The 57,671-nt window shown below is 63.8% G+C and carries 50 protein-coding genes and 1 tRNA gene (1 of these 51 running past the window's edge); 21 read left to right on the plus strand and 30 right to left on the minus strand.

Going from position 1 to position 57,671, the window contains the following annotated elements:
* The 7 genes from X773_RS54385 to X773_RS54415 all read right to left on the minus strand — a co-directional run.
* The coding region (locus X773_RS54385) for an alpha/beta fold hydrolase (protein WP_023676800.1) at positions 1–1,038 on the minus strand (1,038 nt) is incomplete at its 3' end.
* Positions 1,039–1,142: 104 nt separating this feature from the next.
* Complete coding sequence (locus X773_RS54390) at positions 1,143–1,451, minus strand: formate dehydrogenase subunit delta (RefSeq protein WP_023676801.1); 309 nt, start codon at positions 1,449–1,451, stop codon at positions 1,143–1,145.
* Positions 1,441–2,271: a formate dehydrogenase accessory sulfurtransferase FdhD gene (fdhD, locus tag X773_RS54395; RefSeq protein WP_156937344.1), complete on the minus strand. Its 831-nt coding sequence runs from the start codon at positions 2,269–2,271 to the stop codon at positions 1,441–1,443. The genes X773_RS54390 and fdhD overlap by 11 nt, the downstream gene beginning before the upstream one ends.
* Before the next feature lie 199 nt (positions 2,272–2,470).
* A complete protein-coding gene (fdhF, locus tag X773_RS54400) occupies positions 2,471–5,383 on the minus strand; it encodes a formate dehydrogenase subunit alpha (RefSeq protein ID WP_023676803.1) in 2,913 nt (970 codons plus the stop codon).
* A gap of 12 nt (positions 5,384–5,395) precedes the next feature.
* Positions 5,396–6,952 carry an NADH-quinone oxidoreductase subunit NuoF gene (locus tag X773_RS54405; protein ID WP_023676804.1) on the minus strand — a complete coding sequence of 519 codons (1,557 nt, stop codon included), beginning with the start codon at positions 6,950–6,952 and terminating at the stop codon, positions 5,396–5,398.
* Entirely contained in the window at positions 6,949–7,428 is a 480-nt protein-coding gene (locus X773_RS54410; protein WP_023676805.1) for a formate dehydrogenase subunit gamma, read from the minus strand. The genes X773_RS54405 and X773_RS54410 overlap by 4 nt, the downstream gene beginning before the upstream one ends.
* Positions 7,429–7,561: 133 nt before the next feature.
* Positions 7,562–8,461, minus strand: coding sequence for a LysR family transcriptional regulator (locus X773_RS54415; RefSeq protein ID WP_023676806.1), 900 nt, complete (start codon positions 8,459–8,461; stop codon positions 7,562–7,564).
* Positions 8,462–8,654: 193 nt separating this feature from the next.
* Between X773_RS54415 and X773_RS54420 the strand changes: the two genes are divergently transcribed.
* On the plus strand, positions 8,655–9,296 hold the full coding sequence (locus X773_RS54420) for a DUF47 domain-containing protein (RefSeq protein ID WP_023676807.1): 642 nt from the start codon (positions 8,655–8,657) through the stop codon (positions 9,294–9,296).
* Positions 9,296–10,300, plus strand: a complete 1,005-nt coding sequence (locus X773_RS54425) for an inorganic phosphate transporter (protein WP_023676808.1) — start codon at positions 9,296–9,298, stop codon at positions 10,298–10,300. Before X773_RS54420 ends, X773_RS54425 begins: the two co-directional genes overlap by 1 nt.
* Positions 10,301–10,338: 38 nt before the next feature.
* On the opposite strand, the gene X773_RS54430 is transcribed toward X773_RS54425, so the two are convergent.
* Entirely contained in the window at positions 10,339–10,716 is a 378-nt protein-coding gene (locus X773_RS54430) for a VOC family protein (protein WP_023676809.1), read from the minus strand.
* Between the two features lie 194 nt (positions 10,717–10,910).
* Here X773_RS54430 and X773_RS54435 point away from each other — a divergent pair, with 194 nt between their 5' ends.
* From X773_RS54435 to chrA, 4 genes are all read left to right on the plus strand, one after another.
* Positions 10,911–12,095 (plus strand): Mrp/NBP35 family ATP-binding protein, encoded by a 1,185-nt coding sequence (locus X773_RS54435; RefSeq protein ID WP_023676810.1) that lies wholly within the window; start codon positions 10,911–10,913, stop codon positions 12,093–12,095.
* 236 nt (positions 12,096–12,331) lie between these two features.
* Positions 12,332–14,137: an IlvD/Edd family dehydratase gene (locus tag X773_RS54440; RefSeq protein ID WP_023676811.1), complete on the plus strand. Its 1,806-nt coding sequence runs from the start codon at positions 12,332–12,334 to the stop codon at positions 14,135–14,137.
* A gap of 321 nt (positions 14,138–14,458) precedes the next feature.
* Complete coding sequence (locus X773_RS54445; protein WP_023676812.1) at positions 14,459–15,298, plus strand: chromate resistance protein ChrB domain-containing protein; 840 nt, start codon at positions 14,459–14,461, stop codon at positions 15,296–15,298.
* Positions 15,295–16,683 (plus strand): chromate efflux transporter, encoded by a 1,389-nt coding sequence (chrA, locus tag X773_RS54450; protein WP_023676813.1) that lies wholly within the window; start codon positions 15,295–15,297, stop codon positions 16,681–16,683. Before X773_RS54445 ends, chrA begins: the two co-directional genes overlap by 4 nt.
* A 4-nt stretch (positions 16,684–16,687) precedes the next feature.
* Here chrA and X773_RS54455 read toward each other — a convergent pair whose 3' ends face one another.
* Both X773_RS54455 and X773_RS54460 read right to left on the minus strand, forming a co-directional pair.
* Positions 16,688–18,277: a trimethylamine methyltransferase family protein gene (locus tag X773_RS54455; RefSeq protein WP_023676814.1), complete on the minus strand. Its 1,590-nt coding sequence runs from the start codon at positions 18,275–18,277 to the stop codon at positions 16,688–16,690.
* Between the two features lie 194 nt (positions 18,278–18,471).
* Positions 18,472–19,965 carry a PLP-dependent aminotransferase family protein gene (locus X773_RS54460; protein WP_023676815.1) on the minus strand — a complete coding sequence of 498 codons (1,494 nt, stop codon included), beginning with the start codon at positions 19,963–19,965 and terminating at the stop codon, positions 18,472–18,474.
* A gap of 254 nt (positions 19,966–20,219) precedes the next feature.
* Between X773_RS54460 and pgi the strand changes: the two genes are divergently transcribed.
* A complete protein-coding gene (pgi, locus tag X773_RS54465; RefSeq protein ID WP_023676817.1) occupies positions 20,220–21,863 on the plus strand; it encodes a glucose-6-phosphate isomerase in 1,644 nt (547 codons plus the stop codon).
* A 5-nt stretch (positions 21,864–21,868) separates the two neighbouring features.
* Positions 21,869–22,591, plus strand: a complete 723-nt coding sequence (locus tag X773_RS54470; RefSeq protein WP_023676818.1) for an HAD family hydrolase — start codon at positions 21,869–21,871, stop codon at positions 22,589–22,591.
* Here X773_RS54470 and X773_RS54475 read toward each other — a convergent pair.
* Together X773_RS54475 and X773_RS54480 are read right to left on the minus strand one after the other, a co-directional pair.
* On the minus strand, positions 22,575–23,231 hold the full coding sequence (locus X773_RS54475) for a 50S ribosomal protein L11 methyltransferase (protein ID WP_084641125.1): 657 nt from the start codon (positions 23,229–23,231) through the stop codon (positions 22,575–22,577). The genes X773_RS54470 and X773_RS54475 overlap by 17 nt on opposite strands.
* Before the next feature lie 85 nt (positions 23,232–23,316).
* A complete protein-coding gene (locus X773_RS54480; protein WP_245274701.1) occupies positions 23,317–25,062 on the minus strand; it encodes a long-chain fatty acid--CoA ligase in 1,746 nt (581 codons plus the stop codon).
* A 46-nt stretch (positions 25,063–25,108) separates the two neighbouring features.
* Here X773_RS54480 and X773_RS78110 point away from each other — a divergent pair, with 46 nt between their 5' ends.
* From X773_RS78110 to X773_RS54505, 6 genes are all read left to right on the plus strand, one after another.
* Positions 25,109–25,516, plus strand: a complete 408-nt coding sequence (locus X773_RS78110) for a hypothetical protein (protein ID WP_245274702.1) — start codon at positions 25,109–25,111, stop codon at positions 25,514–25,516.
* A gap of 239 nt (positions 25,517–25,755) precedes the next feature.
* Positions 25,756–27,348, plus strand: coding sequence for an ABC transporter substrate-binding protein (locus X773_RS54485; RefSeq protein ID WP_023676821.1), 1,593 nt, complete (start codon positions 25,756–25,758; stop codon positions 27,346–27,348).
* 58 nt (positions 27,349–27,406) lie between these two features.
* Positions 27,407–28,414 carry an ABC transporter permease subunit gene (locus X773_RS54490; protein ID WP_023676822.1) on the plus strand — a complete coding sequence of 336 codons (1,008 nt, stop codon included), beginning with the start codon at positions 27,407–27,409 and terminating at the stop codon, positions 28,412–28,414.
* Between the two features lies 1 nt (position 28,415).
* Positions 28,416–29,333: an ABC transporter permease subunit gene (locus X773_RS54495; RefSeq protein ID WP_023676823.1), complete on the plus strand. Its 918-nt coding sequence runs from the start codon at positions 28,416–28,418 to the stop codon at positions 29,331–29,333.
* Between the two features lie 4 nt (positions 29,334–29,337).
* Entirely contained in the window at positions 29,338–30,213 is an 876-nt protein-coding gene (locus X773_RS54500; protein WP_023676824.1) for an ABC transporter ATP-binding protein, read from the plus strand.
* Positions 30,210–31,040 (plus strand): dipeptide ABC transporter ATP-binding protein, encoded by an 831-nt coding sequence (locus X773_RS54505; RefSeq protein ID WP_023676825.1) that lies wholly within the window; start codon positions 30,210–30,212, stop codon positions 31,038–31,040. Before X773_RS54500 ends, X773_RS54505 begins: the two co-directional genes overlap by 4 nt.
* A 22-nt stretch (positions 31,041–31,062) precedes the next feature.
* On the opposite strand, the gene X773_RS54510 is transcribed toward X773_RS54505, so the two are convergent.
* Positions 31,063–31,983, minus strand: coding sequence for a LysR family transcriptional regulator (locus tag X773_RS54510; protein WP_023676826.1), 921 nt, complete (start codon positions 31,981–31,983; stop codon positions 31,063–31,065).
* A gap of 93 nt (positions 31,984–32,076) precedes the next feature.
* Here X773_RS54510 and X773_RS54515 point away from each other — a divergent pair, with 93 nt between their 5' ends.
* The gene (locus X773_RS54515; RefSeq protein WP_023676827.1) at positions 32,077–32,949 is read left to right on the plus strand and encodes an NAD(P)H-dependent oxidoreductase; all 873 of its coding nucleotides are present in this window, start codon (positions 32,077–32,079) and stop codon (positions 32,947–32,949) included.
* Here X773_RS54515 and X773_RS54520 read toward each other — a convergent pair.
* The 16 genes from X773_RS54520 to X773_RS54595 all read right to left on the minus strand — a co-directional run bounded on the left by X773_RS54520 (position 32,880) and on the right by X773_RS54595 (position 49,784).
* Positions 32,880–34,172, minus strand: a complete 1,293-nt coding sequence (locus X773_RS54520) for a cysteine desulfurase-like protein (RefSeq protein ID WP_023676828.1) — start codon at positions 34,170–34,172, stop codon at positions 32,880–32,882. The two genes, X773_RS54515 and X773_RS54520, sit on opposite strands and share 70 nt — an antisense overlap.
* 30 nt (positions 34,173–34,202) lie before the next feature.
* Positions 34,203–34,877, minus strand: coding sequence for an amino acid ABC transporter permease (locus tag X773_RS54525; RefSeq protein ID WP_023676829.1), 675 nt, complete (start codon positions 34,875–34,877; stop codon positions 34,203–34,205).
* A gap of 109 nt (positions 34,878–34,986) precedes the next feature.
* Positions 34,987–35,778: an ABC transporter substrate-binding protein gene (locus X773_RS54530; RefSeq protein WP_023676830.1), complete on the minus strand. Its 792-nt coding sequence runs from the start codon at positions 35,776–35,778 to the stop codon at positions 34,987–34,989.
* A 177-nt stretch (positions 35,779–35,955) separates the two neighbouring features.
* Positions 35,956–36,351 carry a RidA family protein gene (locus X773_RS54535; protein WP_023676831.1) on the minus strand — a complete coding sequence of 132 codons (396 nt, stop codon included), beginning with the start codon at positions 36,349–36,351 and terminating at the stop codon, positions 35,956–35,958.
* Positions 36,352–36,423: 72 nt separating this feature from the next.
* The gene (locus tag X773_RS54540) at positions 36,424–37,572 is read right to left on the minus strand and encodes an acyl-CoA dehydrogenase family protein (RefSeq protein WP_023676832.1); all 1,149 of its coding nucleotides are present in this window, start codon (positions 37,570–37,572) and stop codon (positions 36,424–36,426) included.
* A gap of 224 nt (positions 37,573–37,796) precedes the next feature.
* Entirely contained in the window at positions 37,797–38,609 is an 813-nt protein-coding gene (locus tag X773_RS54545; protein ID WP_023676833.1) for an enoyl-CoA hydratase family protein, read from the minus strand.
* The gene (locus tag X773_RS54550; RefSeq protein ID WP_023676834.1) at positions 38,606–39,076 is read right to left on the minus strand and encodes a MarR family transcriptional regulator; all 471 of its coding nucleotides are present in this window, start codon (positions 39,074–39,076) and stop codon (positions 38,606–38,608) included. The genes X773_RS54545 and X773_RS54550 overlap by 4 nt, the downstream gene beginning before the upstream one ends.
* Positions 39,070–39,843, minus strand: coding sequence for an SDR family NAD(P)-dependent oxidoreductase (locus tag X773_RS54555; RefSeq protein ID WP_023676835.1), 774 nt, complete (start codon positions 39,841–39,843; stop codon positions 39,070–39,072). Before X773_RS54555 ends, X773_RS54550 begins: the two co-directional genes overlap by 7 nt.
* Positions 39,840–42,134, minus strand: a complete 2,295-nt coding sequence (locus X773_RS54560; RefSeq protein ID WP_023676836.1) for a bifunctional salicylyl-CoA 5-hydroxylase/oxidoreductase — start codon at positions 42,132–42,134, stop codon at positions 39,840–39,842. The genes X773_RS54555 and X773_RS54560 overlap by 4 nt, the downstream gene beginning before the upstream one ends.
* Before the next feature lie 138 nt (positions 42,135–42,272).
* Entirely contained in the window at positions 42,273–42,872 is a 600-nt protein-coding gene (locus X773_RS54565; RefSeq protein ID WP_023676837.1) for a VOC family protein, read from the minus strand.
* A gap of 80 nt (positions 42,873–42,952) precedes the next feature.
* Complete coding sequence (locus X773_RS54570) at positions 42,953–43,783, minus strand: ATP-binding cassette domain-containing protein (RefSeq protein WP_023676838.1); 831 nt, start codon at positions 43,781–43,783, stop codon at positions 42,953–42,955.
* Positions 43,776–44,666 carry an ABC transporter ATP-binding protein gene (locus tag X773_RS54575; protein WP_031211797.1) on the minus strand — a complete coding sequence of 297 codons (891 nt, stop codon included), beginning with the start codon at positions 44,664–44,666 and terminating at the stop codon, positions 43,776–43,778. The genes X773_RS54570 and X773_RS54575 overlap by 8 nt, the downstream gene beginning before the upstream one ends.
* Entirely contained in the window at positions 44,663–45,511 is an 849-nt protein-coding gene (locus X773_RS54580) for an ABC transporter permease (RefSeq protein WP_023676840.1), read from the minus strand. The genes X773_RS54575 and X773_RS54580 overlap by 4 nt, the downstream gene beginning before the upstream one ends.
* Positions 45,504–46,511, minus strand: a complete 1,008-nt coding sequence (locus X773_RS54585) for an ABC transporter permease (protein ID WP_023676841.1) — start codon at positions 46,509–46,511, stop codon at positions 45,504–45,506. Before X773_RS54585 ends, X773_RS54580 begins: the two co-directional genes overlap by 8 nt.
* Before the next feature lie 64 nt (positions 46,512–46,575).
* Positions 46,576–48,102 (minus strand): ABC transporter substrate-binding protein, encoded by a 1,527-nt coding sequence (locus tag X773_RS54590; protein WP_023676842.1) that lies wholly within the window; start codon positions 48,100–48,102, stop codon positions 46,576–46,578.
* Between the two features lie 107 nt (positions 48,103–48,209).
* Positions 48,210–49,784 (minus strand): NAD(P)/FAD-dependent oxidoreductase, encoded by a 1,575-nt coding sequence (locus X773_RS54595; RefSeq protein ID WP_023676843.1) that lies wholly within the window; start codon positions 49,782–49,784, stop codon positions 48,210–48,212.
* Between the two features lie 117 nt (positions 49,785–49,901).
* On the opposite strand from X773_RS54595, the gene X773_RS54600 reads away from it, so the two are divergent.
* The 5 genes from X773_RS54600 (at position 49,902) to X773_RS54620 (ending at position 56,677) form a co-directional block, all read left to right on the plus strand.
* Positions 49,902–50,693, plus strand: coding sequence for a cyclase family protein (locus X773_RS54600; RefSeq protein ID WP_023676844.1), 792 nt, complete (start codon positions 49,902–49,904; stop codon positions 50,691–50,693).
* 149 nt (positions 50,694–50,842) lie between these two features.
* Entirely contained in the window at positions 50,843–52,414 is a 1,572-nt protein-coding gene (locus X773_RS54605; protein ID WP_023676845.1) for an NAD(P)/FAD-dependent oxidoreductase, read from the plus strand.
* Positions 52,414–52,893 carry a MarR family transcriptional regulator gene (locus X773_RS54610; protein ID WP_023676846.1) on the plus strand — a complete coding sequence of 160 codons (480 nt, stop codon included), beginning with the start codon at positions 52,414–52,416 and terminating at the stop codon, positions 52,891–52,893. The genes X773_RS54605 and X773_RS54610 overlap by 1 nt, the downstream gene beginning before the upstream one ends.
* A 42-nt stretch (positions 52,894–52,935) precedes the next feature.
* On the plus strand, positions 52,936–55,089 hold the full coding sequence (locus X773_RS54615; protein ID WP_023676847.1) for an indolepyruvate ferredoxin oxidoreductase subunit alpha: 2,154 nt from the start codon (positions 52,936–52,938) through the stop codon (positions 55,087–55,089).
* Positions 55,082–56,677, plus strand: coding sequence for an indolepyruvate oxidoreductase subunit beta family protein (locus X773_RS54620; protein ID WP_023676848.1), 1,596 nt, complete (start codon positions 55,082–55,084; stop codon positions 56,675–56,677). The genes X773_RS54615 and X773_RS54620 overlap by 8 nt, the downstream gene beginning before the upstream one ends.
* A gap of 36 nt (positions 56,678–56,713) precedes the next feature.
* Here X773_RS54620 and X773_RS54625 read toward each other — a convergent pair.
* Positions 56,714–56,789: transfer RNA gene (locus X773_RS54625), tRNA-Thr, on the minus strand.
* Positions 56,790–57,143: 354 nt separating this feature from the next.
* On the opposite strand from X773_RS54625, the gene X773_RS54635 reads away from it, so the two are divergent.
* On the plus strand, positions 57,144–57,671 hold the 5' portion of the coding sequence (locus X773_RS54635; protein WP_023676850.1) for a hypothetical protein. 636 nt of this gene lie beyond the right edge of the window; the window shows 528 of its 1,164 coding nt (coding positions 1–528); its start codon is at positions 57,144–57,146; its stop codon lies beyond the right edge, outside the window.

A 57,671-nucleotide genomic window follows, 5' to 3' on the forward strand; every position in this document is an offset into this window, starting at 1 on the left:
CGCACAGCGTACGGCCCGCGCCGGGCCGTCGAAGCGCGCCATCATCAGCTCGCCATTCGTGCCGGCCGGGCGGCCGCCATGGCGCCCGACCAGCAGCCGCCATGTTTCCTGAAAACGCTGGCTGCGCTCGCTCCACATGCGGTCGCCAAGCCGCGCCGTGTCGTAGATCCGGGTGACCAGCAGTGCAGCCAGCACGCGCTCGGCCTCGGCAACGGCGCGCGCTCCGGTCAGGAATTCCTCGATCAGATCGGCCACCCGGTCGACATCGCCGGTCCAGATCGGGTGGTCGCGCCCGGCCACCTCGACCAGCCGCGAATTCGGGATCTTCCTTGCCAGGAAGCGGCTGGCCTCCGGGTCGACGCGCGCATCGTTGCGGCGATGGATGAGCAGCGTCGGTGCGCTGATCGCCGCCAGCACACCGCGCACGTCGATAGCCGCATTCATGCGGGCCAGGGCGATTGCCGCGGTCGGGCTCGCCGACAGCCGCTCGAAGCGCGCCCACCATGTGGCGAAACGCGGATCGTCGACGCGGCCGGGCGCGAAATGCGGCAGGGTGGCGCCGGTGCCCCATGCGGTCTCCGCCGTCGCGATGAACGCCTCCAGGCGCTCCGGCGGCATCACCCATTTGTGGAAATGCGCATAGCCGCCATAAAGCGCCAGCGCCCGCGTCCGCTCCGGGTAGGTGGCGGCGAACAGCATTGCCATCGGCGCGCCTTCCGAAGCGCCGAGCAAGGCGGCGCGGCCGCTGCCGGTCGCATCCATCACCGCGCGCACATCGTCCATGCGGGTTTCGAGGCTGGGCAGGTGGTGGACATCGACGCGGTCGGACAGACCGGTGCCGCGCTTGTCGAACAGGATCAGCCGTGAGAACGCGGAAAGCCGCTTCAACAGCCGGGTGTAGCCCTCGTCTTCCCAGTGCAGGTCGAGATTGGAAATGAAACCCGGCACGAAGACGAGATCGAGCGATCCCTGGCCGACCACCTGATAGGCGATCCGCACGTCGCCACTGAGCGCGTATCGAGTTTCGATCGGCCTCACGAGTTGTCCGCCCGACCCGACGAATTCTTGTCGCGGACCATAGCAGAGGCGCGCAGCTTGCGGCAGATGAAACTTTAGAGAGCGTGAATGTGGGCCCGCGGCGCCTACTTCTGTGACGCGGCGGTTGTCTCGGTGTTCGCTCCGCCAGCGCTGAAACCTGCGCCCTCCGGCGCGCCCGGCCGCTTGATGTGTGGCGCTGCCGCGACGACAAGCTCGTTGAACCCATCGCCGCCGCTGTCAAGCATCTCGAACAATTGCCGGCGCATCCTCGGCTCCCAGAACTTGTTGATGTGCTCGGCGACGCCGGCAATGCCTTGCTCGCGCGGCTTTGAGTGGAAAAAGGCGGCGATCTGGTTGGCCATGCGAACCAGCTTTTCGCTGGTGCTCATGAGGTGGCCCTCGTCATGCGACATGCTTGGCAACTCCGGAAACCACTCGGTCAGGATGGGTGAAAATATCGAAATCGTCGCCGCGCACCAGCGCCACCAGCGTCATGCCGGAATCGTCCGCGGTGCGGATGGCAAGTGCGGTCGGCGCCGAGACGGCAATGATGAAGGCAGCGCCGATCGCCGCGGTCTTCTGCACCATCTCGACCGAAACGCGCGACGTGACGACGACGGCCCCCGACCTGCCGTCGATACCGGCTTTGGCCAGCGCGCCAGCCAGCTTGTCCAGCGCGTTATGGCGGCCGACATCCTCGCGCGCCATGACGATGCCCTTGCCGGGAAGGTAAAAACCGGCGGCGTGGACGGCACCGGTCTCGGCGTGCAGCGGCTGCAGCTTCGACAAAAGCTTGACCGAGCGGACGATGTCATCGGCCTGAAGTGTAAGTTGCGACGCACCGACCGGGTTTACCGAGCGCATTGCCTCTTCGATCGATTCGATGCCGCACAGCCCGCAGCCGACCGGGCCGGCCAGGCGTCTGCGACGCGTTTCGAAGCGGGTGTTGGCCTGGTCCTTCAGCCGGATCTGGATATCGATGCCGGCGCCGTGATCCTCGACCTCGATCGCTTCGATTTCGTCCGGCGAGGCAATGATGTCTTCGGTCAGCGAGAAGCCGAGCGCGAAATCCTCGAAATCAGCCGGGCTTGCCATCATCACTGCATGCGTGGTGCCGGCAAAGGAGAACGCTACCGGCGTCTCTTCCGGCACCATGCGGTTGGCGGCCGCAGTGCCGCCGGCGCGGCGCGCGAGGCGGCTGATCTGTGTGACAGCACGACGTTTGGGCATCACGCGGCACCCCCCTCTGGCCTGCCCTCTTTGTCATCATTTGGCATCTCCCCCTCAAGGGGGGAGATCGGCAGTTCAGGCGTCGCGGCGCACCTTTCGACTTTGGTGATTGGCGAAAGTCGAGATGACATCCAATCTCCCCCCCTGAGGGGGAGATGGCCGGCAGGCCAGAGGGGGGTACTCCGGCACGAAACCAAAACCGCTACTCCGCTGCTTGCAGCGGGGCGATGCGGCGGCTTTGCTTTGCCTGCTCGTCATAGTCGCGCTGCCATTCCGACGGGCCGTTGGATGCACCCACCTGCACCGCGGTCACCTTGTATTCCGGGCAGTTGGTCGCCCAGTCGGAGAAGTCGGTGGTGATGACGTTAGCCTGGGTGTCGGGATGGTGGAAGGTCGTATAGACGACGCCCGGCGACACCCGCTCGGTGATCAGCGCGCGCAGCGTCGTCTCGCCGGAGCGGCTGGTCAGCCGCACCCAGTCGCCGTCGCGCAGGCCGCGATTTTCGGCATCGTGCGGATGGATCTCCAGCCGGTCCTCGCTATGCCAGACCACATTGTCGGTGCGCCGGGTCTGCGCGCCGACATTGTATTGCGACAGGATGCGGCCGGTGGTCAGCAGCAGCGGGAAGCGCGGTCCGGTCCTTTCGTCGGTCGCGACGTATTCGGTGCGGATGAACTTGCCCTTGCCGCGCACGAAGCCGCCGATATGCATGATCGGCGTGCCTTCCGGCGACTTCTCGTTGCAGGGCCACTGCACCGAGCCCACCCGGTCGAGAAGGTCGAAGGAAACGCCGGCGAAACTTGGTGTTGTCTTGGCGATCTCGTCCATGATCTGGGACGGATGCGTGTAGTTCCAGCCGAGGCCGAGCGCCTTGGCGAGCTCCTGCGTCGTTTCCCAGTCGGCATAGCCGCATTTCGGCTCCATCACCTTGCGCACCATGTTGATGCGGCGCTCGGCATTGGTGAAGGTGCCGTCCTTCTCGAGGAACGTCGAGCCGGGCAGGAACACATGCGCGTAGTTGGCCGTCTCGTTGAGGAAGAGGTCGTGCACGACGACGCATTCCATCGCGGCGAGACCGGCGGCGACATGCTTGGTGTCGGGGTCCGACTGCAGGATGTCCTCGCCCTGCACATAGAGCCCCTTGAACGAGCCGTCGACGGCCGCATCCAGCATATTGGGGATGCGCAGGCCGGGCTCGTCGTCGAGCTTGACGCCCCACAGGCTCTCATAGATGGCGCGCACCGCGTCGCCTGAAATGTGGCGATAGCCGGGAAGCTCGTGCGGGAACGAGCCCATGTCGCAGGAGCCCTGCACATTGTTCTGGCCGCGCAGCGGGTTCACGCCGACGCCCGGCCGGCCGATATTGCCGGTCGCCATGGCGAGGTTGGCAATGGCGATGACGGTGGTCGAGCCCTGGCTGTGCTCGGTCACGCCGAGGCCGTAATAGATCGCGCCGTTACCGCCGCGGGCGTAGAGCCGCGCCGCGCCGCGTATGTCGTCGGGATCGACATTTGCAAGCTGGCCGACCACTTCCGGGCTATTTTCCGGCAGCGCCACGAACGATGCCCAGTCCTGGAACTCGTCCCAGTCGCAGCGCTCGCGGATGAAGGCCTCGTCGAACAGGCCCTCGGTGACGATGACATGGGCAAGTGCGGTCAGCATGGCGACGTTGGTGCCCGGCTTCAGCGGCAGATGGAACTGCGCCTCGACGTGGGCCGAGCGCACGATGTCGGTGCGGCGCGGATCGAGCACGATCAGCTTGGCGCCCTCGCGCATGCGCTTCTTCATGCGCGAGGCGAACACCGGATGCGCATCGGTCGGATTGGCGCCGATCAGCAGGATCACGTCCGTCTGCTCGATCGAATCGAAGTCCTGCGTGCCGGCGGAGGTGCCGAAGGTCTGGCCGAGACCATAGCCGGTCGGCGAATGGCAGACGCGGGCGCAGGTATCGACATTGTTGTTGCGGAAGCCCTGCCGGACAAGCTTCTGGACGAGGTAGGTCTCCTCGTTGGTGCAGCGCGAGGAGGTGATGCCGCCGATCGAGGTGCGGCCGTACTGGTACTGGATGCGGCGGAATTCATTCGCCGTATGGGTGAGCGCCTCTTCCCACGACACTTCGCGCCACGGATCGCTGACCTTCTCGCGGATCATTGGTTTCAGGATACGGTCCTTGTGCGTCGCGTAGCCATAGGCGAAGCGGCCCTTGACGCAGGAGTGGCCGTGGTTGGCCTTGCCTGCCTTGTAGGGCATCATGCGGATGACCTCGTCGCCCTTGACCTCGGCCTTGAACGAACAGCCGACGCCGCAATAGGCGCAGGTGGTGACGGTCGAGCGCTCGGGCAGGCCCTTCGCCAGCACGGTCTTTTCCCTCAGCGCATCGGTCGGGCAGGCCTGCACGCAGGCCCCGCACGACACGCATTCGGAATCGACGAACGCCTCGTGCATGCCGGCCGAGACCCTGGATTCGAAGCCGCGGCCCTCGATGGTCAGCGCGAACGTGCCCTGCACCTCCTCACAGGCGCGCACGCAGCGCGAGCAGACGATGCACTGCGTCGGATCGTAGGTGAAATACGGGTTCGATTCATCGCGGGCGATGTAATCGATGGTCAGCGAGCCATGGCCGGGCGCCACGCCGTTTTCCTGCTTGACGTGGTTGCGGCCGTCCACGCCATAGCGGTTCTCGGTCAGGCCGACCGTCCTGACGACCTTGTCGAACTCGCTGGCGCCAGTGCCGGCCTTCTCGCCCCACGCCGCAGGATGGTCGGAGACGTAGAGTTCCATCACGCCGCGGCGAATGGCGTCTAGCCGGTCGCTCTGCGTATGCACGACCATGCCTTCGCCGACCGGCGTCGTACACGAGGCCGGCGTGCCGCCGCGCCCGTCGATCTCGACGAGGCAGACCCGGCAGGAGCCGAACGAGTCCAGCATGTCGGTGGCGCAGAGTTTCGGGATTTCGACGCCCGCTTCCATCGAAGCGCGCATGATCGAGGTCCCCGCCGGCACCGTCACCGACTTGCCGTCGACCGTCAGCGTTACCTTTTGTTCTGCTTCAGAGGCGGGTGTGCCGTAGTCGATTTCCTGGACCAGCGATTTGATGTCGAATGCCGCGTTCATACCTGTCCGCTCCTATTCCGCTGCTTCGGCGACCGGCGTCGGCCGAAAGTCGTCCGGGAAATGGTTGAGTGCACTCATCACTGGATATGGGGTGAAGCCGCCGAGAGCGCAAAGCGAGCCGAACTTCATCGTGTTGCAAAGGTCGGTGACCAGCGCGATCTGCTTTTCCGGTTCGACGTTCTGGGAGAGCCGGTCCAGCACCTCGACACCGCGCGTCGAGCCGATGCGGCACGGCGTGCACTTGCCGCAGCTCTCGATGGCGCAGAATTCCATGGCGAAGCGTGCCTGCTTCAGCATGTCGGCGCTGTCGTCGAAAACGACGATGCCGGCATGGCCGATCAGCCCGTCCTTGGCCGCAAACGCTTCGTAGTCGAACGGCGTGTCGAACAGGGCGCGCGGGAAATAGGCGCCGAGCGGACCGCCGACCTGTACCGCCTTGACCGGACGCCCGGTCGCCGTGCCGCCGCCGATATCGTCGACGATCTCACCCAGCGTCATGCCGAACGCGGCCTCGTAGAGACCGGGATACTTGACGTTGCCGGCAATCTGGATCGGGATGGTGCCGCGCGAACGGCCCATGCCGAAATCCTTGTAGAAGGCAGCGCCCTTGTCCATGATCACCGGCACCGAGGCCAGCGAGATGACGTTGTTGATCACTGTCGGCTTGCCGAACAGGCCCTTGTGCGCCGGCAGCGGCGGCTTGGCCCGCACCTGTCCGCGCTTGCCTTCGAGGCTGTCGAGCAGGGCGGTTTCCTCGCCGCAAACATAGGCGCCGGCGCCGACGCGCACTTCCATGTCGAATGAATTGGCCGAGCCGAGCACATTGACGCCGAGCACGCCGGCCTTGCGGGCGATCTCGACGGCCTTCTGCATCACCGCCACCGCGTGCGGATATTCGGAGCGGATATAGATAAAGCCCTTGGTCGCGCCGGTGGCGATGCCGGCGATCGCCATGCCTTCGATCAGCACGAAGGGGTCGCCTTCCATGATCATGCGGTCGGCGAACGTGCCGGAATCGCCTTCATCGGCATTGCAGACGATGTATTTGCGGTCGGCCGACGTATCGAGCACAGTTTTCCATTTGATGCCGGTCGGGAAGCCGGCGCCGCCGCGACCGCGCAGCCCGGACTCGGTCACCTGCTTGACGACCTCGGCCGGCGTCATCGCCACTGCATTCTGCAGGCCCTTCAGCCCGCCATGCGCCTTGTAGTGATCGAGCGACAGCGGATCGGTGACGCCGCAGCGCGCAAAGGTCAGCCGCGTCTGCCTGGCAAGGAACGGGATCTTGTCCGGTGCGCCCAGCCAGCGCTTGTGGTGGCCGCCGGTGAGGAAGCCGCAGTCGAACAGGCTTTTGACGTCGGAGGGCTTCACCGGCCCATAGGCGACGCGGCCATTAGCTGTTGCCACTTCGACCATCGGCTCGAGGAAATAGGCGCCGCGCGAGCCGTTGCGCACGATCTTGGCCTCGATGCCGCGCTCGGCCAATTCCGCACGAACCGCCTTGGCGACCTTTTCCGCACCGAGCGCCAGCGCGCCGGAATCGCCGGGAATATAGATACGCGGGATCATGAGCGCACCTCGGCAACGATCTCGTTGAGCTTTTCGTCGTCGAGCCGCCCGATCACCTCGTCATCCAGCATTGCCGACGGCGAGCAGGCGCAAAGGCCGAGGCAATAGACCGGCTCCAGTGTCACCGAACCGTCGCGGGTTGTCTCGTGGAAACCGATGCCCAGCAATGATTTGAGCTTGGCGGCAATCGCATCCGAGCCCATCGACTGGCAGGCTTCCGCCTGGCAGAGCTTCAGCACATGGCGGCCAGCCGGCTGGCTGCGATAATCGTGATAGAAGGTCACGACGCCGTGCACCTCGGCCCTGGAAATGTTCAGCGCCTCGGCGATGACCGGCAGCGCGTCCTGCGGCACATAACCGAACTCTTCCTGGATGCCGTGCAGGATCGGCAGCAGCGGGCCTTCGAGGCCTTTCAGCTCGTGGATGATCGCCGCGGTGCGCGATGCGATCTCGGTACTTGCAGGCTGCATCGTCATGCAGCGCCCTCCCTGGTCGTGGCGGTCTTCCGCTAAGTGCTTAGGAAATCAGAGGAAACCCGCTAAATCAATAAAGCCGATCCGTTGCTCGATAGAAATTTTCTATCGTTCGCGGTCACCAGCCTTGTCTAGCCTAGCGGCGGGCGCGGAAATCGTCCGCCAGCGCCATTGCCTCGTCCAACAGCGCCGAGACCAGTGGCGTGTGCGGTTCGCGCCGTGCCGCCACCAGCCCGACGGTGTGGCTGGCATCCGGCTCGACGATCGGGATAGCCCGGATCGGCTCGGAAAAGCCGAACGTTTCCGCAAGGTTAAGCGGCATGATGGACGACCATTTGCCGGTGCGGATATGCGAAAACAGCACGATCATCGAGTTGGATTCCAATGTCGGCCGCACCTGCACGCCGGCTTCGGCCAGATGCTGGTCGATGATGCGGCGGTTCTGCATGTCGGGCGTCAGCAGGCAGAGCGGCAGCTGACTGAGTTCCGCCCATGTCACTTTGTCGCGGTCGAAATAGGGGTTCCCGACGGCGGTGATCAGCTGGTAGCGCTCGTCGTAGAGCGGCACGCTGGTGACGCGTCCGAGCGGCTCGTTGTCGAGATAGGTGATACCGGCGTCGATGTCGAAATTGCCGAGCAGCGACAGCACCTCGATCGAGGTCCGCGACAGCACCGAGAAGGTGACGCCGGGGTGCTTTGCCCGAAACGGCGTCGTCAGTCGCGCCACCATGGCCAGCGCCGTCGGGATCGCGGCGATGCGGATGCGCCCTGACAGGCCGTGGCGTGCCGCCCGCATCTCCTCGCGCATGGTCCTGCTGTCGCCGACGATGCGGCGCGCCCACACCAACACCTGCTTGCCTTCCGGCGTCAATCCCTGGAAGCGCGAGCCGCGCAGCACCAGCATCACGCCGAGCTGGCCTTCCAGCTGCTTGATGCCGGCCGAAAGCGTCGGTTGGGTGACGCCGCACACCTCCGCCGCCCGGCCGAAATGTTCTTCCCTGGCAAGTGCTATGAAGAATTCCAGCTTATCGATCATGCCGTCGGGAGCCTGTCACGGACGCTGTGTCCGATTGTAGCGCGCAACGTCGTGGAAATCGCCTTCGGCCGCAAGCCGCCTGTCTAAATCGTCCGCATCCACATCTTTCAGCCGGCTTACTGTTTCCCGCGATGGAATGCGGCGCTATGTGAATGAGACGGGGTCGTGGACTGGACACGACGGGAGACCGAACATGCTGGGCTGGTTCCGCAAGCTTTTGCCGCGCGAAGATCGCTTCTTCGACCTGTTCGAGCGGCATTCCCGCACCGTGGTCGGTGGCGCCGAGGCACTGCAGCAGCTTTTGCAGGGCAACGACATCGACCGCTGGTGTCAGACGATCATCGATCTCGAGGACGAAGCCGATCAGATCACCGCGGAAGTGCTGCTGGCCGTGCGCCGCTCCTTCATCACGCCCTTCGACCGCGGCGACATCAAGGACCTGATCCAGTCGATGGATGATGCCATCGACATGATGCACAAGACCGTCAAGACGGTAAAGCTGTTCGAAAAGAAGGAATTCGACCCGCTGATGCAGGAAATGGGGGGCGTCATCGTCGAGGCCGCCAAGTTGGTGGCCGAGGCGATCCCGCTTCTCGGCAAGGTCGGGGCGCACACGGTGCGCCTCAACGCCATCGCCGAGGAAGTCATGCGCGCCGAAGGCCGGGCCGACGACCTGCACGAACAGGGCCTGAAGGACCTGTTCAAGCGGCACGGCCGCAGCGATCCTATGGCCTATCTGATCGGCAGCGAGATCTACGGCCAGCTGGAAAAGGTGGTCGACCGCTTCGAGGACGTCGCCAACGAAATCAGCGGCATCGTCATCGAGAACGTATAGTGGAAGCCGCGATAGCCTTTCCGGTGCTGGTCGGCCTTGTCGTCGTCGCGCTGTTCTTCGATTTCCTCAACGGCCTGCACGATGCCGCCAACTCTATCGCCACCATCGTCTCCACCCGGGTGCTGCGGCCGCATTATGCGGTGTTCTGGGCGGCCTTCTTCAATTTCATCGCCTTCATGTTCTTCGGTCTCCACGTGGCGGAGACGCTGGGAACCGGCATCATCGACGCCAGCATCGTCACGCCGGCAGTGATCTTTGCAGCACTTGTCGGCGCCATCGTCTGGAATATCGTCACCTGGCTCGTCGGCATCCCGTCCAGCAGCTCGCACGCTCTGATCGGCGGTTTGGTTGGCGCCGGCGTTGCCAAGGCAGGCACCGGCGCCATCGTCTGGACCGGGTTGGGCAAAACGACGGCGGCCATCGTGCTATCGCCGGCGGCAGGTTTTCTGCTGGCGCTCGTCCTGATCCTCGCGGTCTCCTGGCTGTTCGTGCGGCGGACGCCGTTCGCCGTCGACAGCACCTTCCGCGTCATGCAGTTCTTTTCCGCCTCGCTCTATTCGCTCGGCCATGGCGGCAACGACGCGCAGAAGACTATGGGCATCATCGCCGTGCTGCTCTATTCGCAAGGCATGCTCGGCGCGAATTTTTACGTGCCGCTGTGGGTCGTCATCACCTGTCAGTCGGCGCTGGCGCTGGGCACGTTGCTCGGCGGCTGGCGCATCGTCCACACGATGGGCTCGAAGATCACCCGGCTGAACCCGATGCAGGGTTTCTGCGCCGAGACCGGCGGAGCGATCACCCTGTTCGCCGCCACCTGGCTCGGTATTCCTGTATCGACCACGCACACGATCACCGGCGCCATCATCGGCGTCGGCGCCGCCCGCCGCGTCTCCGCCGTTCGCTGGGGCATTGCCGGTAACATCGTGGTGGCATGGATCGTCACCCTGCCGGCAACCGCGGCGATCGCGGCTCTCACCTACCTCGCGGTCGGCCTGGCATGGTGACAGCACCGTAGCACTGCGCGGCAGGCGATGCGCCGTATCTACCTATCCACAAGGTTCAGGATGTTGCCGTCCGGATCCTTGAACCATGCGACCTTCATGCCCTGACCGACATGAACATCGCCCTCCAGCGTCAGGCCTGGCATGTCGTAATGCTCGAAGGTCACGCCCTTCGATTTCAATGCCTCAACGATCTTGCCGAGTTCGTCGCCGACCGTCCATGTCACAGCCGTCGCCTTGTTGGTCCCAGCGAAGTTCGAACGGTAGACGTTGATGCTGGTGTCGCCGCTTTTATAGACGATCAGTTCGCCACCTTCATTGTGCACCTCTTTCAGGCCAAGGACCCCTTCGTAGAATGCCTTGGCCTTGGCCAGGTCCTTCACGGCGAGATTGGCCGTCGCGTTGCTGTTTGCGAGCATGATTCGTCTCCTTCCCTGGCTGTCATTCCATGCTCATGAAATAGGCTGCGTTGACGATTTGGCGACGGCTGCTCCCACTGGAAATGCCGTCATATGCTCGCTGCCTCCCCGATACGCCGCTGCAATTGGTGGTCCATCGCTTGGTTCTGTTCCGGAACTGCATTATCTGGAGCGGAAAAGTAGAGGAAAAACTCATGCCCGCCGCCAATGAAAACGTGACCAAGGAAATCGTTATCGAGCGCCTGAAGACGGTCAATGGGCCGGATTTCACCGGCAATATCGTCGACCTCGGCCTGGTTTCCGAGATTTTCATTGCCGATGCCAAGGTGTTCTTTTCGATCACCGTTCCCGCTGCCCGTGCCCAGGAGATGGAACCGCTGCGTGCGGCGGCCGAACGTGTCGTCAAGGCGATCCCCGGTGTTGCCGGCGCCGTGGTCGCGTTGACGGCGGAAAAGAAGGGCGGCGGCATGGAGGCGCCGGTTCCGCAAAGACCGGCTCAGAGGCCCGCTCCGCCGACCGCACCTGCGCGTCCCGCGCCGCAGGCGCCCGCCTCGCACAGCCAGGGCAAGCGCGGCGTACCCGGCATCGAAGCGATCATCGCCGTCGCTTCCGGCAAGGGCGGCGTCGGCAAGTCGACCACCGCCGTCAATATCGCCCTTGGGCTTGCCGCCAACGGGCTGCGGGTCGGGGTGCTCGATGCCGACATTTATGGCCCTTCCATGCCGCGTCTGCTCAACATTCGTGGCAGGCCGCAGACCGTCGACGGCAAGATCCTGAAGCCGATGCAGAATTATGGCCTCAAGGTCATGTCGATGGGCTTCCTCGTCGATGAGGAGACGCCGATGATCTGGCGCGGGCCGATGGTGATGTCGGCATTGACGCAGATGCTGCGCGAGGTCGAATGGGGACCGCTTGATGTGCTCGTCGTCGACATGCCGCCCGGCACCGGCGACGCCCAGCTGACCATGGCCCAACAGGTGCCGCTGGCCGGCGCCGTCATCGTCTCGACGCCACAGGACCTGGCCCTGATCGATGCGCGCAAAGGCCTAAACATGTTCAGGAAGGTCGACGTGCCGCTATTGGGTATCGTCGAAAACATGAGCTATTTTCTCGCCCCCGATACGGGAAAACGCTACGACATCTTCGGCCATGGCGGCGCCCGCCGCGAGGCCGAGCGTCTCGGCGTCACCTTCCTTGGCGAAGTGCCGCTCGAGATGGGCATCCGCGAAAGCTCCGATGCCGGCACGCCGGTGGTGGTCTCCAAGCCGGATGGCGCTGAGGCGAAAATCTATCGCGACATCGCCGCCAAGGTCTGGGACCGCGTCAATGAAGAGCGCGGCGCGGCCGAGGCTGCAGTGCCGAGCATCGTATTCGAGTGATACGGATGTCCCTCCCCCAAGTGGTACCCTTGAGGGGAGGGTGGCCGGAAGGGCCGGGTGGGTTCGCGGCGACGCGCTCCAACTCTCCGGGATAGCGGGCTGACAAACCACGATCCCGTCTAGCGCGGAGGCAAATGTATGTCTTTCGTACCAAAGAGCGGATTCGGATGGCGCGTGCCCCTTGCCTGCTCCCGCGCGTTGTCATATCGATTTGTCATACAAATACGGAGACCACGATGGCAGGCGCCCCCACCCACAAGAAAAAATTTCGCTCGCAGGAGTGGTTCGACAATCCCGACAATCCGGGCATGACGGCACTCTATCTGGAGCGCTACCTGAATTACGGGCTGACGCGGGCCGAACTGATGTCCGGCAAGCCGCTGATCGGCATCGCCCAGACCGGCTCCGACCTGTCGCCCTGCAACCGCCATCACATCGAACTGGCCAAGCGCGTGCGCGAAGGCATCGTCTCGATGGGTGGCATCCCTTTCGAGTTCCCTTGCCACCCGATCCAGGAGACCGGCAAGCGGCCGACTGCTGCACTTGACCGCAACCTTGCCTATCTCAGCCTGGTAGAGGTGCTTTACGGCTATCCGCTCGACGGCGTGGTGCTCACCATCGGCTGCGACAAGACGACGCCGGCCATGCTGATGGCCGCGGCCACCGTCAACATTCCGGCTATCGCGCTTTCGGTCGGCCCGATGCTCAACGGCTGGCACAAGGGCAAGCGCACCGGCTCCGGCACCATCGTCTGGGAATCGCGCCAGCGCCTGTCGGCCGGCGAGATTGGCTATGACGAGTTCATGGATATCGTTGCCTCCTCGGCGCCGTCGACCGGCTATTGCAACACGATGGGTACCGCCACCACGATGAATTCGCTGGCCGAGGCGCTCGGCATGCAATTGCCGGGCTCGGCCGCTATCCCCGCCCCCTATCGCGAGCGCGGCCAGATCGCCTACGAGACCGGAAAGCGCATCGTCGACATGGTGCATGAGGATCTGAAGCCCTCCGACATCATGACCCGTAAGGCCTTCGAGAACGCCATCGTCGTCAACTCGGCGATCGGCGGCTCGACCAATGCGCCGATCCACCTCAACGCCATCGCCCGCCATCTCGGCGTTTCGCTCGACAATGACGATTGGCAGAAGGTCGGCCTCAACATACCGCTCATCGTCAATCTGCAGCCGACGGGCGAATATCTCGGCGAGGACTATCACCATGCCGGCGGCGTGCCGGCCGTGGTCGCCGAACTGATGAAGGGCGGCCTGCTGCCCTATCCGGAAGCCATGACAGCTAACGGCAAGACCATCGGCGACAATTGCAGCGGCGCCGTCAACGAGAACTTCGACGTCATCCGCACGGTTGCCGAGCCGCTGAAAGCCAATGCCGGCTTCATCAATCTCAAGGGCAATCTGTTCGATTCGGCGATCATGAAGACCAGCGGCATCTCGCCCGAATTCCGCGAGCGCTATCTGTCGAACCCGAAGGACCCCGAAGCCTTCGAGGGCAACGCCATGGTGTTCGACGGGCCCGAGGACTACCACGCCCGCATCGACGATCCGGCACAGGGCATCGACGAGCACACCATCCTGTTCATGCGCGGCGCCGGCCCGATCGGCTATCCCGGCGGCGCCGAAGTCGTCAACATGCAGCCGCCGGCCTATCTGATCAAAAAGGGCATCCACGCGCTGGCCTGTATCGGCGACGGCCGCCAGTCGGGCACGTCGGGTTCGCCCTCGATCCTCAACGCCTCGCCGGAAGCCGCCATCGGCGGCGGGCTGGCGCTGCTGAAGACCGGTGACCGCGTCCGCGTCGATCTGCGCAAGGGCACCGCCGACATCCTCGTCAGCGACGACGAGATCACGCGGCGGCGCGCCGAGCTGCAGAACAATGGCGGCTATCACTATCCCATGCACCAGACGCCGTGGCAGGAGATCCAGCGTGGCATGGTCGACCAGTTTTCCGAAGGCATGGTGCTGAAGCCGGCGGTGAAATACCAGGATGTGGCGCATACAAGCGGCGTACCGAGGGACAATCACTGACACCAGGGTTCCGTCGCACGAGCCAGCCGCCGGTGCAGGCAATTTGCCGAGGTCAGCGCCAGGAGGGGTAGGGGTGGGGGTACATCGTAGAGCGAAAGCCTCGGCTTTCCACCTGCGATAGCCTGCCGTTAATGGGCAGAAATGCCCGGCACAGGGTTGGACGCGGTCATTTGTCAACAGCGATTGCTCCCGCGAGAACGGCAATGCTTGACAAGCGAGCGCGACAAATCCACGATCATCGCAAGGGGTTAATCGCGACGACCCCGTGAGGCGTCAGCCCAATGTTCGCGTCCAAGCTTCTCTTTCAAGGAGGTGGACGCCATGCCGTCGACAACAACCATCACCGTACCGCAACTGTCCCGTCTGATTGGGCTGCCGGGTGCACCCGCGATCATCGACGTCCGCATCGACGATGACTACAACGCCGATCCGCGCCTGCTGCCGGGGTCGGATCGTCGTGATTTCAGGAGTGTCTCGAACTGGGCTGCCGACTTCGTCGGCAGGCAAGTGACAGTCGTCTGCCAACAGGGAAAAAAGCTCTCGCAAGGCGTGGCCGCATGGCTACGGCAGGAGGGCGTTGCCGCCGAATCGCTCGATGGCGGGTTTGAAGCATGGCGCGATGCCAAGGGCCTTCTCGTTCACGCCGATAAGATACCGCCCGCCGATGCCAAGGGCCGCACCGTTTGGGTCACGCGTACGCGCCCGAAGGTCGATCGCATCGCCTGCCCCTGGCTGATCCGGCGCTTCATCGATCCTCACGCGGTCTTTCTCTTCGTCGAGCCGGCCGAAGTGGCGGCCGTCGCCGATCGCTTTCAGGCCATCCCTTTCGACATCGAGAACGTGTTCTGGAGCCACCGCGGCGAACGCTGCACCTTCGACACCATGATCGAGGAGTTCGGGCTCAAATCCGAAGCGCTCGATCGCCTGGCCACGATCATACGCGCTGCCGATACTGCGAGCCTCGATCTTGTTCCACAGGCGGCCGGGTTCCTGGCCGCCTCGCTTGGCCTGTCACGGATGTTTCGCGACGATCTGGAGCAGCTCGAGGCCGGCATGCTGCTTTACGATGCGTTCTTCCGCTGGTGCCGCGATGCCACCGAGGAGACGCATAACTGGCCGGTCGCCGGCGCAGTCAGTCTCGGCGCAGGCAAACCATCGTGAGCGCCGTCTTTTCGAAAAAGCCGGCGGAGATCCAGGAGCCCGCTGTGCCGAGCTTCCGGCAGGCCGTGAAGGTCTGGGCGAAAATCGGCGTGCTCAGCTTTGGCGGCCCGGCCGGGCAGATCGCGCTCATGCACAAGGAACTGGTCGAGGAACGGCGCTGGATCGGGGAACAGCGCTTTCTGCATGCGTTGAACTACTGCATGCTGCTGCCCGGCCCCGAGGCTCAGCAGCTTGCCATCTATATCGGCTGGCTGCTGCACAAAACAGTCGGCGGCCTTGTTGCCGGCATTCTCTTCGTTGTGCCGGGCGCGCTTGTTATGCTCGTCTTGAGCAGCCTCTATGCGCTCTACGGCGACATACCCTTCGTCGAGGCGCTGTTTTTCGGGGTCAAAGCGACGGTGCTCGCCATTGTCATCGAGGCGGTGATCCGGATCGGGCGACGTGCGCTGAAGAACCGGATCATGGTGTCGATCGCACTCGCCGCCTTCATCGCCATCTACGCGCTAAACGTGCCGTTCCCGCTGATCGTCCTGCTTGCCGGCCTGACAGGCTGGATCGGCAACCGCATTGCACCGGCATTTTTTTCCGGCACATCGCAGGGCAAAGGCGATGTTCCCGACATTAAGGGCGCGGTCGATCTGATGTTCGAGCGCGGCGAACTGACCCACGTCAAGCCGACGCGATGGCATGCGCCGCGCATTTTGGCGATCTGGCTGCCGATCTGGCTCGGGCCTGTTCTGCTGATCTGGGCTTTCACCGGCTCGGCCAGCGTGTGGACACAAATCGGTGGGTTCTTCAGTCTCATGGCGGTCGTCACCTTTGGTGGCGCCTATGCCGTGCTTGCCTATGTCGCGCAGGCAGCGGTCGAGTCCTTCGGCTGGCTCGCACCCGGTGAAATGGTCGACGGCCTTGGGCTGGCCGAAACCACGCCGGGCCCGCTGATCCTGGTCTTGCAGTTCGTCGGTTACATTGCCGCCTTCCGCCACTCCGGCGCGCTCGCCCCGCTGCTTGCCGGCGCGCTTGGGGCACTGCTCACACTGTGGGTGACGTTTACGCCGTGCTTCTTGTGGATATTCCTCGGCGCGCCCTACATCGAAGCGCTGCGCGGCAACAGGGCGCTGTCGGCGGCGCTCGGCGCGATCACCGCTGCGGTCGTCGGCGTCATCATGAACCTCGCGCTTTGGTTCGGCTTACACGTCATCTTCGGCGAAGTGCGCAATGTCGGGCTTGGAATGGACGTGCCGGTGCTTTCATCGATAGACTGGCGCGCGGCGCTGCTTTCCTGTGCCGCCATGATCGCCATTCTGAAGCTGAAAATCGGCATGCTGCCGACGCTTGCCGGATCGGCGCTGGCCGGTGTGTTGTTGCTGGCGGTGAGCGGGTAGAGCCTCAACCGCCCATGCCGCTGCGCGGCAGCTTGATCATATCGCCGAAGCGGGCGCGCAATTTGTCGTCGACCGGCTTTGGCACATGGCGCGGGAAGCGTTCGGCAAGCACGCGTTTCTTCTCGATGATCGCCCGCTGCAGGATATCGGGCCTGCCTTTCTCATTCCATTCCTTCGGCGAAAAGCGGTCGCCGACGGCCGGATAGAAATATTCGGTCTGCATCAGCCGCAGCGTCTGCTCGTTGCCGAGATAATGGCCCGGGCCCTTCAGGCAGACATCGGCAATCGTGTCGATCGACAGCGACTCGTCCGTCACTTCGATGCCGCGCACGCAGCGCAGGCAGTGGCCGAGCATGTCGTTGTCGATGATCAGGCTCTCAAGGCAAAAGCCGAGCAGCGAGGCGTGCATGCCGGCCGATTCGTAAACCAGGTTGAGGCCGGCAAGACCGGCCATCACGTCGGTTATGCCCTTTTCGTAGCCGGACTGAATATCAGGCAGTTTCGAATCTGTCATGCCGGCGGCCGAACCGCCCGGCAGGTCGTAAAATTGCGCCATCTGCGCGCAGGCCGCGGTCAGCACCGCCTGCTCGGCCGAACCGCCCGACATGGCGCCGGTCCGGAGATCCGAGACAAACGGCCAGGTACCGAAAATCGCCGGATGGCCTGGCTTGATGGCGTTGACGTAGATGAGGCCGACGAGGACTTCGGCGACCGCCTGCACCACGGCGCCGGCAATCGCCGCCGGTGCCGTCGCACCCGCCTGTCCTGCCGACAGCAGCAGGATCGGAATGCCGCCCTCGACGCAGGCTTCGAGAACGCCACAGGCGTCCTCGGCAAACTTCATCGGCGGCACGACGAAGCAGTTCGAATTGGAGACGAAAGGCCGCGCGCGAAAATTCTCTTCGCCGCCCGCGATCGCATAGAGCATGTCGAGCGCCGGCTTGACGTTCTCACGCACGGTAAACGAGGTGCCGACATGCTTCGACGTGCCCATGACGCAGGCGTAGAGCGTGTTGAAATCCATATCGAGCGGGTCGGGAATGTCGCGCGGCACCATCGGCCGCTGGAAGAAATGGATGTTGTCGAGCCCTTCGACCAGGCGCGCGGCATCGTAAATGTCCTGCAGCAGCGACTCGCGATACTCACGCTTTTCGACATCGACAAGATGCACCGCAGCACCGGCCGTGCCGTAGTGCACACGCTTGCCCTGGATCACCATGTCGTGCTTCGGATCCTGGCCGTGGAGGGTGAAATGCCGCGCCGCGTTCTTGATGGTGTCGAGCACAAGGCCGCGAGGAAAGCGCAGGCGGCCGTCCTCACTGAAGGTCGCGCCGGCTTTGGTCAGCGCCTCGATGCAGGAGGGGATGGCGTTGGCGAAGCCGACCGTCTCCAGAAGGGTAAGCACGGCCTCGTGGATACGTTCGCAATCGCTGCCGCTGAGCGGGCTGTAGCTTCCGCCTTCGAGGCCGGCACGCACCGGCTTGACGTCGTCGGCAAGCGGTGCCGCCCGCATGGCGCGGCGCGCCTCGCGCCCGCCGGACCGCCGCGAACGCTGGTCTGCGGACACGTCCTGCTTCTCATGGGCCATTGGCATGAAGGCACTCCAACTTTAGCTGCGGAGCGGGCGCGGCGGTTGGTCCACCATCGGCCTGCTTCGTCCCCTCTATGCAGCGACTATGCCGCCGGCATTGGCACAGCCTATGTGCCAGCCGGTCCCGTCGCATATGCCAAGGAGCTAAAGAACCGGAGCCGCACTACATGCGCCAGGCTCCGGTCGGGGAAGGGAGATCAGGCCGCTGCCGGCCTGCGTCCAGCTGCCGTCGCCAGTTCGCGGATGCCGGGTTCGATGTGCTGCAACGCGATCGAGGAAATGCCCAAGCGCATGAAACGCGATGGCTTTTCGGTACGGTCGAAGAAGCGGTCGCCAGGCTCGATGATGACGCTGCGCGAGGCCGCGGCCTCCGCCAGCCCGCGCGAATCGGTGCCGCGCGGCCCCTCGAGCCAGAGCGACGTGCCGCCGGCCGAATCGGTCGAGCGCCACTCCGGCAGGAAGGCGGAAATCGCATGGACCAGACGCTTGCGCCTCTCGTCGAAGGCGCTCGACAGCCGCCGCACCAGCGCCTCGTGATGGCCGAGCGACAGGAACAATGCGACGGCGCGCTGGTTGTTCGCCGGCGGATGGCGCAGCATGAAGCGGCGTAGCGCCCGAAGCTCGGAGATCAGCCCGGCCGAGGCGACGATGTAGCCGAGCCTGAGGCCGGGAGCCAGCGTCTTCGACATCGAGCCGACATAGACGACCCGGCCGGAGCGATCGAGGCTCTTCAGCGCCTGCTGCGGCGCCTCGTCCAGGAGCTGGCTGTCATATCCGTCCTCGATGATGATCTGGTTGTGCCGGTTGGCGCGCGCCAAAAGCTCCTGCCGCCGCTCTGCCGACAGCGGCACCATGGTCGGGCAATGGTGGCTGGGCGTGACGAAGACGAAGCCGGAATCATTGGGAATGGCCGAGGTTACGATGCCGGAGTGGTCGACCGGAACCGGCTGGATCTCGGCGCCGGCCAGCCGGAAGATCGAACGTGCATCGGGATAGCCCGGGTCCTCCATCGCCACCTTGGAGCCCTTGGTCATCAACAGCGTCGCCAGCATGTAAAGCGCGTTCTGCGCGCCCAACGTCACGATGATCTCGTCCGGATTGGCGAAGATGCCGCGTCGCGGCAGCAGCCGTGCCTGGATCTGCTCGATCAGGAGCGGATCGTCGCGATCGACCATGTCGGATGCCCAGTTGCGGATTTCGAGCACCGCCAACGCCATGCGGTTGCACTCGCGCCATTCGGCGGTCGGGAACAGCGCCGGGTCGAATTGGCCATAGACGAAGGGGTATGACGACTTGATCCAGTTGTCGTGCTTGGCCGGCGGCGGCATGTCGCTCGCCGCGATCTGCCGACGCGCCTTCCAGTCGATCTCGTTGGCCTGGTCGGGCGCCTTCTGATGCGGCTTGGCCGGCGTCGCCAGCACTTCGGGATTGACGAAATGGCCGCGGCGCTCGCGCGCCACCAGGAAGCCCTGATCGACCAACTGCTGGAAGGCCAGCACCACGGTGCCGCGCGCCACGCCGAGTTTTTCGGCAAGAATCCGGCAGGACGGAAGCGGCATGGAAGCCGCGATCTGCCGGTCGAGGATGGCGGCGACGATCGCCTGGCGGATCTGCGCCTGCAGGGTCTGACCGGATTCCGCCGAAATCCGGAACAGGCCGGACCATATGGCCGTGTCGTTTCGCTGTGGCATGGGAGATGTTCCTCGATGGCCAGCTTTTTCACTTGGCTGGACCAGTCGAATGTACCGGTGGCACAAGGTGTTGCGCCAATCAATTTTTCTGATCGCTGGGATTTATGCCAGTGATCCTTTGAGCCGGCCCACGCTGCGCTGCGGCATCGCTGCGCATTGAAACAGATGGAATTCGACCCGATAGTTTGCCGCGACGACACGCGCCGGAAACATCCGGCCTGATAAGATGCATCTCAAGAGACCGGAGCGAAGCAGTGGATCAATCGTCCTTTCAAAAGCAGCTCGACGCATTGCGCGATCACCGTGCGGCCAAATCGGGCTCGATGCGCGAGGCTTTCGCTGCCGATCCGCAGCGCTTCGAGAAATTCTCCGCCAGTGACGGCGACCTGCTGCTCGACTGGTCGAAATGCGCGGTCGATGCGCGGACTATGGAGTTGCTGGAGAAACTGGCTGAGGCCGCTGACCTCGAAGGCCGGCGCGACGCGATGTTTGCCGGCAAGAAGATCAACGTCACTGAAGGCCGTGCCGTGCTGCACACGGCGCTGCGCAACCTGACCGGCAAGGGCATCGTGCTCGACGGCCAGGACGTGAAGGCGGACGTCCTTGCCGTACTCGACGCGATGGGTGCCTTCGCCGACGCGGTGCGTTCCGGCAAGGCGGCCGGCGCGACCGGCAAGAAAATCACCGACATCGTCAACATCGGCATCGGCGGCTCCGATCTCGGCCCGGCCATGGCGACGCTGGCGCTGGCGCCCTATCATGACGGGCCGCGCGCGCATTACGTATCCAATATCGACGGTGCCCATATCCACGACACGCTGAAGGGTCTTTCCGCCGAAACCACCCTGTTCATCATCGCCTCCAAGACCTTCACCACGGTCGAGACGATGACCAATGCCGAAACCGCGCGCAGATGGGTCGAGAAGGCGCTCGGCAAGGAAGCGGTCGGCAAGCATTTCGCCGCCGTCTCGACGGCGCTCGACCTGGTCGCCAAATTCGGCATCGCGCCCGATCGCGTCTTCGGCTTCTGGGACTGGGTCGGCGGCCGCTATTCCGTCTGGGGTGCGATCGGTCTGCCAGTGATGATCGCCATCGGCCCGAAGGATTTTCGCGCCTTTCTCGACGGCGCCCATGAGATGGACGAGCATTTCCGCACCGCGCCGCTGGCGAAGAACCTGCCGGCGCTGATGGGGCTGATTGGCTGGTGGCACCGCGTGATCTGCAAATACCCCGCTCGCGCCGTCATCCCCTACGATCAGCGTCTGTCCAGGCTACCGGCCTATCTGCAGCAGCTCGACATGGAATCGAACGGCAAGAGCGTCACCCTGGACGGCGGCGCTGTAACGACGCCGACCGGCCCGCTGGTCTGGGGCGAGCCCGGCACCAATGGCCAGCATGCCTTCTTCCAGTTGCTCCATCAGGGCACCGATTTCATTCCGGTCGAATTCCTCGCCGCTGCCGTCGGCCACGAACCGGAGCTGAAGCATCACCACGACCTTCTGCTTGCCAATTGCCTGGCGCAGTCGGAAGCCTTCATGAAGGGCCGCACGCTTGAGGAAGCCCGCGCGCAGATGCTGGCGAAAGGCATGAAGCCCGCCGATGTCGACAGGATTGCTCCGCACCGCGTCTTCTCCGGCGACCGCCCCTCGTTGACGATTCTCTACAGAAAGCTCGACCCGCATACATTCGGACGGCTGATTGCGCTTTACGAACACCGCGTCTTTGTCGAAGGTACGCTGTTCAACATCAACTCCTTCGACCAATGGGGCGTCGAACTCGGCAAGGAACTGGCGACCGGGCTGCTGCCCGTCGTTGAAGGCAAGGAGAACGCCGCAAAGCGGGATGCCTCGACTGCCGGACTGGTGGAATACATCCACCGCTTGCGCGGCCCGGAGTGAAAAGCTTGGCGGACATCAAGGGAATATTGTTCGACAAGGACGGCACGCTCGTAGATTTCAACGCGACATGGCTGGGCATCGCCGACTTCATGGCGATGGATGCGGCCGAAGGCGATCGCTGGAGGGCAGACAGGCTGCTTGCGGCGGCGGGCTTCGACTTCGCGAACAAGCGCTTCAAGCCGGATTCAATTTTTGCCTCCGGCACCAACATGGACGTCGTCGAGCTGTGGTTTCCGCGGCTGTCCGACGAGGACCAGATGCTTGCCGTCGCCCGCTTCAACGCCATCACTTCGGCGCAAGGATCGGCAATGGCGGTGGCGCTGCCGGGTGTGGTCGAGACGCTTGGGCTGCTTCACAGAAAATCCTACCGGCTTGGCGTCGCCACCAACGACTCGACCAGTGGCGCGGAAAAGACCTTGGTCACGCTGGGCGTCGCGCAGCTTTTCGAAGCCGCCTATGGTTACGATGCGGTGGCCAATCCAAAACCGGCGCCGGATACGATCCTTGCCTTCTCGGACCTGACAGGGCTCAGGCCGGCGGCGATCGCAATGGTCGGCGACAATCGCCACGATCTGGAAATGGCGCGCGCCGGCGGCTGTGGCCTGGCGATTGGCGTGCTGTCCGGCACCGGCACACGTGAATCGCTGTCGCAGATCGCAGACGTCATCCTCGATTCAGTTGCCGATCTGCCCGATTTTCTAGCGGCGCGGGTCAGCGAGACAGTCTAGACTCGCAGCTAGCTGGTCCGAACGAGAACACGCCGCTCGGTTTCATCGCCGCATTCCTGCCTTCGCCGACATCCGGCACCTCGTATTCGGCCAGCAGGCGAAGCCGCGAGCGGGGCAGATAGGCGCGGCCCGGATCGCCGATCAGCACGGCGATGCCGGCTGCAAGGCAGCGGTCGAGGAAAGAAATGGCCCGGCCGGCAAGATCATGGGCGTAAAACAGGTCGCCGACCACCACGACATCCACCGGTGGCGGCGGACCGCTGGTGATGTCTTCGCCAATGATCATGATAGCGACGCCGTTCGCAGTCGCGTTGAGGCCGAGCGCAACCACACCATTGCGATCGATCTCGGCCGCGACGACCGCGCTTGCCCCGGCTTTTGCCGCTGCAATGCCGACGAGACCCGAACCGGAGCCGAGGTCGAGCACGCGACGGCCGGCCACGGTCTTCGGCCGGTCGAATATGTAGCGGGCGAGCACCGCGCCGCCGGCCCAGACATAGGCCCAGTACGGTGGCTCCGGTTCAGGTCCGTCTTCTTCGGTCGCATGTTGGTTCCATTCGAGAAGCCGCCTGAGCCCGCTTCCCGGATGGGCGGTGTAAAGCCGAATTTCGGGAAGCGCGGGCACGGGGGCGATCCGCATGTTCGCCCGGATGAACTCTGCCGGGTCCGGGCGCGAACCTATACTCACGGCGTTGGCGCCGGCGATGCAATCGCTCAAGCTGCGCCTAGCCCCGCAACGCCCGTCGCAGGATCTTGCCGACCGGTGTCTTCGGCAACTCGGTGCGGAACTCAATATACCTGGGACGCTTGTAGCCGGTCAGGTTCTCGCGGCAATAAGCCGTCAGCATGTCGGCGGTCAGTGCCGGGTCCTTCTTGACGACGAACAGCTTCGGCACTTCACCCGAATGCTCGTCCGGCACGCCGATCGCCGCCACTTCGAGTACGCCTGGATGCTGCGCCACCACTTCCTCGAGTTCGTTTGGATAGACGTTGAAGCCGGAAACCAGGATCATGTCCTTCTTGCGGTCGACGATCTTGGTGTAGCCAAGCTCGTCCATGAAGCCCATGTCGCCCGATTTGAAGAAGCCGTCCTCGGTCATCACCTTGGCGGTCTCGTCCGGCCGGTTCCAGTAGCCGGCCATCACCTGCGGTCCGCGGATGCAGATTTCGCCGACTTCGCCGAGCGGCAAATTGTTGCCGTCGTCGTCGCGGATGGTGATCTCGGTCGAGGGCAGCGGCAGGCCGATCGTGCCGGTGTAAACGCCGTCGCTGAATTTGTTGATGGTTGCCCCCGGCGAGGTCTCGGTGAGCCCGTAGGCCTCGCTGATCGGGCAGCCGGTCAGCGCCTTCCAGCGTTCGGCGATGGCCCTCTGCACCGGCATGCCGCCACCCAGCGTCAGGATCAGCGGCTTGAAATCGAGCTTGCGAAAATCCTCATTATTGAGCAGCGCATTGAACAGCGTGTTGAGGCCCGGAAAGATGTGGATCGGGTATTTCTGCAGCTCCTTGACGAAGCCGGGAATGTCGCGCGGATTGGGGATGAGGACATTCTGCGCGCCTTGCTGCATGCCTACCAGCACGTTCGCCGTCAGCGCAAAAATGTGATAGAGCGGCAGCGCGCAGAGGAAGTTCAGATGCGCCGGCTTCGGCTTGACGGTAAAAGCGTCTTCGGCCCACAGCGCGTTCTGCGCGACGTTCGCCAAAATGTTGCTGTGCAAAAGCATCGCGCCCTTGGAGATGCCGGTCGTGCCGCCCGTGTATTGCAGGAAGGCGATGTCGTCGGCCGCGACCTTTGCGGGCCTGAAGGCCATGCCGGTGCCGGCCTTCAGCGCGGCGTTGAACTTGACATGGCCGGGCAGCGACCATGCCGGCACCATCTTCTTGACGCGGCGTACAAAGAAGTTGACGATCGTTCCCTTGAGCCCGCCGAGCATGTCGCCCATCGAGGCGACCACGACATGCTTGACCGCGGTCCTCGCGATCACCGCCTGCAGGGTGCAGGCGAAATTTTCGAGGATGACAATGGCTTGAGCGCCGGAATCCTTGAGCTGGTGCTCCAGCTCGCGCGGCGTGTAGAGCGGATTGATGTTGACCACGACATAGCCGGCGCGAAGCACTGCCATAATCGCCACCGGATATTGCAGCACATTCGGCATCATCAGGGCGACGCGCGCGCCCTTCTGCAGCCCCGTTGATTGCAGATAGGCGCCGAAGGCGGCCGACTGTCGCTCGAGGTCGGCATAGGTGATCGATTTGCCCATGCAGACGAAGGCCGGCCGATTCGCAAACTGCTTGCACACGGCGACGAGAAAGTCGCCGATCGAGCTGGAGGGCAGGGCGCCGATCTCGGCCGGCACGATCTTTGGATAACTCTTGAGCCACGGTTTTTTCGGCAAGCCGGCGGCCAGCGACGTGATCGCCTTCGGTAATCTCTTGGCCGGACCTGCCGGCGGTTTTGGCGTAGTCGGCACTGCCCTCGTCGCCGGCTTGGCGGCAGAGTTTGCAGCAGGCGCAGTCTTGCCGGTTGCCGGTTTAGCAGCCGTTCCAGCCGTGGTCTTCGCCGCCGGCTTCGCGCTTGCCTTTGCGGTAGCCGTCGGCCTTGTGGCGGCCGCTTTTGGCTTGACCGCTTTCGATGTTGCCTCGGCCTTTGCTTTCGCCGCGTTGGTTGTCTTTGCCGGTTTTGCCACCTGTCGCTCCCTCAATCATTCTTATTGTTTCGGCATGCTTGCGCGCCACCACCGCCCTGATCAACAAAGATATCCCACGCTTGCCGCAATGTCCGGAACCTGGGAAAATCCGGCACGCTGCCCATCTATCTATGTATTGCCACAAGCGGCGGCCGTGCAAGCCTCGCCACCTGGAGTGCGGCAAGACTTGCCGTCAAACCTCTTGGCCGCGACCGGTTTTCGGACGCGCATCTCTTGAACCGAACGGCTCGATTCCCCCAATCGGCGGCATTACCGATCAACAAAAAATTGAAGTCGCTAATAATGTCGTGATCTGCGGATTCGGCTCGTTTTTTCCACAATTTGCCGCGTGCCGAAAATTTTTTCTGCTTCCCGTGGGTTAGGCAAACAAGCAGTTCCAAAGCTAGAAAAACGGTGCTTATATGCGGCCTTCGCGAGCCTGACAGAGGGGCTTGGAAGAACATCAGGGAGTGCTCAATGAAAAAGAAACTGACTTTTGCAGCCGCGTTGCTGGCTGCAAGCGTCCTCGGCGGCGTGGCCAATGCAAAACAACTGGTCTATTGCTCGGAGGCATCGCCGGCCGGCTTCGACCCGTCGCCATGGAGCGGCGGCAACGACTTCGACGCTTCGTCGCGCACCATCTATTCGCGCCTGGTCGAGTTCGAGCATGGCAAGACCACCATCTCGCCCGGCCTGGCCGAGAGCTGGACGGTTTCCGACGACGGTCTCGAATACACCTTCAAGCTTCGCCCGGGTGTGAAATTCCAGACGACCGATTATTTCACGCCGACGCGCGACCTCAACGCCGACGACGTGATCTTTTCCTTCGAACGCCAGTGGAAGAAAGAAAGCCCGTGGTACAGCTATCTGGAAGGCACCGGCTGGGAATATTTCACCGGCATGGGCTTCCCCGATCTCCTGAAGGAAATCGTCAAGGTCGACGACCTGACGGTGAAATTCGTGCTGAACAAGCCTGAAGTCGCGTTCCTGCCGGACCTCGGCATGGATTTCGCCTCGATCGTTTCCAAGGAATATGCCGACCAGCTCGACAAGGCCGGCACCAGGCAGCAGTTCACCCAGAAGCCGGTCGGCACTGGTCCGTTCCAGTTCGTCGACTATCAGGTCGATGCGGTCGTGCGCTATGCAGCATGGGACGGCTACTATGGCGGCCGCCAGAAGATCGATGATCTGATCTTCGCCATCACGCCCGACCCCGCCGTGCGCGCGCAGAAGCTGAAGGCGGGCGAATGCGATATCATGTCATACCCGGCGCCGGCCGACATTGCCGGACTGCAGGCCGACGCGAACCTCAAGGTCGACGAGCAGGAAGGCCTGAACATCGGCTACATGGCTTACAACACGACGCAGCCGCCCTTCGACAAGGTCGAGGTCCGCAAGGCCCTCAACATGGCGGTAAACAAGAAGGCGATCATCGACGCGGTCTATCAGGGCGCCGGTGCGCCGGCCATCAACCCGATCCCGCCGACCATGTGGTCCTATAACAAGGACATCAAGGACGATCCCTATGATCCGGAGGCGGCCAAGAAGATGCTGGCCGATGCAGGCGTCAAGGATCTGTCGATGAAGATCTGGGCTATGCCGGTCAGCCGCCCCTACAACCCGAACGCCCAGCGCGTCGCCGAGTTGATCCAGGCCGATTATGCCGCCGTCGGGGTCAAGGCGGAGATCGTCAGTTACGAATGGACCGAGTATCGCCAGCGCGGCAAGGCTAAGGATCGCGATGGCGCCTTCCAACTGGGCTGGACCGGTGACAATGGCGATCCGGACAACTTCTTTTTCCTGCTCGGTTGCGATGCCATCGGCCAGTCCAATTATGCGATCTGGTGCAACCAGGAATTCGAAGCCCTGCTGAAAAAAGGCAAGGCGACGACGGACGTCGCCGAGCGCACCAAGATCTACGAGGAAGCTCAGGTGGTGTTCAAGCGTGAGGCTCCGTGGCTGACCATCGCCCACTCCAAGGTCTTCATGCCGATGAACAAGAAGGTGTCGGGCTTCGTTATGGACCCGCTCGGCATTCATCGGTTTGACGGCGTCGACGTCACCGAATAAGTCCTGAGAAATTGAACGGCGGCGCTGGACTTCCCGCGCCGCCGTTCTATGAAGCAAGATGCTCCGTTATCTCCTCCACAAGCTCGCTTTGATCATCCCGACCGTGTTCGGCATATCGCTGGCGGCGTTTGCTTTCGTCCGGCTTCTGCCCGGCGATCCTATCCTGGCCCTGGCGGGCGAGCGCGGCGTCAGCCCCGAGCGGTACGCCCAGCTCATCGAGCAGTTTGGCTACAACCGGCCCTATGTCATCCAATACCTGGAATATATCGGCAGGGTCCTGACCGGCGATTTCGGCATATCTATTGCCACCAAGCGGCCAGTGCTCGGCGAATTCCAGGCGCTGTTTCCAGCCACGCTGGAACTGGCGACAGTGGCGTTGATCATCGCCGTCCTGCTCGGCATTCCTGCCGGTATCTTCGCCGCGGTCAAGCGCGGCTCGTGGTTCGACCAGGCGACGATGGGTGTCGCGCTGACCGGCTATTCGATGCCGATCTTCTGGTGGGGGTTGCTGCTCATTATCTTCTTCTCCGGCTATCTCGGCTGGACGCCGGTTTCCGGCCGCATCGGCCTGCAGTATTTCTTCAGGCCGACGACCGGGTTCATGCTCATCGACAGCCTGATCTCCGGCAGGAGCGGCGCTTTCAAATCTGCCGTCAGCCATTTGATCCTGCCGTCGATCGTGCTGGCGACGATCCCGCTTGCCGTCATAGCGCGCCAGACGCGCTCGGCGATGCTCGAGGTGCTGGGCGAGGACTATGTCCGCACCGCGCGCGCCAAGGGCCTGGCGCCGCGCCGCGTCATCGGTCTGCACGCTTTTCGCAACGCGCTGATCCCGGTGGTCACCACCATTGGACTGCAGGTCGGCACCTTGATGGCGGGCGCCATTCTGACCGAGACCATTTTTTCCTGGCCGGGCATCGGCAAATGGATGATCGATGCCATCGGCAAGCGCGACTATGTCGTCGTCCAGAGCGGATTGCTGATCATCGCGCTGATCGTCATGGCGGTGAACCTGATCGTCGACGTGCTCTACGCCGTCATCAATCCGCGCATCCGGGTGCAGTGAGATGACCGACGAATCCGCCGCCGAAGCTACCGCCGCCTCCATCCCGACAGGCGGCAGGCAACGGGCTTTCGCCGAGTTCTGGCACTACTTCTCGATGAACACCGGCGCGGTCATCGGCCTTGTCGTGTTTTCGGCGCTGGTGCTGGTGGCGATCTTTGCGCCGTTCGTCGCCCCACATTCGCCCGACGAGCAGTTTCGCGATGCGCTGCTGGCACCCCCTGCCTGGCAGGAAGGCGGCAAATCGATGTTCCTGCTCGGCACCGACGCGGTCGGCCGCGACATGCTTTCACGGTTGATCTTCGGGGCGCGTTTCTCGCTGTTCATCGGTCTGGTGGTCGTTGTCTTCTCGCTCACCAGCGGCATCGTGCTTGGCGTGCTCGCCGGCTATTTCCGCGGCTGGGTCGACACGCTGATCATGCGCATCATGGATATCATCCTGGCCTTCCCGTCGCTGCTTCTGGCGCTGGTGCTGGTGGCGATCCTCGGCCCCGGCCTTTTCAATGCCATGCTGGCGATCGCGCTGGTGCTGCAGCCGCATTTTGCGCGCCTCACCCGCGCCGCCGTGATGGCCGAAAAGAACCGCGAATATGTCATCTCCGCCAAGGTGGCTGGTGCCGGTCATCTTCGCTTGATGGTGAGGACGATCCTGCCGAACTGCCTGGCACCGCTGATCGTGCAGGCGACGTTGTCCTTCTCCAACGCTATTCTCGAGGCTGCGGCGCTCGGCTTCCTCGGTGTCGGTGCGCAGCCGCCGACGCCGGAATGGGGCACGATGCTCGCCTCGGCGCGCGAGTTCATCCTGCGCGCGCCTTGGGTGGTGACCTTCCCCGGCCTTGCTATCCTGATCACTGTGCTTGCCATCAATCTGATCGGCGATGGCTTGCGCGATGCCTTCGATCCCAAGCTGAAGAGGTCATAATCCAATGCCTCTTCTCGAGATCAAGAACCTGACCGTTTCCTTCGACACCGCCGCTGGACCATTCATGGCGGTACAAGGCATCGACCTGTCGGTCGAACCGCGCGAGGTGCTGGCGATCGTCGGCGAATCCGGTTCGGGCAAGTCGGTGGCGATGCTGGCGGTGATGGGGCTTTTGCCCAATACCGCGACGGTGAGGGCCGACCGCATGGCCTTCGACGGCATCGACCTGCTCAAGCTCGGCCCATCCGAGCGGCGCAAGATCGTCGGCAAGGACATTTCGATGATCTTCCAGGAGCCGGTCGCCAGCCTCAACCCGTGCTTCACCGTCGGCTTCCAGATCGAGGAGGTGCTGCGCTTCCATATGGGCATGGACCGCGCCCAGCGCCGGGCGCGTGCCATCGAATTGATGAAGTTGGTCGGCATCGCCGACCCCGAGGAACGGCTGGGCTCCTTCCCGCACCAGATGTCGGGTGGTCAGTGTCAGCGCGTCATGATCGCCATCGCCATCGCCTGTAATCCCAAGCTTTTGATCGCCGACGAGCCAACCACGGCGCTCGACGTCACCATCCAGAAGCAGATCCTCGATCTGCTGGTCGGCCTGCAGGCCAAATATGGCATGGGCCTGATCATGATCACCCACAATATGGGGGTGGTTGCCGAGACCGCCGACCGTGTCATCGTCCAGTACAAGGGCCGCAAGATGGAAGAGGCCGACGTGCTGTCGCTGTTCGAGTCCCCCAAGAGCAACTACACGCGCGCGCTCCTGTCGGCACTGCCCGAAAACGCCGTCGGCGACCGGTTGCCTACTGTTTCCGACATGCTGTTTGAGCCGGCCCCATCTGTAGTCGCAGCCCGGTCCGCAGGAGGAACCGCCTCATGAGCGTGACCGTAGTCGAAGGCAAGAACATCGTGCGCGACTATCATGTCGGTGGCGGGCTTTTCCGCCCCTCCCGTACGGTTCATGCGGTCAAGGGTGTTTCGTTCAGCGTCGACAAGGGCAAGACGCTGGCCATCGTCGGCGAGAGCGGCTGCGGCAAGTCAACACTCGCCCGCATCATCACCCTGATCGACCCGGCGACCTCCGGCGAGCTTTTCATCGACGGCAAGAAGGTAGACATCGGCAGGAACGGCCTGTCGAAGGAAATGCGCCGCAAGGTCCAGATCGTCTTCCAGAACCCTTATGGTTCGCTCAATCCACGCCAGAAGATCGGCGACGTGCTTGGCGAGCCGCTGCTCATCAATACCGACAGCACGGCCGACGAGCGGCGCGATCTTGCCATGAAGATGCTAAAGAAGGTCGGTCTCGGCCCCGAGCACTTTAATCGCTACCCGCATATGTTTTCGGGCGGCCAGCGCCAGCGGATCGCCATCGCCCGCGCGCTGATGCTCAACCCCAGCCTTCTGGTGCTGGACGAGCCGGTCTCGGCACTTGATCTTTCGGTGCAGGCGCAGGTGCTGAACCTGCTCGCCGACCTGCAGGACGAGTTTCAGCTAACCTATGTTTTCATCAGCCACGACCTGTCGGTGGTGCGCTACATCGCCGACGACGTGATGGTAATGTACTTCGGCGAAGCGGTCGAATACGGCTCGCGCGACGAGGTCTTCGCCGACCCCAAGCACAGCTACACCAGGACGCTGTTCGCGGCGACGCCGCGTGCCGACGTTGCCAGCATCAAGGCACGGTTGGCCAAGAAGAAGGCCGCCTGATCCGGCGAGGTTTGCCGGCCGGCTACCGCTTCTCGATCCCCGGAATGCCGGAGATCTGCTCGGCGAGAAAGTCGACCAGCAGCCGCACCCGGGCAATGCCCGCACGCTCCGGAACGATTAGCATGCTCAGCGGGACGGGAGGCGGAAAATAGCCCGGCAGGACCACTTCCAGCCGGTCGGCCGCCAGAAGATCATCGACAAGCCAGTGGTGGGCGGGTGCGATGCCGCGTGCGGCGACAAGGGCTTCGCGCGCAGCAAGCCCATGGTCGACCAGAAATCTGCCGCCAAAGGGCACCGCAAAGGTCTCGTCGCCCGGCCCCTGCAAGGTGAGCGTGTCGCTTCCCGCGATGTTCGACATCCGGATGCCTTCATGGCCAGGCAGATCCTGCGGGACAGCCGGTCTGCCCCGCGCCGCCAGATAGGCCGGCGCCGCCACCAGCAGACGCCGGGATTGCCCGAGCGCCCGCAGTTTCATTGAGCTGTCGGTGAGCGGGCCGAGGCGAAGCGCGATGTCGACGCCCTCCCGCACAAGGTTGATGCGCTCGTCGGTAAGGCTGAGATCGATGCCGATGTAGGGATAGCGGTCCTGAAAGGCGAAGATCAGCCGGCTGACATGTAAGACCCCGAGCGCCGCCGTGCAGGATATCCGGATCGTGCCGGCTGACGCGCCGCGCGTGCCCCGCGCCTCATCGCCGGCCTGCTCGACGAGGCGCAGGATCTGGACGCTGTCGGCATAGTAACGGCTGCCTTCATCGGTCATCGTGACGCGCCGGGTGGTCCTGCTGAGCAAGGGCACTCCGACGGCCTCCTCGAGTTCTCGCAAATGCCGTGTGACCGTCGACTGCCCAACTCCGAGCTCGCGCGCCACCGCCGAGAGGCTGCCGCGCTCGGCGACGCGAACGAAGGTGCGCATGCGCTCAAGGGTGGCGTCCGATCTATCCATTATTCGGCATTATCTTATACATTTCCTACATATAGTGGATCAGCCCACAGCTGGCTACCTTTGGTGTCTATCGTCCTTCTTCGGAGTAGACCCATGAAAGTCCTGCTTGTTTTTGCTCATCCTGAACCGCGTTCGCTCAACGGCGCACTGCGTGACGTCGCCATCGGGGAACTTGAGGCCCAAGGCCATGAGGTGCGGGTGTCTGACCTCTACGCCGATGGCTGGAAAGCCGAGGTAGACCGTGCCGACTTTCCGTCGTGGCCGCCTGAAGCACGCTTCCTGCCGGCCGGCGCCTCCAAAAAAGCTTTTGCGAGCGGCACTCTGACCGAAGACGTCAAAGTGGAGATCGACAAGCTGCTATGGGCCGATACCCTGATCCTCCAGTTCCCGCTGTGGTGGTACGCCATGCCGGCGATCCTCAAGGGCTGGGTCGATCGCGTGTACGCCTACGGCTTCGCCTATGGCGTTGGCGAGCACAGCGACAAGCGGTGGGGTGACCGCTTTGGTGAGGGAACGCTCGCCGGCAAGCGCGCAATGCTGATCGTGACCAACGGCGGCTGGGAGGAGCATTATTCCGCCCGCGGCGTCAACGGCCCGATCGACGACCTGCTGTTCCCGATCAATCACGGGATTCTATACTATCCGGGCTACGACGTGCTTCCGCCGTTCGTGGTTTACAGGGTGGACCGTTTCGGGGAGGCGGATTTCGAGCCTGTCGCGGAGCGACTGCGCGAAAGGATGCGAACGCTCGAGACAATCCGGCCCATTCGTTATCGGCAGCAGAATGGCGGCGATTACTTGATCCCAAGCATGCAATTGCGCCCCGGCTTGGAGAACCCGGGTGCGACCGCCTTTGCGCTTCACGAGGATCGCGCCGGCGCCGCCGCCCAGTCCGATCAGGACAGCCGGGCGATGATGGTGCGCAGCGCCTCGCCGAAGCGCCGGACTTCCTCGATCGTATTGTAATGCACCAGCGAGGCGCGCACGGCGCCGCTGTCCATGCTGAGGTTGAGCCGCTTCATCAGACGCGGCGCATACATGTGGCCGTCGCGAATGCCGATCTGCATCTCGGCCATTTCCTCGACGATCCTCTGCGGCGACAGCGTGCCGACATTGAAGCAGAAGGTCGGCACGCGCTCGCTGAGGCGTGCCTCTTCGGCCACGCCGTAGATCGTCGCGCCGCAATCTTTGAGCACCGCCAGCATTTCGCGCGCCAGCACCTGTTCGTAGTCGCGGATGGCATTCATGCCGGCGACGATGTTGTCGCGGCGCGACCGGTTATTCTCTGACAAGAAATTGCGGCCGATCGATTCGAGGTAGCGCACCGCGGCATCCATGCCGGAGACGTTCTCGTAAATGAAGGTACCGGCCTCGATCTTGTAGGGCGGCTCGTCGGGGATGAAATCTTCGCGGAAGGTCGGCAGGCGCTTCAGAGTTTCGAAGCGGCCCCACAGGAAGCCCATATGCGGCGAGAAATTCTTGTAGCCGGAGCAGACCAGATAGTCGCAATCCCAGGCCTGCACATCGATCAACCCGTGCGGCCCAAAATGCACGCAGTCGAGGAACACTTCGGCGCCTGCCGCATGCGCAATCCCAGCCACGGAGGCAACGTCGACAATCGAGCCGATCGAATGCGCCGTTACCGTGCAGGCGACGAGCCGGGTGTGCTCTGAGACCAGCGGGCGCAAATCGTCGACATGCAGATTGCCGTCCTCGCGCATCCGCCACCATTTGAACTTGGCGCCGGCGGGCGCCAGCGCCAGCCACGTCGCGATATTGGCATCGTGATCCATGTCGGTGATGACGATCTCGTCACGCTCCCCGTTTGGGCGCTCGGAAAGCATCTGGCCGATGCCGAGGCTGACCAGGCGGATGAACGAAGTGGCGTTCATGCCGAAACAGATCTCCGCCGGGTCGGTGGCGTTGATCAGCAAGGCCACGCTTTCGCGAGCGCCGGCGACGGCTTGGTCGACGGTGACGCTGCGGCCATAGCGGCCGCCGCGCTGCACATTATGCGCGACCAAATGGTTGGTGACCGCATCGAGCACGCTTTGCGGGATCTGCGCGCCGGCGGCATTGTCCATGAAGACGAAGTCCCCGGCTTGCTGCAAGGCGGGAAACATGGCGCGGATCGTCTCGACCGGGAAAGCTGCGGCATCGCCGGTTTTCGAAATCTGATGCTGGTTCAAGGTCGTCTCCTGCGAAGTGCGCTGACAGATTCAGCGGGTCTTTTCGGTTTGAAAGCGGCGTTCAAGGAGGCTGACGAGACGGACCATCGGCCAGAGAAAGATCAGATAGACCAGCGCCGCGCCGATCAGCGGTGAAGGATTGGCATAGAGCGATTGCGCGTTGGTCGCTTCCTTCAGCAGTTCGGGCAGCGCCACGGTGGAAGCGAGCGAAGTATCCTTGAACATCGAAACGCAATTGCTGGTCATTGGCGGAATGACGACGCGGATCGCCTGCGGCAGCACTACCTTGCGCAAGGTCAGCAAGAACGGCAGGCCGAGCGCCTGCGCCGCCTCGAACTGGCCGCGCGGAATGCTCTCTATACCGGAGCGGAACACCTCGGCCGAATAGGCCGCCATGATGATGGCGAAGGCCATCACCGCGGACGTCCACGATGACAGGCGAATGCCGAGGAACGGCAGCGCATAGTAGATCAGGATCAGCACGACCAGCACCGGCATCGCCCGGAAAACGTCAATGTAGCCGACAGCCAGCAGCCGAAGCGGCTTTGGCGCATAGAGCCGCACCAGGCTGATCGCGAGGCCGACGGGAATACCGATGCCGATGCTCATGATTCCGAGCAGCAGGGTGTTCAGGAAACCGCGCAGCAGCGCCGGCAGGCTGGAGACCATGACGTCGGCGTTGAAGAAGGTGTCCAGCAGCGACATCGCAGCATTTCCGAAACGTTTGGCGTCCCGCGACGCTCGAGCCCGAGCCCGAAATCCGAAATCGTGCCGGCATCGAAAGCCGGCACGACATTTAAGCGCGAACTGCCGCTCAGGCCTTCGGCATAGGCATTTCCTTGACGGTCGAGGAATCGGCAGGTGCGTCGCTGCCGAACCACTTCTTGTGGATCGCGGCCAGCGTGCCGTCCTTCTTCATCGCGGTCACCGCGTCGTTCAGCTTGCCGAGCAGCGGGTGGTCCTTGGTCATCATCAGACCGTACTGCTCGCCGGTCTTGATGCGCTCTTTTACGGCGAGATCCTTCATCCTGGTGAAAGAATATTCCAGGCCCGGAATATCGCTGACCGCCGCATCGACGCGGCCGGAGCTGAGATCGAGCAGCAAATTCTGCTGCGTGTCGTAGCCCTTGACGTCACTGAACCCGTCCGCTTCCTGGTGGGCCTTGACCCAGGCTTCGCCGGTCGAGCCGGACAGCACGCCGACAATCTTGCCCTTGAGGTCGGCCTCGGCCTTGATCGGGCTGTCGGCCTTCGCGGCGATGCCCATGTCGGAATCATAGTAGGGCTGCGTGAACGACTGAGACTTCAGCCGCTCCGGCGTGATGGTGATCGACGAGATGGCGACGTCGATGCGCTTCGAGGTGGTGGCGGCGAACAGCGCCTGGAAACCGAGATCGGCGATATCAGTGGTCATGCCGATACGCTTTGCCGCCTCATTGATGATGTCGACTTCGAAACCCTCGAACGTGCCGCTCTCGTTCTTGTATTCAAAAGGCGGATTGGTCGGATAGGCGCCGACATTCAGCGTGCCTTCGGCGTAGGCCGGGCCGCCGGCGATACCGATGGCAGCAGCAAGAAGCAGCAGGTTGCGACGGGTGAAGTTCATTTTCGTTCCCTCTGGTTGTGATGGACAGGTTTGGCCCCGCACGGTTTTGATGCGCCAAGTGACGGGACTGCCGGAAAGCCCTCCCGGCACGGCAGTCGCAAGACATTGGATGCTATCCAAAGTACCGCGCTTTTCAAGGCGAAAGTTTTAAGCTTAAAAAATTGCCACGTGTTGCCGTCACTCCGGAATAACCGCCGTGGCCTGGATCTCAACCTTGGCGCGATCCTCGACCAGCGCCATCACCTGCATGGCGGCCATCGCCGGAAAATGCCGGCCGATCACCTCGCGATAGACCTCTCCGATCCCCTTGAGATTGGCCAAATATTCCGCCTTGTCGGTAAAGTACCAGGTCATCGAGGTGATATGTTCCGGCTTGGCGTCGGCCTCGGCGAGCACAGCAACAATATTGGCCAGCGTCTGCCGCACCTGGCCGACAAGATCATCGGTCTCGAAGCGGCCCTGTCCGTTCCAGCCGACCTGCCCGCCGACGAAGACAAGCTGCCCACGCGCGGCGACGCCATTGGCGTAGCCGACGGGTTTCGCCCAGCCTTCCGGCTGCAGGATGGTGTGCATGTCAAAACCTCCCAATGCTCAAATCCGGTCGCTCAAAACTCGAAGACAATAATTTTCACGCAAACTCCTGTCTCAGGCCGCTCCCATCACTTGTCGTGCAATCACCACCTTCTGCACGTCGGACGCTCCCTCGTAGATGCGCAGCGCCCGGATCTCGCGATACAGGCTTTCGACGATATGGCCCTTGCGGACGCCGTCGCCGCCATGCAGCTGCACAGCCTTGTCGATCACCTCCTGCGCTTTGTCGGTAGCGAACAGCTTGGCCATGGCGGCTTCGCGGGTAACCCGAGCCGCGCCCATGTCCTTGGTCCAGGCGGCACGATAGACCAGCAACGCGGCGGCATCGACATCCAGCGCCATGTCGGCGATGTGGCCCTGCACCATCTGCAGCTCGGCCATCGGCGCACCGAACAGCCTGCGCTCGGCCACTCTTGTGATGCTTTCGTCCAGCGCGCGCCGGGCAAAGCCGAGCGCCGCTGCGCCGACGGTCGAACGGAACACGTCGAGCACGGACATGGCGATGCGAAAACCGTCACCGGGTTTGCCGATCAGCGCCGAGGCTGGAATGCGTGCATTGTCGAAGGACAGCCGGGCGAGCGGGTGCGGCGCGATCACCTCCAGCCGCTCGGCAACGATCAGCCCCTCGGTTTCGGAAGGCACGACAAAGGCGGATAGCCCCTTGGCGCCGGGCGCTTCGCCGGTGCGGGCAAAGACAGCATAAAAGTCAGCGATACCGCCGTTGGAGATCCAGGTCTTTTCGCCGGACAAGAGATAGCTGTCGCCGTCACGCGTGGCCGTCATTTCCATATTGGCGACGTCCGAGCCCGAGCGCGGCTCCGACAGCGCGAACGCCGAAATCGCCTTACCGGCCCGTGTCTTAGCCAGCCAATGCTGCTGCTCGGGCGAGCCGAACAGGCCGAGCGCACCGGTGCCGAGTCCTTGCATCGCGAAGGCGAAATCGGCCAGCCCGTCATGCCGGGCCAGCGTCTCGCGCGTGAGGCAGAGCGTGCGCACGTCGAGCGGTGAGGGGTTGTCGGTATCGAGCGCCGTCGGCTTCAGCCAGCCGTCCTTACCGAGCTTGGCCACCAGCTCGCGGCAGGCCGCGTCGACATCGTCATGCGCAACCGGCAGGTTCTTGGCGCACCATGCCTCCAGCCGCTCCGCCAGATCGCGGTGGCGATCCTCGAAGAACGGCCAGGAGAGGAAGGAACGGTCAGGCATTGCTGCCTCCACAATTCTCCGGCCCTGGCGCTCCACGGCGCCCCCCTCTGTCCTGCCGGACATCTCCCCCTCTAGGGGGGAGATTGGCGGCTTCGCTGCCACGGCTCTCCCTGCGATGTTGGAGATTGGCGAAAGCGGGCCTGATATCCAATCTCCCCCCTTGAGGGGGAGATGGCCGGCAGGCCAGAGGGGGGTGCTGTCCCGCCAGCGTGGAAGCGATCATCTCAATTTCCCTCGAACACCGGCTTCTCCTTAGCCACGAAAGCCGTGTACGCCCGCTCGAAATCGCGGGTCTGCATGCAGATCGCCTGCGCCTGCGCTTCCGCTTCGATCGCCTGGTCGAGACCCATCGACCATTCCTGGTTCAGCTGCGTCTTGGTCATGCCATGGGCGAAGGTCGGGCCGGAAACGATGCGCGCGGCCATGTCGAGCGCGTCGGCCTCAAGCGTTGCGGTATCGACCAGCCGGTTGTAGAAGCCCCAGCGCTCGCCTTCCTCGGCACTCATCGTGCGGCCGGTATAGAGCAGCTCGGCGGCGCGGCCCTGGCCAATGATGCGCGGCAGGATCGCGCAGGCCCCCATGTCGCAGCCGGCAAGGCCGACGCGGGTGAACAGGAATGCTGTCTTGGCCTGGGGCGTGGCGATGCGGATATCGGAGGCCATGGCGATAATCGCGCCGGCGCCGACCGCCACGCCATCGACCGCCGCAATAATCGGCTTGCCGCAATTCAGCATCGCCTTGACGAAATCGCCCGTCATGCGGGTGAAGGCGAGCAGCGCCTTCATGTCCATCTTGACCAGTGGGCCGATGATTTCGTGGACATCGCCGCCCGAGCAGAAATTGCCGCCATTGGGCAGGACCACCACAGCATCGACATCATCGGCGTAGACAAGGTCGCGAAATATGTCGCGCAATTCGGCATAGCTGTCGAAGGTCAGCGGGTTCTTGCGCTCCGGTCGATCGAGCCGGATCTTTGCGATCTTGCCTTCGACCTGCCAGAGGAAATGCTTCGGCTTGCGGCCGGCCAGCTTCGTCATTCCCGTCCCTCCCAATTGCTGCGGAAGGAGGTCAGCATGCCGGTCAGCCGGCGCGCCTCATCCTCGCTCACATTGCCCAGCAACTCGCCGACCCATTTCTCATGCGCGGCGGCGATCACGGCGAAAATCTTCGATCCCTCTTCCGTCAGCCGTACCATCGAGGTACGGCGGTCGCCATTGCGTCGGGCCCGCATCACCAACCCTTCCGAGACCAGCCGGTCGATGATGCCGGTGACATTACCGTTGGACACCAGCAGGAAGCGCGAAAGATCGCTCATCAGCATGCCCTCCGGCGCGCGGTAGAGCGCGGCCATCACGTCGAAGCGTGGCAGCGTTGTGTTGAACTCTTGCCGCAGTCGTTCGCGCAGCTCGGCCTCGATGGTGCGCGAGGCGCGCAGCAGGCGTATCCACAGCCGCAGGCGGTCCTTGCCGGGTCCGGACGGGGCGGGCAGGGGACCGGCTACCATGTCTCACCTCCGGAGATCGAAATCGTCTGCCCGGTAATCGACCGGGCGGCGTCGCCACACAGATAAAGTACCGCGGCCGCAATTTCTTCCGGCTGGATGAAGCGGCCTTGCGGGTTGGTCGCGGCTAGGCTTGTCCGTGCCTGCTCGGACGAGCGGCCGGTCGTTTGGACGATGCGCTGGACGGTGCTCTCCAGCATCTCGGTTTCGACAAACCCTGGGCACACGGCATTCACTGTTATGCCGGACTTGGCGGTCTCGACGGCGAGTGCCCGCATCAGGCCGACGACGCCATGCTTGGCGGCAACGTAAGCTGCGACATAGGGATAGCCTTTCAGTCCGGCGGTGGAAGCGACGAAGATGATACGGCCAGTCTTGCGCACTGCCATGCCGGCCAACGCCGGCTTCACCGTCAGGAACGTACCGGTCAAGTTGACGTCGAGCGTGCGCTGCCAGTCTGCCAGCGAGGTCCGCTGCGCCGGGGCACTGCCGGACATGCCGGCATTGGCAACGACGATGTCGAACGCTCCGCGTGCCGCTTCCGCGGCCTCGTAGAGCGACGCCATCGACGTCTCGTCGGTGACGTCGGCGGCAATGGCGAAGATGGACTTGTTCTCCGCGGCGACCTCGGCAAGCGGCTCCACGCGCCGGCCGCAGATGGTCACGTCAACGCCCGCGCCGGCCAGCGCCAGCGCGATCGCGCGGCCGACGCCGGAGCCGCCGCCGGTGACCAGCGCATGACGCCCCGAAATCGTCGCCGCGGCACTCATACTTTCAACCCCGCTGCCGCTTCGCGTTCGGCCAGCCGGTAGAGCTGGTCGCGGCCGGGCAGATAGGGATCCGGCCATTTGACGCCGCGATCGCCAAGCATGACGGCCGCGTGCAGCGTCCAATACGGATCGGCAAGATGCGGCCTAGCCAGTGCGACGAGATCGGCGCGGCCCGCCATCAGGATCGAGTTGACGTGGTCCGGCTCATAGATATTGCCGACCGCCATCGTCGCCATGCCGACCTCGTTGCGGATGCGATCGGAAAACGGCGTCTGGAACATGCGGCCATAGACCGGTCTTGCCACGGCCGAAGTCTGGCCGGCCGATACGTCGCAGATGTCTACGCCGGCCTCATGCAGCAGCCGCGCGATCTCTACGGCATCGGCCGGCGTCACGCCTTCGATGCCCAGCCAGTCATTGGCGGAGATGCGCATCGAGATCGGCTTCTCGGCCGGCCACGCGGCGCGCACCGCATGAAAGATTTCCAAGGGGTAGCGCATGCGGTTTTCCAGCGAGCCGCCATAGGAGTCGGTGCGCCGGTTGGTCAAGGGCGTGATGAAGGAGGACAGGAGATAGCCGTGCGCGGCGTGGATTTCGAGCATGTCGAAGCCGCAGCGCGCCGCCATCTCGGCCGAAGCGACAAACTGGTCGCGCACCATATCCATGTCGGCGCGGTCCATCGCCTTCGGCACCTGGTTTTCCCGCGACCACGGCACGGAAGACGCTGCCATGACGGGCCAATTGCCTGAGGGCAGCGGCACGTCGGTTCCCTGCCAGCCGAGCCTGGTCGACCCCTTGGCACCGGAATGGCCGATCTGGGCGCAGATCTTGGCCTCGGTTTCGGCATGGACGAACTCGACCAGCCGCTTCCAGGCGACCTCATGCTCGGGCGCATAGAAACCAGGGCAGCCAGGCGTGATGCGGCCCTCCGCGCTGACGCACGTCATCTCGATGTAGAGGAGACCGGCGCCGCCCTTGGCCCGTTCGGCGTAATGGGCGAAATGCCAATCGGTCGGACAGCCGTCGACCGCTTTGTACTGCGCCATCGGCGAGACGACGACGCGGTTCTGCAGCGCCATGCCGCGCAGCCGGAACGGCGCGAACATCGGCGCGCGACGCAGATTGTTGCCCCCGGCGCCGGCCTGGCGCTGGAACCACTCCTCGGCGCCGGCCAGCCATTCGGCATCGCGCAGCCGCAAATTCTCGTGACTGATGCGTTGCGAACGCGTCAGCAGCGAATAGTTGAACTGCACCGGATCGAGGCCGAGATAGCGCTCGACCTCCTCGAACCATTCGAGCGAATTGCGCGCCGCCGACTGCAGCTTCAGCACTTCGGTGCGGCGGGCGTCCTCATATTTGCTAAAGGCGGCCTCGAGGTCTGGCTCGGACTCGAGATAGTCGGCCAGCGCCACCGCGCTTTCCAGCGCCAGCTTGGTGCCGGAACCGATCGAGAAATGCGCGCTCGCCGCCGCGTCGCCCATCAGCGCCAGGTTCTTGTAGGACCAGCGTTCGCACAAGACGCGCGGGAAATTGATCCACGCCGAGCCGCGGATATGATTGGCGTTGGTCATCAGCGCGTGGCCGCCGAGATGACGGGCAAAGATGCGCTCGCAGACGGCAATCGATTCCTGCTGCGACATCGCGCCGAAGCCGAAGCGCTGCCAGGTCTGCTCGCTGCATTCGACGATGAAGGTCGCGGTATCGCTGTCGAACTGGTAGGCATGCGCCCACACCCAGCCATGCTCGGTCTTTTCGAAGACGAAGGTGAAGGCGTCGTCGAATTTCTGGTGGGTGCCGAGCCAGACGAACTTGCATCTACGAATGTCGATATCGGGCTTGAACACGTCGACGAAGGCGCTCCGCGCTTTCGAGTTCAACCCGTCGGCGGCGACAACCAGGTCGTGCCTCTCCATATATGGCTTGGGATCGGCGATGTCGGTTTCGAAGACCAGCTTGACGCCGAGTTCGCGCGCCCGCCGCTGCAGCAACGTGAGCAGCCGCTTGCGGCCAATGCCGCAAAAGCCGTGACCGGTCGAGACCGTGCGCACGCCGTCATGGATGACGGCGATATCGTCCCAATAGGCGAAATGCTTGCGGATCCAGACGGCGCTGACCGGGTCGTTTTTGGTCAGGTTCTCCAGCGTTTCCGCCGACAGCACGACGCCCCAGCCAAACGTATCATCGGCACGGTTGCGCTCGAACACCGTGACCTCATGCGCGGCATCCCTGAGCTTCAGCGAGATTGCAAAGTAGAGCCCGGCTGGTCCGCCGCCGAGAACCGCAACTTTCATCGTGCGATCTCCTCTTCGCTTCTGTTTGTCGAGTTTACGCCTGAGACGGATTAATTCAAGCTTGAAGTTTCAGGATTGAAACAATCCGCCCCAGAAACCCAGCTTGCCGGCAGTTGCGCAGGCCAGGGACGCCCCGGGCTATTTTTCCGGGTTCTTCGGGCTCCACAGCACCGTCTCCGCATCTTTTTCATAGGCCATGCCATTGGGATAGCTGATCGCTTCCAACTGCAAGCCCCAGGGCGCCTGGAAGTAGAGGATGGTCTGGCCGGCCGCCGGGCCTTCGGTAACCGGCAGCGGTCCCATCCGCGTCTTGACGCCCTTGCCGTCAAGATAGGCTTTTGCGGCGGCGATGTCGTCGACATAGAAGGCGATATGGAAGCCGCCTATGTCGCTGTTGCGAGGCGTCAGGTCCTTCTGGTCCGGCGCGGTGTATTTGAACAGCTCGATGTTCGACCCGTGTCCGCAGCGGACCAGGGTGATCTCCTCAATCACCGCCTTGGGATCGACGCCCAGCAGATCCTGCATGAATGTGCCCTTGTCGTCGGCGAACGGGCCGAACGACATCGCCTTCTTGCAGCCAACCACCTCGGTGAAGAAATCGACCGCCTGCTCCATGTCGGGGACGGTGACGCCGGTGTGGTCGTGGCCACGCATGCCGGGAATGGAACTGGCGTAAGCCGTGCCGATGCCTCCCAGCACGGTGGCGGTGAGCACTGCGTAGCGGATTGCATTCTTCATGTCAGTCATCCTCCATCGCGGGACATTTTGCCGGGTGCACGCCTGAGGCCCGCTCTTTAGCGTGCGAATAGGATTGTGTTTCATGCCGGCGCCTTTGCGGCGGGAAGCAGCCAGGCATCATCGATCTCGGGCAGCGGAATGGCGGCGAGGAGGTCGCGCGTGTAAGCCTGCTGCGGCTTCTCGAACAAAGTATCCGTCGCACTGGCTTCGACGATCGCGCCTTCGCGCATGACGATCACTTGCCGGCAGAGCCGCCGGATCACCGACAGGTCATGGCTGATGAAGGCGACGGTCAGGCCCATCTCCGCTGCAAGCTTTTCCAGCAGCGTCAGGATCTGTGCCTGCGTCGACACGTCGAGGCCTGAGACGATTTCGTCGGCCAGCACGAATTTCGGCGACAGCGCCAGCGCTCGGGCAATGCCGACGCGCTGGCGCTGGCCGCCCGACAATTCATGACGATAGCGGCTGGCGAAGCCTTGCGGCAGGCCGACGCGCTGAAGCGCTTCAGCAACTCGGGCTTTCAGATTGTCGCCGAGGCCATTCTGTTTGAGTGGTGCGGCGATGATGCTGGCGATGGTGCGGCGTGGGTTAAGCGACGACATCGGGTCCTGGAAGATCATCTGCAGATTGCGGCGCAGCGGCCGGAGTTCGGCCTCAGCCAGATGCGTGATGTCGCGGCCGTCGAAGATGACCTTGCCGGCGCTCGGCTCCAGAAGCCGCACTAAGGCGCGGCCAAGCGTCGATTTGCCGGAGCCGGATTCGCCGACGATGCCGGTCACCGATCCCTTTGGCAGGTCGAAATCCAGCCCTTTCAGGATCTCGGCCAAGGGCGCGCGGCCGATCAGCGGCTTGCGCGTCATGTCGGGCAGCGCGACCTTCAGCCCACGCACGGAAAACAGCGGCTCAGCCATGCGGGCGCCTCCAGGCCTGATCGGCGGCGGCGATCTCCGAAGCAAGCCCGGCCAGCACCGCCTCGTCCACCGGCTTCAGCGAGGCGAAGGGATCGGTGTAGCGTGGCGTCGCGGCCATCAGAGCTCGCGTGTAGGGGTGCTGCGGAGCGGCGAAGAGAGCGGCCGTTTCGGCCTCCTCGACCACCTTGCCAGCATAGAGCACCGAGACCTTCTGGCTGATCTTGGCGACGACGCCGAGATCATGGGTAACGAACAGGATCGCCGTGCCGTGCTCGCGCTGCAGTTGCGCGATCAGCCGCAGGATCTGCTTCTGCACAGTCACGTCGAGCGCCGTGGTTGGCTCGTCGGCGACGATCAGCCTTGGTTCGGCTGCGAACGCCGCGGCGATCAGCACGCGCTGGCGCATGCCGCCGGACAGCTCGTGCGGATAGCATTTGAGGACACGCTCGGGTTCGCGGATTTGCACCTCGTCCAGCAATTGGCGGATGCGTGCATCGGCCTTCTCGCCGCTCCAGCCGAGGATGCGCACCAGCCGGTCGGTCATCTGCGGGCCGATGCGGCGTGACGGGTTGAGCGCGGTCAGCGGGTCTTGCGGGATCAGCGCCGTGCGCGCGCCGATCAGCGTGCGCCTTGCCTTGGCCTGCAGTTTGCCGAGGTCCTCGCCCTCAAGCAGCATGTCGCCTTCGACGATGCGCACGCTCGAAGGCAGCACGCCAAGCACCGCCTTGCCGATCATCGTCTTGCCGGCGCCGCTCTCGCCGACCAGCGCGCGCACCTCGCCGGGCTCGACGGCGAGCGACACCGAGCGCAGCACGCGCAAGCCATTAGGCAGCACCGCGCTAAGGCTGCGTATGTCGAGGCAGGGTTTCGCCAGCGCGTTCATCGCAGCACCGGATCGAAACGTGCCCTGAGGCCCTCGCCAAACTGGCTGAACGACAGCACCGTCAGGATCAGCGTGACCAGCGGGAACACCAGCACCCACCAAGCCTGATGGATCGACAGGCGGCCCTCGGCGATGATGCCGCCCCAGGTTGGGTCGTCGGTCGAGATCGACAGATTGACGAAGGACAGGATCGCCTCGACGATGACGGCAATGCCCATCTCCAGCGACAGCAGCGCGACGATCGACGGCACCACATTGGGCAGCACTTCGCGCAGCATGATGCCGATGCGGCCGTAGCCGGCGATGCGGGCATTCTCGACATAGTCCATGCGCGACTGGCCCATCGTCTCGGCGCGGATCACCCGGCAGAAGCGCGTCCAGTCGATGACGGCAATGGCAATGATAACCGAGCTCAAGCCGGTGCCGAGCACGGCGACCAGAAGGATGGCAAACAGCACCGGCGGAAACGCCATCCAGACATCGACGATACGCGAGATGATGCGGTCGGCCCAGCCGCCGAAATAGCCGGCGATCAGCCCCAGCGTCGAGCCGACCAGGCAGGCGGCAAGGGCTGCCGCGAAGGCGACGATGAAGGCGATGCGGGCACCGAAGATCAGCCGTGACAGGAGATCGCGGCCGAGACTATCGGTGCCGAGCCAGTAGCCGGGCTCGGCTCCATCGAGCCAGAACGGCGGCAGGCGCTCCAGCATCAAATCCTGCGCCAGCGGGTCCTGCGGTGCGACCAGCGGCGCAAAAATTGCGGCCAGCAGCGCAATCAGCAGCCAGCCGCCGGCCAGCCACAGGCGTGCCCGCGAGCCATGTCTCGAAATGCGGGCCTCATCCATGGCGCAGCCTCGGATTGAGCAGGGCGTACATCATGTCGACGGCAAGGTTGATCAGCACAAACAGCAGCGCGAAGACCAGCACGATGCCCTGGATCAGCGGCAGGTCGCGGTTGATGACGGCATCGATCGCCATGTTGCCGAGACCTTCATAGGAAAACAGTCGTTCGACGATGACCGTGCCGCCGATCAGGAAGGTGAACTGCACGCCGACCAGCGTCAGCGTCGGCAGGGCCGCGTTCTTCAGCGCCTCGCGCAGGATGACCTGCGTTTCCGAAAAGCCCTTTACCCGCGCCAGCACGACGTAGTCGAGGTCGAGCACTTCCTTCAGCGACTGTTTCAGCAGCTGCGAGATGATCGCGGCCAGTGGCAGCGCCAGCGCAATCGCCGGCATCAGCATGTGTGCCAGCAGGTCCCTGGTCAGGTCGAAGCGCAGCCGTACGATGCTTTCGAACAGATAGAATTGCGTGGCGAAGGGCAGGTCGAGCTGCGGCGACACCCGGCCAGAAATGTCGAAGATAGGCACCAGCACGCCGAACAGAAGGATCAGCACCAGGCCCCACAGGAAATCGGGAATCGAGAGTGCCGCACCGCTGGCAATGTCGATGCCGGCTTCGACCGCGGTGCCGCGTTCGCGCGCGCCGAGGATCGCCGTCGTGCCGCCGATCGCCAGCGCCATCACAAGCGCGACGATGGCGAGTTCCAGCGTGGCCGGGAGGCGATTGAAGACCAGCCCAAGCACGTCCTGCCGCAGTGAGATCGACGTGCCGAAATCGCCCCTGACGACACCGGCCAGCCAGATGAAGAATTGCTGGACGATGGTCTTGTCCAGCCCGTAAAGCGCGCGCAGCCGAGCGATGTCGGCATCGGTCGCGCCGGGCGGCAGCATCATCGCGATCGGGTCGCCCGGCGCGACACGGATGACGATAAAGACGACGACGGCCACGCCGAACAGCGTGATCGCCATCGTCAGAAGACGGATCAGGAATCTTTGCAGCAGCATGGTCGCCCGTGGCGGAAAATGCGCGCCGTCATTCCGGACGGCGCGCGGCAAGCCGAAGACTGTCTCAGGCCGGGCTCATCAGCGCCGGCAGAAGTGCGCCCGACACATGCTGCACCACATTGACGCCCTTGGCATGCACGATCGGCTGCGCATACTGGATCAGCGGCAGCACATAGGCCTGTTCGGCGATGTATTTGTCGACGGCCTTCCAGCCGGCAATGCGCTTGGCCTCGTCCTTCTCGCCCCATAGTGGATTGATCATGTCGATCAGGTCCTGGCTGTCCCATACCGAATGCGGGCTTGGGCCATACATGGCAAAGCCGGTCGACGTGGTGGGATCGCCGATGGCATTGCCCCAATTGTAGAAGGCCGCCGGCGCCAGCTTGTCGGCGGCGCGCAGCTCGTAGTGCTTGGCGATCTCGTAGACCTCGATCGTTGCCTCGATGCCGACCTTGCGCCACATGCCGACGATCGCCTGGATCATCTCGTAGTCCTTGGGCTTGAAGCCCTTGGTCGTCTGTATCGTGAACTTGACCGGCTTTTCCGGCGAATAGCCGGAGGCGGCCAGCAGTTCCTTGGCCTTGTCCGGATTGTGCTCCACCTTGATCGACGCATCGTAGGCCTCGTATTCCGGCGTCTCCAGCGTATCGATGGGCTGGCCGTAACCGCGCAGCAGCCGGTCGACCAAAAGCTTTTTGTCGACCGCCATCACCGCCGCCTGGCGCACGTTCTTGTCCAGCATCACGTCGATGTCGTTGAAGAAGATCATGCCGATGTCGGAGACGTTCTTGCATGAGCCGGCAAGTCCATCCTTGGCGATCAGGCGGTCATATTCCTCATAGGGGATTTCCAGCGTCACCTGCGAGGAACCGGACTCGATCTCGGCGACGCGGCTCGCCGCATCGGTGACGAACTTGATGGTTACGTTTTCGAAGGCCGGCTTGCCGCCCCAGTAGTTCGGGTTGGCCTTGAGCCGCAGGAAGGCGTTGCGCTCGAATTTGTCGACCATATAGGGCCCGGTGCCGATCGGGGCTTTCTCAAAACCCTCGGCGCCGACCTTTTCGTAATAGGCCTTCGGCATGATGTAGCCGGTCAGGAACGACATCCACTTGAAATACACCGGGTCGAATTGCACGACGTCGCCGGTGATCTTGTTGCCGTCGATCTTGAAGTTGTTGACGTTCTTCCAGACGAACTGGATCGGGTTGCCGGTCTTTTCATCGCCCGCCCGCTGCAGCGACCAGACCACGTCTTCGGCCGTGAATGGCGAGCCGTCATGCCAGGTGACGCCCTCGCGCACCGTCATCATGATCTTGCTGCGATCCTCGTTCCAGCCCCATTCGGTGAGCAGGCCGGGCGCGAAAGAAAGATCCGGCTTCTGCGGGATGAACTGGTCGAACACCGACTGGTAGAGACCCTGGATGGTCGGGTTGACCGCCGAAGGCCCGGTGGTCGGGTCCCAGGACGGCAAATTGACATTGTAGGCGATGGTCAGTTCGCCGGCAGCCTTGGCGATTTGCGGCAGGCCGAGCGCCGTGGCGCCAAGTGCGGCCGCGCCATATCCGAGCAATTCTCGTCTGTTGATTGTCATGGTCGTTCCCCTGTTGCTTTTATGCGCGGTGTCGTTGTCAATCGGTGGGTTCAGGCTCCTTGGGCAACCGCGCCTTGTCCTCCTTCACCCTAGATGAAAAATGGAGCCTACCTCCCGCCAAGTTGTTGCGCGAGCATGTAGCCCGACGCCGCCCCGGTGCCGGCGCCGGGCCATGTTGCCGCCCCGGTCAGGTGCAGATTGCCGACCGGCGTGTTCCAGCCGGCGTAACCGCGCGCCGGCCGGAACAGGAAATTCTGCGCCAGATGATGGCTGCCGCAGATCTGGTCGCCGCCGACAAGGTTCGGGTTCTCGCGTTCGAGGTCGATGGGCGAGAACACGGCGCGGCCGAGGATCTTCCGACGAAGGCCGGGCGCATAGCGCTCGATAATGTCGAGGACGCGCTCGGCGTAGTGCTCCCTAGCCTCGTCCCAGTGAGCCGCCGCGATCGTGCCCGCTGCATCGCCTGCAATCTCGGCTGGCAGCATGCGCACCTGCACCCAAAGTACGTGCTTGCCGTCCGGCGCGCGCGAGGGATCGACGGCCGTCGGCTGGCCGACGACCAGCACCGGTTCATCCGGCAGCATGCCTGCCATCACCTGCTGGTAGGTCAGCGACATGGCGTCGAGCGACGGCGAAAGGTGCACATAGGCGAACTGCCGAAGCTCGGCGCCGGCGCGCCAGTCCGGCAGATCGTCGAGCGCCAGATGGATCATCAACGTCCCCGGCGCGTGGCGGAATTTTTTCACGGCCGTGTCGAAGCCGGTGTCGCCCGATCCGTTAGGCAACAGTTTCCCGGTCAGCGCCTTGGGCGCGACACCGGCGATGACGGCCTTGGTGGCTGTGTGGGTCTCGCCGGAAGCGAGCCGCACGCCGGTCGCTTTGCCGGCCGAAACCGTGATCTCGGCGACATCAGCCCCGGTGACGATCTTGCCGTCGGCGGCCGTGAGCATGCCCGACAGAGCGCGGATAATGGTGTCGGCGCCGCCTCTGCCGAGCACCATGCCGAAGCGCTGGTTGGCCATGGATTCGAGGTAAGGGAACACCGCGCCGCCGGCGATATCGGGGGCGAAGTCGAGATGCATGCCCCAGGTGGCGAGCGTCGCCCTGACATGCGGTGACTGGAAAGTCTCCTCGAGCCAGGCGCGGGGTGACGAAAGCAGCAACCGACCAGTATCGAGCGCGCCGGCAAAACCCTTCTTGCGCCAGAGGTTCCAGGCGGTGCCGGCGAGCGCACGGCCGCTCATCGGCGAGCCCAGCAGCCGGAACAGATGCTCGGCCTCCGCCGGGAATGCCGCAACCAGACGGCGCCATGTCTGTGCGTCGGCGTCGGAAAAAGCGGCCATGCGCGAGGCGGTCTTTTCCAGGTCGCTGCTGACGCCGAACCAGCGACCGTCGGGGAAGGCGCTGGCAAAACAGTCGGCCACCGGCACGAATTCCAGCCCGTGGGTTTTCAATTCATTTGCATATTTCTTGTGAAAGGCCGAGCCGGCGAACAGGCTGAGATTCATCGCGCCGAAATCGTGCCGGAAGCCCGGAAGCGTCAATTCGCGCGTCTGGACGGCGCCGCCGATCGTTGCATTACGCTCGAAAACTGCCGTTTTCCAGCCTTTGAGCGCCAGATGCGCGGCGCATGCCAGACTGTTGTGGCCTGCCCCGACAAATATGGCGTCGAACTCGCTCACGCCCCGTCCCATTTGCTTTATGCTTAAAGATAATTGCAGATGCATATGTTTTCGTCTAGTAGGATATTAAGGGCCACGAGAGCCTTCAGCACCATCGAGAAAGAGGGAACAGAGACCATGGACACACAACAACTTCTAGGCGAAGTCGCCGGCCAGCTGCTTTCAGGCGCCATCCAGGTGGTCGACCTGACGGCGCCGCTCGGGCCCAACACGCCACTGATCAAGCTGCCGCCGGAACTGGCGGTCGACACGCCGAAGATCGAGATCCACGCCATCTCCGCCTATGACAAGAATGGCCCGTGGTGGGCGTGGAACTGGCTCAAGCTCGGCGAGCATTCGGGCACCCATTTCGACGCACCCAACCACTGGATCACCGGCAAGGATTATCCGGACGGCGCCACCGACACCATTCCGGCGCAGAACTTCGTCGGCCCGGTCAACGTCATCGACTGTTCGAAGCAAGCGGCAGCCGATCACGATTTCCTGCTCACCGTCGATCACATCAAGGCATGGGAAGCCGAACATGGCGCTATCAATCCCGGCGAGTGGGTGGTGATGCGCACCGACTGGTATAAGCGCAACGGCTCGGAAGCCGAGTTCCTCAACGCCAATGAGACCGGACCGCACACGCCTGGCCCGACCGCCGAAGCCATCCAGTATCTGATTAGCAAGGACATCAAGGGCTGGGGCAGCGAGACGATCGGCACGGATGCTGGAAAAGCAGGGGGAATGGAGCCGCCGTTCCCGGCGCATAGCCTGATGCACAAGGCTAACCGCTACGGCCTCGCCAGCCTTTGCAACCTCGACCGGCTGCCGCCGAAAGGCGCGATCCTGATCGCGGCGCCGCTCAAGATCGAGCACGGCACCGGCAGCCCGATCCGCGCGTTGGCGTTGGTGCCAAGGCAATAGGGTAGCTGCGGTCTTCGGGAGAAGATCATGTGCGGAAGTGGCACTGTGATGACGGAGTGGGAGCGGCAGCCTTGCAAAGCTGCGGCTCTACGGCGCCGTAGAGCGCCAATTTCTGCAATTGAACTCCTGCCGGCTAGGAGCACGCATCGATGAGCGCTCCCGATCACATCGTCGTCGGCAGCGGCATCAACGCGCTGGTCTGCTCGGCGATGCTTGGCAGCAAGGGGGCGAAGGTGCTGGTGCTCGAGCGCAACGACCGCATCGGCGGCTGCATGCGCACCGAAGAAATCACCGCGCCCGGCTTCATCCACGACGTGATGGCGACGACCTTTGTCCTGTTCATCACCTCGCCGGCCTATGCGGCGCTGGGCAAGGATCTGGCGCGGCGCGGCCTGGAGTTTTGCAACACCTCCACGCCGACCGGCGTGCTGCGCCCGGACGGCAGCCATGCCGTCCTGCGCACCGATCGTATCGCCAATGTAGCGGCGATCAATGCGCTTGCCGCGGGCGACGGCGACCGGCACGCAAACGATGTCGGCGAGATCGAGCGCAACGCCGGTCTGCTGTTCGGACTGCTCGGTGGCAGCCTGTGGTCCTACCCGACGGCCAGGCTGCTGGCGGGTGAGGCCTGGCGGCGCGGCCCGCGTGGCCTTGCCGCCTTTCTCGGCAGCGCGCTGGTGCCGGCGCGCGGTTGGCTGGAAAGCACCTACCAGTCGGAAACCATGCGCGCGCTGTGGGCGCCCTGGGTGCTGCATGCCGGCCTCGGGCCTGAGGACGCGTTCTCCGGCCAGATCGCCAAGGTCATTGCCTTCGCGCTTGAGGCGGCCGGCGCGCCGATCGTCAAGGGCGGTGCCAGGAATCTGCTGGCCGCCTTCGAGGCCCTGATCAGGGAACGTGGCGGCGAAATCCGCACCGGCGCCGACGTCGCGGCTATTGTCCAAAGCGGAGGCCGCGCCGCCGGCGTGCGGCTGGCTTCGGGCGAAACGATCAACGTGAACAAGAGCGTCATCTGCTCGGTCACGCCGACGCAGCTCTACGAGCGGCTCCTCGGCGACGCGGCGCCGAAAGCCGACGTCGAGGCAGCGCAAAAATACCGCTACGGCAAGGGCAATTTCCAGATCCACTATGCCTTGGACAAGCCGCCAGCATGGCGCGGCGAGGGCCTGGACAAGGTCGCGCTGCTGCATCTGACGCCGGGGCTCGACGGCGTCTCGAAGGCCTGCAACGAAGCCGTGCGCGGCATGCTGCCGGAGGTGCCGACCATGTGCGTCGGCCAGCCGCACGCGCTCGACCCATCGCGCTGCCCGGACGGCAAGGCGGTCCTGTGGCTGCAACTGCCCGAGGCGCCACGGCATATCAAGGGCGATGCCGCCGGCAAACTGCAAACACCGGCAGACGGTCGCTGGACCGAGGCGCTGCGCGAAGCCTATGCCGACCGTGCCGAAGCGATCCTCGCCAGCCATATCGATGGGTTCAAGGACAGCGTCATCGCACGCCGCGCCTGTTCGCCGGCCGACCTGGAAGCGATGAACATCAATCTGGTCGGCGGCGACCCCTATGGCGGTTCCTCGGCCATCGACCAGTCGTTTCTGTGGCGGCCGTTCAAGACGAGCCGCAATCACGCCACCGGGGTCAGGGGTCTCTACCACATCGGTGCCTCGACCCATCCGGGTGCTGGCTTGGGCGGCGGCTCCGGCTTTCTCCTGGCGGGGAGGCTGTGATGGAACAGAAGGTTGAAAAGCGCCAGCGCATCTCGACTTTGGGCCAGATCGGCCTGCAGCAATTCGCGCCCTATCTGATGAACCGCATCATGGGCCGCTACAACGCCACTTTGCGTGACAATTTCCGCAGGCAGGGCCTGACCATTCCGCAGGTGCGCACGCTGGCCGTGCTGTCGGTCACCGATGGCGTCACTGTCAACGATCTCTCGGTCTATACCGTCATCGAGCAGTCGACCTTGAGCCGGACGCTCGACACGCTGGAGGGGCAAGGGTTTGTGCGGCGCGAGCAGGGGGTCACCGACAGCCGTATCCGCCATGTGTTCCTGACCGACGATGGCCGCGCCGAGTTCGCGCGCGCCTGGCCGGCCATGCACGACGCTTTCGAGGCAATGTTCGACGATGTCGACGATGCCGAATACGCGGCGCTGATCGCGACATTGCAGAAGATGCTGAAGAACATTCGCAAGCACGACATCTGATCTTACGCGCCGCCATCGGGGCGGTAACGGAAGGAGCCCAAAATGGCCGAACGGTCTTTTGCCAAGGAAGTCGAAAAGCTCAGGCTCGGCGCCGGCGAGGAGTTTTCCGGCGAAGGCATTCTCGCCATCACCAAGGCGCTGCTGCAATGCGGCGTCGGCTATGTCGGCGGCTATCAGGGCGCGCCGATCAGCCATTTGATGGACGTGCTGGCCGACGCGCAGGATATCCTGGGCGAGCTCGGCGTGCATTTCGAGGCGAGCGCCTCGGAAGCGACCGCCACCGCCATGCTTGCGGCATCGGTGCATTATCCTATCCGCGGCGCGGCGACCTTCAAGTCGACGGTCGGCACCAATGTCGCCTCCGACGCGCTCGCCAATCTCGCTTCCGGCGGCGTCACCGGCGGTGCATTGATCATCGTCGGCGAGGATTACGGCGAAGGCTCCTCGATCATGCAGGAGCGCAGCCACGCCTTTGCCATGAAGAGCCAGGTCTGGCTGCTCGACCCGCGACCGAACCTGCCGTCGATCGTCAAGGCGGTGCAGGACGGCTTCGAGCTGTCCGAGGTTTCCAACACGCCGGTCATGCTGCAGGTCCGTATTCGCTGCTGCCATGTCCACGGCCATTTCATCGCCAAGGACAACAAGCGCCCGGCAATGACTGTGGCCGATGCGCTCGAGGCGCCGCGCCGCGACACCGGCCGCATCGTGCTGCCGCCCGCGTCCTTCCTGCACGAGAAGGAAAAGGTGCAGAAACGCTGGCCGGCGGCGGTGGATTTCATCCGCACCAACAAGATCAACGAGTTTTTCGGCCCGGAGCACGGCTCGGTCGGCATCGTCATGCAGGGCGGCATGTACAATTCGGTCGTCCGGGCGCTGCAGCGGCTCGGCCTCGCCGACACTTATGGCGACACCGACGTGCCGCTCTATGTGCTCAACGCCGTCTATCCCTTAGTCGACGACGAGTTCCTGTCCTTCTGCGAAGGCAAGGACGCCGTCCTCGTCGTCGAGGAAGGCCAGCCCAACTACATCGAACAGGCCTTTGCCGCGATGCTGCACAAGGCCGGCCGCGGCACCAGGCTCGTCGGCAAGGAACATCTGCCTATGGCCGGCGAATATACCGGCCAGGTGATGCTCGACGGCATCGGATCGTTCCTGCGTGCCACCATCCCGCATCTGCTGCCAAGCGAGGTCCGCGCGCCGAACAAGATCGGCGACGGGCTCGACACCGCCGACCTGATCAACGTCGTCCCGGGCCGGCCGCCCGGCTTCTGCGTCGGCTGCCCGGAGCGGCCGATCTTCGCCGCCACCAAGCTGGTCGAGCAGGAGCTGGGCAAGCACCACATCGCCTCCGACATTGGCTGCCATCTGTTCTCGATCATGCCGCCTTTCGAGCTAGGTGCCACTACCATGGGCTACGGGCTGGGGCCGGCCTCGGCTTCGGCGTTCAATTCGCCCGATGCCAAGCGCCGCTCGATCTCCTTCGTCGGCGACGGCGGCTTCTGGCACAACGGTCTGACCTCGTCGATCGGCAACGCGGTGTTCAACAAGAACGACGGCGTCATCGTCATCGTCGACAATTTCTATTCGGCCGCGACCGGAGGGCAGGACATCCTGTCGTCCCGCGCCGGCAACAAGACCAAGTCGACCAAGCACCCGATCACCGAGGCGGTGAAGGGCATGGGCGTCAAATGGCTGCGCCACATCGACCGCACCTACGACGTAACCAAGATGCAAGACACGCTGCGCGAGGCGCTGACGACGGACGAGAAGGGCCCGAAAGTCATTGTCGCCTCGTCCGAATGCATGCTCAACCGGCAGCGCCGCGAAAAGCCGCTGGTCGACAAGGCGATCAAGGGCGGGACGCGCATAGTCAAGCCGAAATTCGGTGTCGACGAAGATATCTGCACCGGCGACCATGCCTGCATGCGGCTCTCCGGCTGTCCGTCGCTTTCGGTGAAGTCGCTCGACGATCCGTTGCGCGACGATCCGGTGGCGCATATCGACCAAAGCTGCGTCGGTTGCGGCAATTGCGGCGAGGTCGCCGATGCGGCGGTGCTCTGCCCGTCCTTCTACCGCGCCGATGTCGTGCACAATCCGAGCCGCTGGGACCGTTTCCTTGAAGCCGCGCGGCGCGCCACGATCAGTCTCTTGCAGCGGCGCCGTGAAAGCCGGCGCCTGATATTCGCCGATGCTTGACGCTAGCCCATCAACCCGTTCCAAGGCCGGCGCGCCGGACGACGAGCGCGTCATAAAGCTTGCCGTGCTCGCGGTCGGCGGCCAGGGCGGTGGCGTGCTGGCCGACTGGATCACCGACGTCGCCGAGCGCAACGGCTACGTCGCGCAATCGACCTCGGTCGCCGGCGTCGCCCAGCGCACCGGCGCCACCATCTATTATGTCGAAATGTGCCGCGACACCGGCCGCCTGCCGGTCTTCGCGCTGTCGCCGTCGCAGGGCGACGTCGATATATTGATCGCCGCCGAACTGATGGAAGCCGGCCGCGCCATCATCCGCGGCTTCGTCACGCCCGAGCGCACGACGCTGATCGCCTCGTCGCACCGCATCGCCGCGGTCTCGGAGAAGATCGAGCCCGGCGACGGTCGCGCCTCGTCCGCCAAGGTGCATGCCACGGCGGAAGCCGCGGCCAAGCGCTTCATTGCCTTCGACATGGAGAAGATCGCCGCCGACAATGGCTCGATGATCTCGGCCAGCCTGCTCGGCGCGCTGGCCGGCTCCGACGCCTTGCCGTTCAGTCGCGAAAGCTATGAGCAGGCGGTCAGTGCCGGCGGCCGCGGTGTGAAGGCCAGCCTCGCCGCCTTCGGCGCCGCCTACGATCGGGCGCGCGGCATCGCGAGTGCGCCTTCGGGCGACAAGACTGCACAGCCGGCGGCCGCTGAAACCCGCTCGGGCGCCGCGACAAAAGTCAGCGGCCCGGAAAGCCTGTTGAAGGGCTGGCAACAACTGGCGGCGCGCGTCGCCGCGTTGCCGGCACCTGTGCACGACATGGCGCTTCGCGGCCTGAAAAAAGTCGTCGACTACCAGGACATCGCCTATGGCGGCGAGTATCTCGACCGGCTCGACCGCGCGGTCGTCCTGGACGATGCCGAACACGCCTACGCGCTGTCGATCGCCGCCGCCAAGCATCTGGCCAACGCGATGTGCTACGACGACATGATCCGCGTCGCCGACCTGAAGACGCGCTCTAGCCGCGACCGACGCGTACGCCGTGAGGTCGGCGTCAAGGACGGCTCGGTCCTGCAGGTGACCGAATATTTCCATCCGCGCATCGAGGAATTCTGCGGCACGCTGCCGGCCGGGCTCGGCAGCTACATCGAAAGCCGGCCGATGCTCGCCGCCTTCCTCGACCGCCGCATCAACCGCGGCCGCCATATCCGCACCGACAGTTTTGCCGGCTTTGCCGCATTGTGGTTCATCGGCGGCCTGCGCCGCTGGCGCCGCCGGCTGCTGCGCCACAAGGTCGAGACCGCGCATATCGAGCGCTGGTATGCGCTGGCGCTGGGCCAAGTCGGCGAGGACTACGCGCTTGGCACGGAGATCCTCAACTGCCGCCGGCTGATCAAGGGCTACAGCGACACCCACGCCCGCGCGCAGTCGAAATTCGACCGGGTGCTGTCGGTACTCGACCTGGTCAAGGGCCGCCCGGACGCCGCAGACTGGACCCGGCGCCTGCGCGAAGCCGCGCTGAAGGACGAAAAGGGCGACATGCTCGACGGCGCGCTGAAGACGGTGGCGTCGCTGGGCGACGGCGACGTTCCATCAAGTTGATCTGTGAAATGGTCCCGTTTAATTCATCGAGAATTTTGGTGCCGCTTAGGTGACTCGAACACCTGACCCCATCATTACGAATGATGTGCTCTACCAACTGAGCTAAAGCGGCCCGGGAAGCCGAGCTTCCAGGATGGGCTGCGTGATAGACGCAACCGGCCGCGAATTCAAGATGGCAGTCGCGATTTCAGGACGAGGCAATTCGTGCCGCCTCCGGCCGGGCGCAAGGGCAGCCGCCGCGCGGATCTACCATTGGCCGCGTGATGCCGCATCGGCACGCCGCGCGACCGCCACGTTGGCCGTGACCGGGAAAATCAGCGAAAAATGTTGATTCCTTTACCGAAAACCGCCGAAATGAGCTTTGTGCCCCTCGGCAAGGCAGAATGCGGCCGCTCGCTTGTTGATTGATTGGTCGCCTGCGGCTAACGATCATGGCAATGTGAGTGAAATTGCAGAGGGAATTCGCTTGGACGCGATCGAAAAAGCGATCCGCAATGCCTTCGAGAAAGGCAATGCCGACGACCGGGCGTTTCGCGAGCGGGTCTATCGATCGGCTTTCGCGGCACTCGACCGTGCCCTGCAGGCCAATCCAAACGTCACGGTGGAGGTCGCCATCAAGCGCCGCAAGGCGGTCCAGGCGAAGATCACCGAAATCGAATCGGAATTCCTGCCGGCGGTTGCCGACGTCGCCGCGCCGACCGACAGTTTGCAGGCAGCACCGGCGGTGGAGCCTCCGGCTGAAACTGAAACCGAAGCCGAGCCCGCGCCGTCGCCCGATGTCGTCGTTGACGGTCCAGCGCAGCCGCCCGAATCCGATGCGCCGCGGTCGCGCGTCCTGCCGGTCGTTCCCGACATCATGCCCGATGCGCCTGTTCCCGAGGCGCCGGTGATCGACATGGGGGCCTCGGTTCCGACCGAAGCCGACGTCGAAACCGACGATGCGGAAGTGACGCCCGACCGCGACGACCGGCGGGCGAGGCGGCGGCGCCTGCCC

This window comes from Mesorhizobium sp. LSJC280B00 (assembly GCF_000502835.1).
Taxonomy (GTDB): domain Bacteria; phylum Pseudomonadota; class Alphaproteobacteria; order Rhizobiales; family Rhizobiaceae; genus Mesorhizobium.

Excerpts from the sequence above, each read along its gene's own strand:
- X773_RS54390 (WP_023676801.1), bottom strand. The coding sequence starts at position 1,451 with ATGTCGCATGACGAGGGCCACCTCATGAGCACCAGCGAAAAGCTGGTT.
- fdhF (WP_023676803.1), bottom strand. The coding sequence starts at position 5,383 with ATGAACGCGGCATTCGACATCAAATCGCTGGTCCAGGAAATCGACTAC.
- X773_RS54405 (WP_023676804.1), bottom strand. The coding sequence starts at position 6,952 with ATGATCCCGCGTATCTATATTCCCGGCGATTCCGGCGCGCTGGCGCTC.
- X773_RS54410 (WP_023676805.1), bottom strand. The coding sequence starts at position 7,428 with ATGACGATGCAGCCTGCAAGTACCGAGATCGCATCGCGCACCGCGGCG.
- X773_RS54415 (WP_023676806.1), bottom strand. The coding sequence starts at position 8,461 with ATGATCGATAAGCTGGAATTCTTCATAGCACTTGCCAGGGAAGAACAT.
- X773_RS54420 (WP_023676807.1), top strand. The coding sequence starts at position 8,655 with ATGCTGGGCTGGTTCCGCAAGCTTTTGCCGCGCGAAGATCGCTTCTTC.
- X773_RS54430 (WP_023676809.1), bottom strand. The coding sequence starts at position 10,716 with ATGCTCGCAAACAGCAACGCGACGGCCAATCTCGCCGTGAAGGACCTG.
- X773_RS54435 (WP_023676810.1), top strand. The coding sequence starts at position 10,911 with ATGCCCGCCGCCAATGAAAACGTGACCAAGGAAATCGTTATCGAGCGC.
- X773_RS54440 (WP_023676811.1), top strand. The coding sequence starts at position 12,332 with ATGGCAGGCGCCCCCACCCACAAGAAAAAATTTCGCTCGCAGGAGTGG.
- X773_RS54445 (WP_023676812.1), top strand. The coding sequence starts at position 14,459 with ATGCCGTCGACAACAACCATCACCGTACCGCAACTGTCCCGTCTGATT.
- X773_RS54455 (WP_023676814.1), bottom strand. The coding sequence starts at position 18,277 with ATGCCAATGGCCCATGAGAAGCAGGACGTGTCCGCAGACCAGCGTTCG.
- X773_RS54460 (WP_023676815.1), bottom strand. The coding sequence starts at position 19,965 with ATGCCACAGCGAAACGACACGGCCATATGGTCCGGCCTGTTCCGGATT.
- X773_RS54475 (WP_084641125.1), bottom strand. The coding sequence starts at position 23,231 with ATGCGGATCGCCCCCGTGCCCGCGCTTCCCGAAATTCGGCTTTACACC.
- X773_RS54485 (WP_023676821.1), top strand. The coding sequence starts at position 25,756 with ATGAAAAAGAAACTGACTTTTGCAGCCGCGTTGCTGGCTGCAAGCGTC.
- X773_RS54490 (WP_023676822.1), top strand. The coding sequence starts at position 27,407 with ATGCTCCGTTATCTCCTCCACAAGCTCGCTTTGATCATCCCGACCGTG.
- X773_RS54495 (WP_023676823.1), top strand. The coding sequence starts at position 28,416 with ATGACCGACGAATCCGCCGCCGAAGCTACCGCCGCCTCCATCCCGACA.
- X773_RS54500 (WP_023676824.1), top strand. The coding sequence starts at position 29,338 with ATGCCTCTTCTCGAGATCAAGAACCTGACCGTTTCCTTCGACACCGCC.
- X773_RS54505 (WP_023676825.1), top strand. The coding sequence starts at position 30,210 with ATGAGCGTGACCGTAGTCGAAGGCAAGAACATCGTGCGCGACTATCAT.
- X773_RS54510 (WP_023676826.1), bottom strand. The coding sequence starts at position 31,983 with ATGGATAGATCGGACGCCACCCTTGAGCGCATGCGCACCTTCGTTCGC.
- X773_RS54515 (WP_023676827.1), top strand. The coding sequence starts at position 32,077 with ATGAAAGTCCTGCTTGTTTTTGCTCATCCTGAACCGCGTTCGCTCAAC.
- X773_RS54525 (WP_023676829.1), bottom strand. The coding sequence starts at position 34,877 with ATGTCGCTGCTGGACACCTTCTTCAACGCCGACGTCATGGTCTCCAGC.
- X773_RS54530 (WP_023676830.1), bottom strand. The coding sequence starts at position 35,778 with ATGAACTTCACCCGTCGCAACCTGCTGCTTCTTGCTGCTGCCATCGGT.
- X773_RS54535 (WP_023676831.1), bottom strand. The coding sequence starts at position 36,351 with ATGCACACCATCCTGCAGCCGGAAGGCTGGGCGAAACCCGTCGGCTAC.
- X773_RS54540 (WP_023676832.1), bottom strand. The coding sequence starts at position 37,572 with ATGCCTGACCGTTCCTTCCTCTCCTGGCCGTTCTTCGAGGATCGCCAC.
- X773_RS54545 (WP_023676833.1), bottom strand. The coding sequence starts at position 38,609 with ATGACGAAGCTGGCCGGCCGCAAGCCGAAGCATTTCCTCTGGCAGGTC.
- X773_RS54550 (WP_023676834.1), bottom strand. The coding sequence starts at position 39,076 with ATGGTAGCCGGTCCCCTGCCCGCCCCGTCCGGACCCGGCAAGGACCGC.
- X773_RS54555 (WP_023676835.1), bottom strand. The coding sequence starts at position 39,843 with ATGAGTGCCGCGGCGACGATTTCGGGGCGTCATGCGCTGGTCACCGGC.
- X773_RS54560 (WP_023676836.1), bottom strand. The coding sequence starts at position 42,134 with ATGAAAGTTGCGGTTCTCGGCGGCGGACCAGCCGGGCTCTACTTTGCA.
- X773_RS54565 (WP_023676837.1), bottom strand. The coding sequence starts at position 42,872 with ATGAAGAATGCAATCCGCTACGCAGTGCTCACCGCCACCGTGCTGGGA.
- X773_RS54570 (WP_023676838.1), bottom strand. The coding sequence starts at position 43,783 with ATGGCTGAGCCGCTGTTTTCCGTGCGTGGGCTGAAGGTCGCGCTGCCC.
- X773_RS54575 (WP_031211797.1), bottom strand. The coding sequence starts at position 44,666 with ATGAACGCGCTGGCGAAACCCTGCCTCGACATACGCAGCCTTAGCGCG.
- X773_RS54580 (WP_023676840.1), bottom strand. The coding sequence starts at position 45,511 with ATGGATGAGGCCCGCATTTCGAGACATGGCTCGCGGGCACGCCTGTGG.
- X773_RS54585 (WP_023676841.1), bottom strand. The coding sequence starts at position 46,511 with ATGCTGCTGCAAAGATTCCTGATCCGTCTTCTGACGATGGCGATCACG.
- X773_RS54590 (WP_023676842.1), bottom strand. The coding sequence starts at position 48,102 with ATGACAATCAACAGACGAGAATTGCTCGGATATGGCGCGGCCGCACTT.
- X773_RS54600 (WP_023676844.1), top strand. The coding sequence starts at position 49,902 with ATGGACACACAACAACTTCTAGGCGAAGTCGCCGGCCAGCTGCTTTCA.
- X773_RS54605 (WP_023676845.1), top strand. The coding sequence starts at position 50,843 with ATGAGCGCTCCCGATCACATCGTCGTCGGCAGCGGCATCAACGCGCTG.
- X773_RS54610 (WP_023676846.1), top strand. The coding sequence starts at position 52,414 with ATGGAACAGAAGGTTGAAAAGCGCCAGCGCATCTCGACTTTGGGCCAG.
- X773_RS54615 (WP_023676847.1), top strand. The coding sequence starts at position 52,936 with ATGGCCGAACGGTCTTTTGCCAAGGAAGTCGAAAAGCTCAGGCTCGGC.
- X773_RS54620 (WP_023676848.1), top strand. The coding sequence starts at position 55,082 with ATGCTTGACGCTAGCCCATCAACCCGTTCCAAGGCCGGCGCGCCGGAC.